This window comes from Bacteroides rodentium JCM 16496 (assembly GCF_000614125.1).
Classification (GTDB): Bacteria; Bacteroidota; Bacteroidia; order Bacteroidales; family Bacteroidaceae; genus Bacteroides; species Bacteroides rodentium.
The window spans coordinates 115343-173013 of record NZ_BAKJ01000003.1; the positions used below are offsets into that span (position 1 = coordinate 115343).

General features: G+C 46.0%; 41 protein-coding genes and 11 pseudogenes (1 of these 52 cut by a window edge). 5 read left to right on the plus strand and 47 right to left on the minus strand.

Translation table 11 applies throughout. The annotated features are described in order from the left end of the window. Positions 1-26 precede the first annotated feature (26 nt). From JCM16496_RS02025 to JCM16496_RS02045, 5 genes and pseudogenes are all read right to left on the minus strand, one after another. Positions 27-524, minus strand: coding sequence for a thioredoxin family protein (locus JCM16496_RS02025; RefSeq protein WP_025831975.1), 498 nt, complete (start codon positions 522-524; stop codon positions 27-29). A gap of 9 nt (positions 525-533) precedes the next feature. Continuing rightward, on the minus strand, positions 534-830 hold the full coding sequence (trxA, locus tag JCM16496_RS02030) for a thioredoxin (protein WP_025831979.1): 297 nt from the start codon (positions 828-830) through the stop codon (positions 534-536). Positions 831-1013: 183 nt separating this feature from the next. Then, a pseudogene (locus JCM16496_RS02035) lies at positions 1014-3172 on the minus strand (S46 family peptidase). A gap of 139 nt (positions 3173-3311) precedes the next feature. Next, positions 3312-5476, minus strand: a pseudogene (locus tag JCM16496_RS02040) (S46 family peptidase). A 204-nt stretch (positions 5477-5680) separates the two neighbouring features. After that, the gene (locus JCM16496_RS02045; protein WP_025831981.1) at positions 5681-6925 is read right to left on the minus strand and encodes an anaerobic sulfatase-maturation protein; all 1245 of its coding nucleotides are present in this window, start codon (positions 6923-6925) and stop codon (positions 5681-5683) included. A 133-nt stretch (positions 6926-7058) separates the two neighbouring features. Here JCM16496_RS02045 and JCM16496_RS02055 point away from each other — a divergent pair, with 133 nt between their 5' ends. Continuing rightward, positions 7059-7790, plus strand: coding sequence for a DUF4369 domain-containing protein (locus JCM16496_RS02055; RefSeq protein ID WP_025831983.1), 732 nt, complete (start codon positions 7059-7061; stop codon positions 7788-7790). On the opposite strand, the pseudogene JCM16496_RS02060 reads toward JCM16496_RS02055, so the two are convergent. The 7 genes and pseudogenes from JCM16496_RS02060 to JCM16496_RS02090 all read right to left on the minus strand — a co-directional run bounded on the left by JCM16496_RS02060 (position 7787) and on the right by JCM16496_RS02090 (position 14090). Next, positions 7787-8541: pseudogene (locus JCM16496_RS02060) on the minus strand (lysophospholipid acyltransferase family protein). The gene JCM16496_RS02055 and the pseudogene JCM16496_RS02060 sit on opposite strands and share 4 nt — an antisense overlap. Before the next feature lie 49 nt (positions 8542-8590). Next, a complete protein-coding gene (locus tag JCM16496_RS02065; protein WP_025831985.1) occupies positions 8591-9766 on the minus strand; it encodes a metallophosphoesterase in 1176 nt (391 codons plus the stop codon). Continuing rightward, positions 9754-10380 (minus strand): hypothetical protein, encoded by a 627-nt coding sequence (locus tag JCM16496_RS02070; RefSeq protein ID WP_025831986.1) that lies wholly within the window; start codon positions 10378-10380, stop codon positions 9754-9756. The genes JCM16496_RS02065 and JCM16496_RS02070 overlap by 13 nt, the downstream gene beginning before the upstream one ends. Before the next feature lie 4 nt (positions 10381-10384). Then, the gene (locus JCM16496_RS02075; protein WP_025831988.1) at positions 10385-10870 is read right to left on the minus strand and encodes an RNA polymerase sigma factor; all 486 of its coding nucleotides are present in this window, start codon (positions 10868-10870) and stop codon (positions 10385-10387) included. Between the two features lie 104 nt (positions 10871-10974). After that, a pseudogene (locus JCM16496_RS02080) lies at positions 10975-11887 on the minus strand (vitamin B12 dependent-methionine synthase activation domain-containing protein). A 54-nt stretch (positions 11888-11941) separates the two neighbouring features. After that, positions 11942-13288 carry a dihydroorotase gene (locus JCM16496_RS02085; RefSeq protein WP_025831990.1) on the minus strand — a complete coding sequence of 449 codons (1347 nt, stop codon included), beginning with the start codon at positions 13286-13288 and terminating at the stop codon, positions 11942-11944. A 55-nt stretch (positions 13289-13343) separates the two neighbouring features. Then, positions 13344-14090 (minus strand): polyprenol monophosphomannose synthase, encoded by a 747-nt coding sequence (locus JCM16496_RS02090; protein WP_025831992.1) that lies wholly within the window; start codon positions 14088-14090, stop codon positions 13344-13346. Positions 14091-14844: 754 nt separating this feature from the next. On the opposite strand from JCM16496_RS02090, the pseudogene mfd reads away from it, so the two are divergent. Both mfd and JCM16496_RS02105 read left to right on the plus strand, forming a co-directional pair. Further along, positions 14845-18233: pseudogene (gene mfd, locus JCM16496_RS02100) on the plus strand (transcription-repair coupling factor). Positions 18234-18339: 106 nt separating this feature from the next. Then, the gene (locus JCM16496_RS02105; protein ID WP_025831994.1) at positions 18340-18714 is read left to right on the plus strand and encodes a hypothetical protein; all 375 of its coding nucleotides are present in this window, start codon (positions 18340-18342) and stop codon (positions 18712-18714) included. A 274-nt stretch (positions 18715-18988) separates the two neighbouring features. On the opposite strand, the pseudogene JCM16496_RS02115 reads toward JCM16496_RS02105, so the two are convergent. From JCM16496_RS02115 to JCM16496_RS02135, 5 genes and pseudogenes are all read right to left on the minus strand, one after another. Next, a pseudogene (locus JCM16496_RS02115) lies at positions 18989-20829 on the minus strand (YgiQ family radical SAM protein). Then, the gene (locus tag JCM16496_RS02120) at positions 20826-21044 is read right to left on the minus strand and encodes a sulfurtransferase TusA family protein (protein WP_025831998.1); all 219 of its coding nucleotides are present in this window, start codon (positions 21042-21044) and stop codon (positions 20826-20828) included. The pseudogene JCM16496_RS02115 and the gene JCM16496_RS02120 overlap by 4 nt, the downstream one beginning before the upstream one ends. Beyond that, entirely contained in the window at positions 21045-21359 is a 315-nt protein-coding gene (locus tag JCM16496_RS02125) for a DUF8442 family protein (protein ID WP_025832000.1), read from the minus strand. A 116-nt stretch (positions 21360-21475) separates the two neighbouring features. Continuing rightward, complete coding sequence (locus JCM16496_RS02130) at positions 21476-24409, minus strand: golvesin C-terminal-like domain-containing protein (RefSeq protein WP_025832002.1); 2934 nt, start codon at positions 24407-24409, stop codon at positions 21476-21478. A gap of 97 nt (positions 24410-24506) precedes the next feature. Beyond that, positions 24507-26497, minus strand: a pseudogene (locus JCM16496_RS02135) (glucosamine-6-phosphate deaminase). Between the two features lie 455 nt (positions 26498-26952). Between JCM16496_RS02135 and JCM16496_RS02140 the strand changes: the two are divergent. Both JCM16496_RS02140 and JCM16496_RS02145 read left to right on the plus strand, forming a co-directional pair. After that, complete coding sequence (locus JCM16496_RS02140) at positions 26953-28176, plus strand: site-specific integrase (RefSeq protein ID WP_025832004.1); 1224 nt, start codon at positions 26953-26955, stop codon at positions 28174-28176. Between the two features lie 21 nt (positions 28177-28197). Then, entirely contained in the window at positions 28198-29499 is a 1302-nt protein-coding gene (locus JCM16496_RS02145) for a site-specific integrase (protein WP_025832006.1), read from the plus strand. Between the two features lie 70 nt (positions 29500-29569). Here the strand turns inward: JCM16496_RS02145 and JCM16496_RS02150 are convergent, their stop codons facing one another. From JCM16496_RS02150 to JCM16496_RS02300, 30 genes and pseudogenes are all read right to left on the minus strand, one after another. Beyond that, a complete protein-coding gene (locus JCM16496_RS02150) occupies positions 29570-29881 on the minus strand; it encodes a helix-turn-helix domain-containing protein (RefSeq protein WP_025832007.1) in 312 nt (103 codons plus the stop codon). Continuing rightward, on the minus strand, positions 29878-30174 hold the full coding sequence (locus JCM16496_RS02155; RefSeq protein WP_025832008.1) for a helix-turn-helix domain-containing protein: 297 nt from the start codon (positions 30172-30174) through the stop codon (positions 29878-29880). The genes JCM16496_RS02150 and JCM16496_RS02155 overlap by 4 nt, the downstream gene beginning before the upstream one ends. 19 nt (positions 30175-30193) lie before the next feature. Then, entirely contained in the window at positions 30194-30511 is a 318-nt protein-coding gene (locus tag JCM16496_RS02160) for a helix-turn-helix domain-containing protein (protein ID WP_025832009.1), read from the minus strand. A 216-nt stretch (positions 30512-30727) separates the two neighbouring features. Then, a complete protein-coding gene (locus JCM16496_RS02165) occupies positions 30728-31144 on the minus strand; it encodes a dihydrofolate reductase family protein (RefSeq protein WP_025832010.1) in 417 nt (138 codons plus the stop codon). Between the two features lie 300 nt (positions 31145-31444). Further along, a complete protein-coding gene (locus JCM16496_RS02170; protein WP_025832012.1) occupies positions 31445-32761 on the minus strand; it encodes a sigma-54-dependent transcriptional regulator in 1317 nt (438 codons plus the stop codon). Continuing rightward, positions 32736-35074, minus strand: a pseudogene (locus JCM16496_RS02175) (ATP-binding response regulator). The gene JCM16496_RS02170 and the pseudogene JCM16496_RS02175 overlap by 26 nt, the downstream one beginning before the upstream one ends. An 850-nt stretch (positions 35075-35924) precedes the next feature. Beyond that, a complete protein-coding gene (locus JCM16496_RS02185; RefSeq protein ID WP_025832014.1) occupies positions 35925-36605 on the minus strand; it encodes a hypothetical protein in 681 nt (226 codons plus the stop codon). A 91-nt stretch (positions 36606-36696) separates the two neighbouring features. Then, positions 36697-37236 (minus strand): hypoxanthine phosphoribosyltransferase, encoded by a 540-nt coding sequence (gene hpt, locus JCM16496_RS02190; protein ID WP_025832016.1) that lies wholly within the window; start codon positions 37234-37236, stop codon positions 36697-36699. Continuing rightward, positions 37233-37946 (minus strand): MDR/zinc-dependent alcohol dehydrogenase-like family protein, encoded by a 714-nt coding sequence (locus JCM16496_RS02195; RefSeq protein ID WP_244440193.1) that lies wholly within the window; start codon positions 37944-37946, stop codon positions 37233-37235. The genes hpt and JCM16496_RS02195 overlap by 4 nt, the downstream gene beginning before the upstream one ends. Positions 37947-37999: 53 nt before the next feature. Then, positions 38000-38248 (minus strand): annotated as a pseudogene (locus JCM16496_RS24830) (alcohol dehydrogenase catalytic domain-containing protein); the annotation flags it as partial. After that, positions 38229-39401, minus strand: coding sequence for a radical SAM/SPASM domain-containing protein (locus tag JCM16496_RS02205; RefSeq protein WP_025832023.1), 1173 nt, complete (start codon positions 39399-39401; stop codon positions 38229-38231). The gene JCM16496_RS02205 and the pseudogene JCM16496_RS24830, both read right to left, overlap by 20 nt. Before the next feature lies 1 nt (position 39402). Next, on the minus strand, positions 39403-40320 hold the full coding sequence (gene cmk, locus JCM16496_RS02210) for a (d)CMP kinase (RefSeq protein ID WP_025832025.1): 918 nt from the start codon (positions 40318-40320) through the stop codon (positions 39403-39405). 3 nt (positions 40321-40323) lie between these two features. Next, complete coding sequence (locus tag JCM16496_RS02215) at positions 40324-41103, minus strand: hypothetical protein (RefSeq protein ID WP_025832027.1); 780 nt, start codon at positions 41101-41103, stop codon at positions 40324-40326. Continuing rightward, positions 41100-42041, minus strand: a complete 942-nt coding sequence (locus JCM16496_RS02220; protein WP_025832029.1) for a PilN family protein — start codon at positions 42039-42041, stop codon at positions 41100-41102. The genes JCM16496_RS02215 and JCM16496_RS02220 overlap by 4 nt, the downstream gene beginning before the upstream one ends. Then, positions 42016-42570 carry an AAA family ATPase gene (locus JCM16496_RS02225; protein ID WP_025832031.1) on the minus strand — a complete coding sequence of 185 codons (555 nt, stop codon included), beginning with the start codon at positions 42568-42570 and terminating at the stop codon, positions 42016-42018. The genes JCM16496_RS02220 and JCM16496_RS02225 overlap by 26 nt, the downstream gene beginning before the upstream one ends. Before the next feature lie 81 nt (positions 42571-42651). Beyond that, positions 42652-43991 (minus strand): annotated as a pseudogene (locus tag JCM16496_RS24835) (sugar phosphate nucleotidyltransferase). A 20-nt stretch (positions 43992-44011) separates the two neighbouring features. Further along, positions 44012-44953 carry a GDP-L-fucose synthase family protein gene (locus JCM16496_RS02235; RefSeq protein ID WP_025832033.1) on the minus strand — a complete coding sequence of 314 codons (942 nt, stop codon included), beginning with the start codon at positions 44951-44953 and terminating at the stop codon, positions 44012-44014. A gap of 12 nt (positions 44954-44965) precedes the next feature. Then, positions 44966-46054, minus strand: a complete 1089-nt coding sequence (gmd, locus tag JCM16496_RS02240) for a GDP-mannose 4,6-dehydratase (protein ID WP_025832035.1) — start codon at positions 46052-46054, stop codon at positions 44966-44968. A 7-nt stretch (positions 46055-46061) separates the two neighbouring features. Continuing rightward, positions 46062-46850, minus strand: coding sequence for a glycosyltransferase family 2 protein (locus JCM16496_RS02245; RefSeq protein ID WP_025832036.1), 789 nt, complete (start codon positions 46848-46850; stop codon positions 46062-46064). Positions 46851-46887: 37 nt separating this feature from the next. Next, positions 46888-47298 carry a glycosyltransferase gene (locus tag JCM16496_RS02250; RefSeq protein WP_025832037.1) on the minus strand — a complete coding sequence of 137 codons (411 nt, stop codon included), beginning with the start codon at positions 47296-47298 and terminating at the stop codon, positions 46888-46890. A gap of 7 nt (positions 47299-47305) precedes the next feature. Beyond that, positions 47306-48208: a glycosyltransferase family 2 protein gene (locus tag JCM16496_RS02255; RefSeq protein ID WP_025832038.1), complete on the minus strand. Its 903-nt coding sequence runs from the start codon at positions 48206-48208 to the stop codon at positions 47306-47308. A gap of 62 nt (positions 48209-48270) precedes the next feature. Beyond that, the gene (locus JCM16496_RS02260; RefSeq protein WP_025832040.1) at positions 48271-48822 is read right to left on the minus strand and encodes an LbetaH domain-containing protein; all 552 of its coding nucleotides are present in this window, start codon (positions 48820-48822) and stop codon (positions 48271-48273) included. A 5-nt stretch (positions 48823-48827) separates the two neighbouring features. Next, positions 48828-49382 carry an LbetaH domain-containing protein gene (locus tag JCM16496_RS02265; protein ID WP_025832042.1) on the minus strand — a complete coding sequence of 185 codons (555 nt, stop codon included), beginning with the start codon at positions 49380-49382 and terminating at the stop codon, positions 48828-48830. Then, complete coding sequence (locus JCM16496_RS02270; protein ID WP_025832043.1) at positions 49375-50508, minus strand: glycosyltransferase; 1134 nt, start codon at positions 50506-50508, stop codon at positions 49375-49377. The genes JCM16496_RS02265 and JCM16496_RS02270 overlap by 8 nt, the downstream gene beginning before the upstream one ends. After that, positions 50505-51854: a phenylacetate--CoA ligase family protein gene (locus tag JCM16496_RS02275; RefSeq protein WP_025832045.1), complete on the minus strand. Its 1350-nt coding sequence runs from the start codon at positions 51852-51854 to the stop codon at positions 50505-50507. Before JCM16496_RS02275 ends, JCM16496_RS02270 begins: the two co-directional genes overlap by 4 nt. Before the next feature lie 127 nt (positions 51855-51981). Then, a complete protein-coding gene (locus tag JCM16496_RS02280) occupies positions 51982-53031 on the minus strand; it encodes a sugar-transfer associated ATP-grasp domain-containing protein (protein WP_025832047.1) in 1050 nt (349 codons plus the stop codon). Then, on the minus strand, positions 53028-54089 hold the full coding sequence (locus JCM16496_RS02285) for a glycosyltransferase family 4 protein (protein ID WP_209441594.1): 1062 nt from the start codon (positions 54087-54089) through the stop codon (positions 53028-53030). The genes JCM16496_RS02280 and JCM16496_RS02285 overlap by 4 nt, the downstream gene beginning before the upstream one ends. Further along, positions 54055-55068: an O-antigen ligase family protein gene (locus tag JCM16496_RS02290; protein WP_159102428.1), complete on the minus strand. Its 1014-nt coding sequence runs from the start codon at positions 55066-55068 to the stop codon at positions 54055-54057. The genes JCM16496_RS02285 and JCM16496_RS02290 overlap by 35 nt, the downstream gene beginning before the upstream one ends. A gap of 174 nt (positions 55069-55242) precedes the next feature. Continuing rightward, the gene (locus JCM16496_RS02295; RefSeq protein ID WP_209441596.1) at positions 55243-56700 is read right to left on the minus strand and encodes an MATE family efflux transporter; all 1458 of its coding nucleotides are present in this window, start codon (positions 56698-56700) and stop codon (positions 55243-55245) included. Between the two features lie 393 nt (positions 56701-57093). Beyond that, a pseudogene (locus JCM16496_RS02300) lies at positions 57094-57671 on the minus strand (nucleotide sugar dehydrogenase) (it continues 678 nt past the right edge of the window).

Sequence of the window (57671 nt, forward strand, 5' to 3'; positions counted from 1 at the left end):
ACCCTCGTTTTTCTTTCTATTATAAACTATTCTGTTTTCAGTAAAAAGTCGTCAATCGCCTTCTTGTAAGTCTCCTTGTCGGCTGCACCGCGGAAGAGCTGAGGCTCTCCATTCATAGGGATGAATACAAAAAGAGGGATGCTTGTGGCATTGAACAGTGCGGCAAGTTCCTTTTCCTTATCCACATTTACTTTGTAGATAACGATTTTGCCCGCATACTCCTTTGCCAGCTCTTTCATGATGGGAGCCACCATGCGGCAAGGCCCGCACCAGTCGGCATACAGGTCAATGATGGCAGGCTTGCTTCCCTTGTATTTCCAGTCCTGGGATTTCTCGTAGTCGAACACATCCTTGATGAACATGGCTTTGTCCATGACGATTACCTCTCCACCGGCTTGGACTTCTGTTGTTTTTGCCCGGGCATCTGCCGCTTCCGCCTGGTCCTGTTGTTTGGCGCTGCTTGTGCAGGCATAGGCCAGCATGCTGGAAAACGCGAGGGCAGCCATTGCTATAATCTTCTTCATTGCTTCTTGTTAAGAGTTTTGTTCTATAACGGCTTTCAAATCCTTACCGCTGATGACACCCGAGTGGCGCCATACGGCTTCACCTTTCTTGAATACGATAAATGTCGGTACTGCTTGTATGCGGTAGCTGGTAGCAAGCTCTTCATGCTGGTCCACATCTATCTTGACGATACGGGCAGCATCGCCTATTTCGTTTTTAAGTTCTTCCAGTACCGGATGCATCGCCTTGCACGGACCACACCAGGTTGCAAAGAAGTCGACTAAAACGGGCTTTTCTGATTGTATCAATTCTTCAAACTTTTCCATAATCTTATTTTTTTGATGTTAATATGTAATGATAACAATGTTAGGAGGAAAAATGTTCATCATTCACCACAGAGGACACAGAGTTTCACAGAGCTTTTTTCTTTCCATTGCAGAATTACGTGGATTACTATCGACATTATCTAAAAAGAACTCTGTGAAACTCTGTGTCCTCTGTGGTGAATTTTATTTAATCGTCATTTCTTCTATCAGATGCTTTGCTCCCGCATACTTGTCGATGATGAACAAGGTGTAGCGGATGTCTACACATGCTGCTCGTTGGGAGGACGGACGGAAGGCGATGTCGCCGGTCAGACCTTCGTAATTGCGGTCGAAGCCGGTGCCTATCAGCTCTCCCTTGGCATTGAACACGGGGCTGCCGGAGTTTCCGCCGGTATTGTCTGTGTTGACAATGAAGCAGACGGGCATCTCACCGTTCGGCATGGCATAACGTCCGAAATCCTTTGCCTGGTACAGCTGTTTTAGTTTGGCGGGGACTACAAACTCCCAATTGTCGGGGTCTTCCTTCTCCATGGCTCCTTTCAGAGTGGTGTAGTAACCATATTCCACACCGTCTGCCGGAGCGTAGGGGAGTATCTTGCCGTAGGTCAGGCGCAGGGTGGAGTTGGCATCCGGATAGATGGGTTGGCCATTGGCACGCTTCATGTCCATCATGCCCTTTACCCATACCTTGTGGGCGGCATTGTAGTTCTTGTTGGCGTCCATCATGGCAATGGAGGTTTGAAGCAGGCCGTCGGTGATGGAATATTTCAGCAAGACCATCCAGTCTGTATTAATCTTGTAGAGGCTGGGCTTGCGGATGAACTTGGCAAAGTTCTCCTTGTTGCCGAAGATGGAATGTTCAAAGCAGGCGTCGATGAAAGCGTCGCTGTTGCCCTTGAAGCGCTTGTCTATGATTTGGAAAATACCGATGCGTTGTTCGGCAGGGATATACTTCATGTAGGTTTTCAGCATTTCCTTGCCTACGATGCGTTCCACTTCGGGGAAGGGGACGGAAGCGAAGTAGCGGTCGGCTGCCTTCTGAAGGCTGTCTTTGGCGGCTTCGATGGCTGCTTTGTCCTTGTTCTTCAAGGCAGACACCAGTCCTGCGGTGCTGGGAATACGCATGAAATCGAGTCCCGTCACCAGCGCTTCCTGAATGGCTTGCTGGTGGTAGAGGGCCGGGCGGCGTTGCTTTACGATGGCACGTATCTGGTCGAATGCCTGCTGATAGCTATTGTCGTTCAGCGAGCGTCCGCGTGCCAGGAGTGCCTCTTGTTGTGCACGTTTGGTGTCCAGTACTTTCAGACGGACGAGGCCTTCGTTCATGCCGATGGCGTTTTTCCAGTAGTTGGCGCTGGAGGCATACTTGCTGGCGTAGTGGATGCGTACGGCATTGTCTTGCAGCATCTGTTTCATCAGGGCTTTCTGACGGACGTCGCGCACGTGGTGGCGCATGAAGTTGGTGGTTTGCATGCGCTCTTCCACCTCGTCGGAAATCATGTAGCGCCAGTTGCGTCCGGGGAATCCCATGATGAAGGTAAAGTCGCCCTCGCGATAGCCGTCAAGGCTGATGGTGAGATGTTTCTTCACTTTTAGGGGAACGTTGTCTTTGCTGTAAGCGGCGGGTTTCCCGTCTTTGTCGGCATAAATGCGGAACATGGAGAAATCTCCCGTGTGGCGGGGCCACATCCAGTTGTCGGTGTCTGCACCGAACTTGCCGATGGAGGAGGGGGGAGCACCTACCATGCGGATGTCGCTATAGACGGTCTTCACGAAGAGGTAGTAGCGGTTTCCGCCGTAGAAGGCTTTCAGTTCCAGTTTGCGACCGGGTGTCATTTCGATGTTTTCGGCCTGGGCGAAGCGGTCGGCTACCTTGCTCAGGTATTTGGGAGACAGGTAATTGGTGCCGTTCGGGTCGTCGTCGGTTTTTAGTTGTTCGTTTACGTAGTCTGTCACGTCCAGTATCCGGTCGATGTAGGTCACGGTGAGTCCCTTGCAGGGAAGCTCCTCTTCGCGGGACATGGCCCAGAAACCGTCGGTCAGGTAGTCATGTTCCACCGAGCTATGTTGCTGTATGGCTCCGTAGCCGCAGTGGTGGTTGGTCAGTACCAGGCTTCGGCAGAGATGACTTCGCCGGTACAGCCGCCGCCGAAATGCACCACGGCATCCTTCAGGGCAATGCCGTCGGGATTGTAGATTTGGTTGGCGGGGATGAGCAGGCCGAGTTCCGTCATGGCTACTTCGTTCTGCTTTTGCAGGTCGGTGAGCATCCACATCCCTTCGTCGGCGTGAACCGTGGCAAAGGCAGATGTAATGAATAATGATAATAGGATTCTTTTCATGTCAATAGCTGTTAGAAGGTGTTCTGAGAGGGGGTACTCTCAGTCGTATACTGAGACTATCTAAGTATACGACTTAGGCTACCTCAGTATACGACTGAGATAACCTAAGTTATATCCTTTGTTTTGAACAAGGTTGCTTTTAGTCTACGATGTTCATTTCGTTTATCAAGTGTCCGCAGTTGCCCAGCTTGTCGAGGATGAAGAGCACGTAGCGTATATCCAGTGCGATGCAACGCTGCAGGTCATTGTTGAAGTTGATGTCACCGCTCAATGACTCCCAGTTACCGTCGAAAGCAGTACCGATGAGCTGTCCTTCGCCATTGATGACGGGGCTGCCGGAGTTACCGCCGGTGATGTCGTTTGTCGTGAGGAAGCAAACCGGCATGGTGCCGTCTGCCATGGCGTAGCGTCCGAAGTCTTTCTTCTGAATCAGTTCTTTCAGCTTGGCGGGTACTACGAATTCACGGTCTTCGGGATTCTCTTTTTCAAGGATACCGTCGGTAGTGGTATAGTAGTCGTAGTGTACGGCATCGCGCGGGCTGTATGATTTTACATTACCATAGGTCAGACGCATGGTGAAGTTGGCATCCGGATAGGAGGGGACGGGCTGTTTCATTTCGCCCAAGCCACGGATATAGGCCTTGTGAAGCAGTTCCATTCCGCTTTCCAGTTCCATGTATTGCTTTCCGAGTTCCTGCAGCTTTTCGTTCTTGGAACGTGAGTAAGCCGTAGCAGGGTCTTTCTCGATGGCTTTCACGGTGGGCTTTGCCAGGAATTTGTCCAGGTTCTTGCGGTTGGAGAGGATGGAGTTGTCGTAAATGTTGTCTACGTATGCGTTGTAGTCGCCCTTGAACTCTCCGTTGATGGTTTGGTAGAAGGAGGGCAGCTCGTCGGCGCTCAATGCCTTGGCAAGGGCGGGCAGAATGGCTTTGGCTACGGCACGGTCCACTTCGTGGTCGTAGTCTTTATTGTGGATACCATCGTATGCATTTTCCAACTGCTTCTTCGAAGCTTGCAGCAATGAGTCGTTCTTCTCTTCGAGCGCTTTCTTTATGTTATCCATAATAAGGTAGGTACTGCCGAATTCGATAGCACCGCGCAATGCTTCGTTGGTATAGTAGAGCTGGCGCAGCGTGGGAGTGCTTTTCTCGATGATGGCATCAATTTTCTCTACCACACCCTCGTATTCGGGTTTTCCTTGGGCAAAGGCGGCATACTTTTTCTCGATTTCGGCTTTGGCGCCCAACACGTCATTGTCGATGATTGCCTTGTTCATACCAATGGAGTTCTTCCAGTAGTTACTGCTTCCGGCAAACTTGCTGGCATACTGGATGCGGGTCTTGTCGCTGGCATCCATATACTTGCGCAGTACTTCGAGGCGTACGCCGCGCATATCAATCATTGCCTGGTTCACGGCGTTCATGCGTTGCTTCACTTCGCTCTGGGTGAGGTAACGTTCTGTGCTGCCGGGGAAGCCCATAATCATAGCGTAGTCACCTTCGTTCAGGCCTTTGATGGAGATGGGCAGGAACTTCGGCGTTTTCAGGGGTACATTGCTTTCACTGTATTCTGCAGGCTCTCCGTTGGCATCGGCATAGATGCGGAACATGGAGAAGTCGCCCGTGTGGCGCGGCCACATCCAGTTGTCGGTTTCACCGCCAAACTTACCTACCGAGGAGGGAGGAGCGGCAACCATACGCACGTCGCTGTATACCTTATAATAGAACATATAGAATTTGTTTCCTGCATAGAAGGGGAGTGCGCGCACTTCAATGCCCGGTTTGCCCTTGAGGTCGCTCTTTTCCAGCTCTGCCTTTGCCAGTTTGCTGAGGAAGGGGTAGGTCAATGCTTCGACTTCCGTCACTTCACCTGCCTTTATCTTAGCGTTGACAAGGTCGGTGATGTCTACAATGCGGTGTACAAAACGGAATTTCAATCCCGGGGTGGGCAGTTCTTCACTGCGGTTCATGGCCCAGAAACCATCTGTCAGATAATCGTGTTCCACGCTGCTGTGCTGCTGTATGGCACCGTATCCGCAATGGTGATTGGTCAGAATCAGTCCTTCCGGAGAGATGATTTCGCCGGTACAGCCGCCGCCAAAGATACCTACGGCATCTTTCAGTGACACACCGTTGGATTATAGAGGTCATCTGCCTCCAACTTCAGTCCTTGCTTCTTCATCATGTCGATGGAGTTCTGCTGCTTCATCAGCTGCAGTAGCCACATCCCTTCGTCTGCACGTGCAGAGCACACTGTCAGTGCGGCAATCGCCACAAGCAAACCTTTCTTTAATGTAATCTTCATTTTATATCCATTTTAATTAAGTAATGTCAAATGATTAACTGATACTATCTCAATTCCCCTCCTCCTGGGAGGAGGGGTGCCCGCAGGGCGGGGTGGTAGAGAGCATAAGGCAATGAAATCAACCTATTTGTGTGACACTACCACCTCCCCCTTCGGTATTCACCCCCTCCACCTCCCCGGAGGAGAAGAATTGAGATACTAAATTTACTCATTCCTCTGTTCTTTCATTGAAACAAGTGGTGAGTTCATCACATTGGCAGGCGGACGCTGGTTCATCAGTTCGTTCTTCATAAAGTCCATATAGGGAGCCACATGCTTGAAGAATTTGCGATAGCCGGCACATAAGTAGTTCAGTCCCGGTTCTCCATTGGCGGTATGCGCAAAGCGGTTCTTGGGGCATTCGCCGTTGCAGGCAAACAGCCATTCACATTCCCGGCATTGGGTGGGGAGCGATTGTTGCTTCATCAGTCCGAAGGCTTGTTGCCGTTCGCCGTACATCATCTCCACCAGTGTATTCTGATGGATGTTACCCAGTTTATATTCGGGGAAGACAAAATGGTCGCAGGTATATACGTCTCCGTTGAACTCCATGACGCCTGCATGGCCGCAAGTCTTTGCCATGGAACATACACCCGGCTGTTCGCCTATCCAGTTGGCAAGGGTGGAGTCGAACAGCTGTATGTAGTAAGTGCCCACGTCCTGCTTCACCCATTCGTCGAACAAGGCGCAGAGGAAGTTTCCCCATTGTTCCGGTGTGACGGAAAAGTCTGCCAGCTGTGTGCTCTTTTCCTTGTCTGCCAGGGAGGCAAGATGGCGTCCGTCTCCATGAGGGGCAATGCGCTCCACGATGGGGGCGAATTGGATGTAGTGGCATCCCAATTCTTTGAAGAAATTATAAAAATCCAGAGGATAATCGGCATTGTAGTCGTTTACCACCGCCATTCCGTTCCATTCCACACCGTGCTTTTTCAGCAGGTTGATGCCCTGCATCACCTTGACAAAAGAGGGCTTGCCCTGCTTGTTCTTCCGGTATTCGTCATGGAACTCTTGCGGTCCGTCAATGGATACGCCTACCAGCCAGTTGTTTTCCTTGAAGAACCGGCACCATTCATCGGTGAGCAACGTGCCGTTGGTCTGTATGCAGTTGTCGATGGTGCGTCCGTTGGCATATTTCCTTTGCAGCTCCATGGCCCGTTTGTAGAAAGAGAGCGGACGCATCAGTGTCTCTCCGCCATGCCAGGTGAACAGAACCTGGGGCATGGTCTGCGAGTTGATGTACTCCTCAATAAACTTTTCCAGAAGTTCTTCGCTCATTACATGCTTGGGGGTATCTCTATATAGTTTGGATTTCTCCAGGTAATAGCAATAATCGCATGCCAGGTTGCATACCGCCCCTACCGGTTTCAGCATTACATAGAGCGGTTTGGCAAAAGGTGCATAGGTTGACATGTATATTTTCTCTATTTTTATAATTTATAATTGTGCAAAAATACGTAAACCGAATGAAAAATCCTTTCTTTCTATCCGGTTTATAAGGAATATTAATACCTTTGCCGGGTGTAATTCAAAAATCGTTTCTTGCATGATTAGAATGAGTGTGAACCGCATTTTGCCTTTTTTACTCTTGCTTGTGCTCTTTACTTCTTGCAACCGCAAGTATAAGATAGAGGGCAGTTCTTCGGTAACCAGCCTTGACGGAAAGATGTTGTTTCTCAAGATGCTTCGGGACGGACAATGGGTGAACGTTGACTCGGCAGAGGTTATCCATGGGCATTTCAATATGAAAGGCCGGGCCGATTCCGTGATGATGGTGACTCTTTATATGGACCAGGAAGGCATTATGCCTTTGGTGCTGGAAGACGGCAAAATCGTGGTTTCCATCTCCAATACCCAGTTGATTGCCAAAGGAACCTCTTTGAATGACAAACTGTACGAGTTTATAGACAAACGCAATTCCCTGGAAGTAAAGATAGAGGAGCTGGAACGGAAAGAGGCGCGTATGGTGTTGGATGGTGCCAATCTGGATGACGTGCATGGGCAGTTGACGAAGGAAGGCGAAGCACTTGTGAAAGAGATGAACGACTACGTCCGGCAGTTCATTGTAGATAACTTTGAGAATGTGCTGGGCCCCAGTGTATTCATGATGATGTGCAGCACACTGCCCTATCCGGTGATGACTCCGCAGATTGAAGACATCATGAGAACTGCCCCCTTGTCTTTTAAAGAGAATACTTTGGTGAAGGATTTCCTTACAAAGGCAAAAGAGAATATGCAGTTGATTGAGGAACAGAAACGTATGGAGCAAAAACGTTAGTCTTGGTCTTCGTTCTTCACCATCCCTTTATACTTTTCCGGCAATGCACTCTCCACTGCCGCATAAGCCTCGGTCATGCTTGCCTTGATGTTTTCTGCCCCTTTTCCTTTGGGAGGAATAGGCTCGTGGATGGTCAGTATCATCCGGTGGCGGTGTATCCACTTCCCGGTGCGTGGAAGAATCTCGAACGGGCCGTCTAGCGTGACGGGCACCACTTCCAGTTGCAGTTCATCCGCCAGCTGGAAGGCTCCTCTCTTAAAGTAGCCCATGTGTCCCGTGAAGGTACGTGCCCCTTCGGGGAAAACTACCAGTGATACGCCGTCTTTCAGGGATGATTCTGCCTGCTGCATGGTGGCAAGCACCTTCTTGGGGCTGGAACGGTCGACGAAGATGTGTCCTGCACTTTCGCATGCCTTGCCGACAAACGGGATTTTGCGCAGGCTCTTCTTCATCATCCATTTGAAGTTCCGTCCCAGGAATCCGTATATCAGGAATATATCGAAGGCGCTTGGTGATTGGGTACAAACACGTAAGAGGTACGTTTGTGTATTTTCTCCCTTCCATGCACCTCGACCGGAATAAGCAGGATATAGCAGATGAGCTGTGACCAGATTTTACCGGGATAGTACCCCCAGATATGCGCTCCTCCTATCAGCGAACCGATGATGGTAACCAATGCTGTAAGGATAGTCAGTACCAATAAGATGGGCAATGCAAAGCAAACCTGATAAATATTGTAAAGTATCTTCATAGGTGTCGGATTTTTTATTGCTACAAAGATATACCTTTTTCTTATTTCGTCACTCTTTCTCTCTTACTAATTTTAGTACTGTAATCTCCGGCCATGCTCCGAATCGGAACGGCAGTCCTACATAACCGATGCCAATATTCACGTACAAAGCCCTCTTGCCTTCGTAGTACATTCCTCTCCATTCCGGATAGATAAGTTCGGCAAGGGAGTGTCCGAACATGATGCCCTGCATGGCATGGGTGTGGCCGGCAAGCATCAGTGGAATATCCGATTGGGGCAGTACTTCGCGTCTCCAATGGGTAGGGTTATGGCTGAGCAATATTTGAAACATTCCCTCCGTGCCCTGCATGGCTTGTGGCAGATTTGCAAATTGGGAGAAAGGAGGCTCACCGTCGTTTTCCACACCGATGAGTGCTATGCTGTCACCTTTATGATGAAGGATGTCATGCTCATTGTTCAACAGTTTCCATCCCATTGCTTTTTGCTGCCGGATTAAATAGTCCAGATTGGCAATTTCTGCTTTCGGGCTTTGCCAGTGATAGTATGAACCATAGTCATGGTTGCCGAGGATGGAGTACACTCCGTCCGGTGCATGCAGTTGGGAGAGTATTTCTTGGAAATCATCCAGTTCGTGACTTTGCTGGTTCACGAGGTCACCGGTAAAGACAATCAGGTCCGGCTTTTGCCCGTTGACCAAATCGACCAGTTGCTTGATGGGAGCCGGATTGCCTTGCCAACTGCCAATGTGTATGTCCGATATCTGTACAATGCGGTAGCCGTCGAAACCTTCCGGAATATCGTCAGAACGATATTCTACTTCTTTTGTATCGAAACGGGTGATACCTGCCAAGGTACCGTAAAGGATATTGAAGAAGCTGACGACAGCCAAAACCAGTCCTATAGCGGTGAACGGGCTGCGGGGACAACGGCGGATGATGAAATGCGCCAGTACTCCCACCAGCGAGCAAAGCATGAATATGGTTTTGGGAAAGACAAACAGCATGATGGTGATGGCCAGCCTGCCTATGGCTTGCGTATGGTTTGACATCGCATTGTCACCCGTAAGAAACATGAAGTAAACATAGCCTGCCGATAATAGCAAGGTGGGAAGCCAATAAAGGCAGTGAAGGACTGCCTTTTTGGTTTTTCTTACTACATAAACCAAGTAAATGTAAAGGTCGGGGATGAGAAGGAAAAGGATGAAAACAAGAGTTACTCGGTGCATATATCTTTCAATTCTTCAATGTTCTTTTTAATATTGTCCAGATGTTTGTAAATCACTTTTTTGTAGAGAATATAGATAATCAACGCATCAAATACTACAAAAAGGGTAATCAGTATGGCTTGCACGTCGACGGACATCAGATGATATTCCATCACCCAATAGTTGAGGATATTGAAAAGGATAATCCAAATGGAGATGCCCATCACCTCATATTTGGTCCATTGGCGGAAGGTGGTCATACGGCGGCTGACTTCGGCAACACTCATTTCTTCAATATGTGTATTTTTGTTCCAACGGTATGTTTTCCAGTCCCACCACATGCCTGCGAGAATGCTGATGGCAATGAATCCTAAAAAGGGAACAATCTTTTCTTGCAGTTGTTCGTTGAAACCGAAGGTGGGCAGTAGCAGCCATATAAGAAGAAGGGTAGCCAGACATATCGTTCCTATTCCGATAGAGAAGCGTTGTATGACTACGAGGCGTCCCAGACTTTTGCGGGTATTGGCCTTGTAGCCGGCAATCAGTTCCGTAATCTGTTTTTCGTCAGCAATCGGTTCTTTCTGCAACTGTTCATTCAGTGCGTTCCATGATTTCTTCAGTTCATCCAGTTCCATATATTTATTCCTCCTTATTCATTTTTTTCAATTTGTCCTTGATGCGGCTGAGTTTGGTGGCAACATTTGTCAAGGTCAGCCCGGTGATTTCGGCAATTTCTTCGTAGCTTTTCTCTTCCAGATAGAGCAGGATGATGGACTTTTCCAATTGTCCCAGCCGGTTTATCATCCGGTAGAGTTGCCGTAGCATGGCTTGTGTCTCGTCGGTTTCTTCAGTCCGGTCGGCCTCTTGGGTGAGGGTGACGATTTCGGGGATGTTTTTTTCTTTGCGGATAAAGCTGATGCACGTGTTCAGTGCGATGCGGTAAATCCATGTGGAAATCTTACACTCCCGCCGGAACCTGGGAAATGCTTTCCATAAGTTGAGCACCACTTCCTGATACAGGTCGTTGAGGGTAGCGTTGGGCGTGGTGTACAGATAGCACACCTTATATATCACGCGCTCATACTCCCGTACCACGGATACAAACTCTTGTTCTGCATTTTCCATCTTTTTAGCTTCTTTCGAATTGCTTTTGCACTGTTAGTCGCATTGTGTAGCGATAAATCACAGTTCAAAAAGGATTATTTTAATGGCACCACAGATGACAACGATCAAGCGTTTCCTGCCAGGAACTTCCGCATATCCCCTATCGGCATTCCCCGGCGGCGGGCGTAGTCTTCCAGCTGGTCTTCTCCAATCTTGCCCACTGCAAAGTATCGGGATGCGGGATGTGCCAGCATCATGCCGCAGACGGAGGAGTGAGGGTGCATGGCTCCATGCTCGGTCAGCGTGATGCCTATCTGCTTCATGCCGAGCAGTTCGTCCAGCAGGAAATTCACAGATTGGTCGGGTAGGGAGGGGTATCCCACAGCGGGGCGGATGCTTGGTACTTCTCGACCAGCAAATCCGGAATGGACAAGGATTCATCGGGGGCATACCCCCAAGCCTCCTTGCGGACATATTCGTGCATCTTTTCTGTGGCGGCTTCGGCAAGGCGGTCGTTCAGAGTCTGTACAAGGAGATGCTTGTAGGGATCGCTCTTATAAGTCTCTTCGGCCTCTTCACTGATGGTGGAGGCGAAAAACCCTACGATGTCGGGCGTGCCCGAAGAGAGGGGACGTACAAAATCGCTCAGGCAGAGGAATGGGCCGCCGTCGGGGTGTGGCGTCTGCTGTCGGAGCAGAGGGAAGGTTGTTCCTTCTATCAAGAGGTTATCTCCGTCTGCATGTGCCTGGCAGAGCCGGAAGATGCAATGCACGTTCATCTTTTCGTCCAACCGGTTCAACATCCGGTTTGCCTCTTTGAACAGTTGCATCGCTTCCGCCGCTTCATACGTTCTTCCTCGGGAAAGGTTGTCAGCCAAAGTGCACGGCAGGAGTCGCAGCCATAGATGTTTGCAATAGCCGCAAAGCGAGGCTGGAAGCCCCAGGCATGGAAGAAATAAATCCAGTTGATGTAAGGGGTTACTTCATGAATCCGATACGAAAGCAATTCATGCCCCGGTGCCAGTATTGTTCTTTTCATCCCATTTAATCCCTAATTCCTAATTCCTAATCCTTAATCCCTAATCCCTAGCCTTCACTCCCCAAATCTCAGTTCCTCGCCCCGATAAGCGTCGTCCACCATGCCGTCGCTATAAACGGGATGTCCGTTGGCAAAAGTCTTTTCCACTTTCCAGTTGAAGGTATGCCCTTCCAATGGACTCCAGCCGCATTTGCTCAAAACTTTGTCGGCTGTCACTTCCCACGGGGTGTCGGGGCGTACCAGCACAAGGTCTGCCCGGTAACCTTCACGGATATAGCCGCGCTTGTTGATGCGGTAGATTTGTGCGGGAGCATGGCACATCTTTTCAACGATGGTCTCGAGTGTGAATATTCCCTCATCTACCAGTTGCAGCATGCTGACAAGCGAAAACTGTATCATCGGCATGCCGGACATGGCCTTCAAGGCACCCCCTTCTTTCTCGGCGAGCAGATGGGGGGCATGGTCGGTGGCTATTACGTCTATCAGGCCGGAGTTGACGGCTGCACGCAGGGCATCGCGGTCGGCTTGCTTCTTAATGGCAGGATTGCACTTGATACGTGCACCCAGCGTGCGATAGTCACTGAGCGTGAAGAGGAGATGGGCAACGCATGCTTCGGCGGTGATATGCTTCTCGGAAAGTGAATAGTCATTGAATAATTGCAGTTCCTTGGCTGTGGACACATGCAGAATGTGTAGCCGTGCACCGGCAATCCTTGCCAGCCGTACTGCCAGCTCAGAAGATGCATAGCATGCTGCCGAGGAGCGGATGTAGGGATGCTTGCCTATGGGAATATCATTCTCTCCGGCAAACATTTCCTTGTATTTGGTGAGATTCTTCTTGATAATTCCCTGGTCTTCGCAATGGGCGGCAATCAGCATGTCTGTACCGTTGAAGATATTCTGCAGGCTGTTCATCTTGTCTACCAGCATGTTTCCGGTACTGGAGCCCATGAATAGCTTGATGCCGCAGACACGGTGCTTGTCCAGCTTGCCGAATTCGCTGTAATTGTCGTTTGTTGCACCGAAGTAGCAGGAATGGTTTACGATACACTTCTCGTTCAGCAGGTCAAGTTTGGCATTGAGGGCATCCAGCGTAGTGGTCACCGGGTTTGTATTGGGCATATCCATGATGGAGGTCACACCACCTGCGGCAGCCGCGCGGCTTTCTGTGAGGATGTCCGCTTTGTGGGTCAGCCCCGGGTCGCGAAAATGTACATGGTCATCGATGATGCCGGGCAGCAGATAGCATCCGGTGGCATCTATGGTCTCGTCACAAGGTGCGGAAAGAGGTTTCCAGTTAGTCAGTACTTCTGCGATGCGTCCGTCTTCTATCACTACGGAGCCTTTCACGGATTGCCCTTCGTTGACAATCGTGGCGTTGTGTATCAATGTTCTTTTCATAACTTATTTATATAAAGGAAGGAGATATGAAAATTCTAAAGAATAATCCCCCCAATCATTCTTGTTCTTTTGTATATTTATGGAACCAGCTGTTCCATTTCAACCGGATTACCCCGAACACGGCCTCACCAAAAATACTGCTGTTCATTTTGGAGGTACCCAGTTCACGGTTGATGAAGATGACGGGTACTTCTTTTACCTTGAAGCCGTATTTGTAGGCAGTGAACTTCATCTCTATCTGAAAGGCGTACCCTTTGAAGCGGATACCGTCCAGATTGATAGTCTCCAATACACGGCGGCGGTAACATACAAATCCGGCGGTAGTGTCATGGATAGGCAGCCCGGTGATGAGGCGTACATATTTGGAGGCAAAATAAGACATCAGTACACGTCCCATAGGCCAGTTCACCACGTTCACACCGCTCACGTAGCGCGACCCTATGGCTACATCGGCACCCTCTTCGGAGCAGGCGTGGTAGAGGCGGGGCAAGTCTTGGGGATTGTGGCTGAAATCGGCATCCATTTCGAATACATATTCGTAGGCCCGTTGCAGTGCCCATTTAAAGCCGGCTATGTAAGCTGTCCCCAGTCCCAGCTTTCCCTTGCGCTCCACCATGAAGAGGCGTTCGGGGAATTCCTGCTGCAAGGTTTTCACAATGGCAGCCGTTCCGTCCGGCGAACCGTCTTCAATGATAAGGATATGGAATCCATGTTCCAGGGCAAAAACGGCACGGATAATGTTCTCTATATTCTCCCGTTCGTTGTAGGTGGGGATGATAACAATGCTGTCTGATGTCTGCATACTTTATAAAAATACACGTGAGGGTTGTAATTGGGAACAAATGTAATACATTTCTTTCTTATCTGGCAGCATTTTCACACAAATCTTGATTTTGCAAAGTTCCGGTGCCGCGGCTCTTCCATTTATGCAGCTCCTTCCAGCTCCTGGCTATGTGGAATGCGGATTGAATGAAAGTGCCGTGTGCCGGACTTTGAACTGTGGCCTCAGTCTTCGGCTGTTCCCGCCTCAATCATTAATAAAAAACATTCAAACTATCAATGAAAAACTTCCGAAGTATAAAGGGTAAAGTTGTCGGATACAGGCAGAAAGAGTGTTTCCAAGCCTTGGTCTGTCTATCCCAAGCCTTGGGATAGACAGACCAAGGCTTGGGGTACATGTCCGCAGGCTGGGGATAAACTTTGTGTAGCATGGCTCCTGAACAGGGATTGTACAGGCTGTGTTGTTCATAATCGGAGGGAAAGAAGTTTCACCGCCTTCCCCGATAAATAGGACGATACCGGAAAAAGGTGAAGGATGTGCAGGCCGGAAGCGGGAAGATTATTTCAGAGAACATGGTTGCCGATAGGTCAAAGCTAAAGATTATTTGCGTATTTTTGCACCGGATTTATTCCGACTATGTATCAAAATACGAATTGATAGTAGAACAGAAATGATTTGCGAAAAGAAAAGCGGATAGAGCGGGTATTCTGTTCGACTATAAAAGAAAACGATAAGTTTGTTTTGATACCTTTTCGGGGAAAAAAGCAAAGACTCAATGAATATAACCGAACTGCAACAATCATACGCCTCCCATCCCAATGTAGAGGGGATGCGCAGGCTTCTGGAAGATAACTCTGTCCGTCATTTGTATTGCGGAGGACTATGCGCCTCTGCCGCCTCCTTGTTTTCGTCCGTATTGGTGGAGCGGACGGACGTTCCGTTTGTCTTCATTCTGGGCGACCTGGAAGAAGCGGGCTATTTCTATCACGACTTGACGCAGATTCTCGGGACGGAGCGCGTGCTGTTCTTTCCTTCCTCCTTCCGCCGTGCCATCAAGTACGGACAAAAGGATGCGGCAAACGAAATTCTCCGTACCGAAGTGCTGAGCCGCCTGCAGAAAGGAGAAGAAGGGCTTTGCGTGGTGACCTATCCGGATGCGCTTGCCGAAAAGGTTGTCTCCCGCAAGGAACTGGGGGATAATACACTGAAACTGCATGCTGGTGAAAAGGTGGACATGGACTTCGTGATGGACGTGCTTCGTAGTTATGGCTTCGAGTATGTGGATTATGTCTACGAGCCGGGGCAGTATGCCGTCCGTGGCAGTATCATCGATGTCTTTTCTTTTTCCTCCGAATATCCTTTCCGTATAGACTTCTTCGGGGATGAGGTGGAGAGTGTCCGCACTTTCGAGGTGGAAACGCAGCTTTCAAAGGAGAGGAAAGAGGGCATCGTGATAGTTCCCGATTTGAGCCGTGGGCTGGAGAAAGGGGGAAGCGGCGGCATGGTGTCGTTCCTCGACTTTCTTCCGGCGGGCAGCTTGCTTGCCATGCGCGATTTCCTCTGGTTGCGCGAGCGCATACAGGCGGTACACGACGAAGCGCTCACCCCGCAGGCAATCGCCGCCCGCGAGGCGGAAGAGAACGGTGCCATCACGCTGGAAGGCAAACTGATTGACGGTGGCGAGTTTACCGTGCGTGCCCTCGACTTCCGACGGATGGAGTTCGGCAACAAGCCTACCGGAACACCGGATGCCACCGTCACGTTCCACACTTCGTCACAGCCCATCTTCCATAAAAACTTCGATATGGTGGCAGAGAGTTTCCGCGAATATCTTTCACGCGGTTATACCATCTATATATGCAGCGACAGCCTGAAGCAGACCGACCGTATCCGCGCCATCTTTGAGGACCGTGGGGACAACATCGCCTTCACCGCCGTGGAACGGACACTGCACGAGGCTTTGCCGACGACGACCTGCGTATCTGTGTCTTTACCGACCACCAGCTGTTCGACCGCTTCCACAAGTATAACCTGAAAAGCGACAAAGCGCGCAGCGGAAAGGTTGCCCTGAGCCTGAAGGAGTTGAATCAGTTCACCCCCGGTGATTATGTGGTGCATACCGACCACGGTGTGGGACGTTTTGCCGGACTGGTGCGCATCCCCAACGGCGACACCACACAAGAGGTGATGAAGCTGGTCTATCAGAACGAAGATGTGGTGTTCGTCTCCATCCACTCCTTGCACAAGGTTTCCAAGTACAAGGGCAAGGAGGGCGAAGCGCCCCGCCTCAACAAGCTGGGCACCGGAGCTTGGGAGAAGCTGAAAGACCGCACCAAAACGAAAATAAAGGATATCGCCCGCGACCTGATAAAGCTCTACTCGCAACGCCGCGAGGAGAAGGGATTCCAATATAGTCCCGACAGTTTCCTGCAACGGGAGTTGGAAGCTTCTTTCATCTACGAAGATACCCCCGACCAAAGCAAGGCTACTGCCGACGTGAAAGCTGATATGGAGAGTACCCGTCCGATGGACCGCCTGGTGTGCGGTGATGTGGGATTTGGTAAGACGGAGGTTGCCGTGCGTGCCGCCTTCAAGGCGGTGACGGACAACAAGCAGGTTGCCGTGCTGGTTCCCACTACCGTGCTTGCCTACCAGCATTTCCAGACTTTCAAGGAACGTTTGAAAGGCTTGCCTTGCCGGGTGGAGTATTTGAGCCGTGCCCGTACTGCCGCCCAGACTAAGGCGGTGGTGAAAGGACTTGCTGCCGGAGAGGTGAACATCCTTATCGGTACCCATCGCATATTGGGGAAGGATGTGAAGTTCAAAGACCTTGGCTTGCTGATAATCGACGAGGAACAGAAGTTTGGCGTTTCCGTCAAGGAGAAGCTCCGCCAACTGAAGGTGAATGTCGATACGCTGACCATGACCGCCACGCCCATTCCCCGTACCTTGCAGTTCTCGCTGATGGGTGCCCGCGACTTGAGTGTCATCCAGACACCGCCGCCCAACCGCTATCCCGTGCAGACGGAGGTACACACCTTCAACGAGGAAATCATTGCCGATGCCGTCAATTTCGAGATGAGCCGCAACGGGCAGGTGTTCTTCGTGAACAACCGCATTTCCAATCTGGCAGAACTGAAAGCCATGATTGAACGCCACATACCCGACTGCCGTGTCTGCATCGGGCACGGGCAGATGGAGCCTGCCGAATTGGAGAAGATTATCTTTGATTTTGTGAACTACGATTATGATGTGTTGCTTGCCACTACCATCATCGAGAGCGGTATCGACATCCCCAATACCAATACTATCATCATCAACCAGGCACAGAATTTCGGATTGAGTGACTTGCATCAGATGCGTGGCCGTGTGGGACGGAGCAACAAGAAGGCGTTCTGTTACCTGCTGGCACCTCCCTTGTCTTCGCTTACCCCCGAAGCGAAACGCCGCCTGCAAGCCATCGAAAATTTCTCCGACCTGGGCAGCGGCATCCACATTGCCATGCAGGACCTTGACATCCGCGGTGCGGGCAATATGCTGGGTGCCGAACAGAGCGGCTTCATTGCCGATTTGGGCTACGAGACGTATCAGAAGATTCTTTCCGAAGCCGTGCATGAACTGAAGACCGACGAGTTTGCCGACCTTTATGCCGAAGAACTGAAAGCAGACGGAGGCGTCATCAGCGGCGAGCAGTTTGTAGACGAATGCCAGGTGGAGAGCGACCTTGAACTCTTGCTGCCTGCCGACTATGTGACGGGTAGCAGCGAGCGCATGCTGCTCTATCGCGAACTGGATGGTTTGACGCTCGACAAGGATGTGGCTGCTTTCCGTTCCCGTCTCGAAGACCGCTTCGGTCCGGTACCTCCAGAAACGGAAGAGTTGCTGCGCATTGTTCCCTTGCGCCGCCTTGCCGCCCGCCTCGGTGTGGAGAAGGTCTTCCTGAAAGGGGGACGCATGTCTCTGTTCTTCGTTTCCAATCCGGATAGTCCGTACTATCAGAGCCAGGCTTTCGGCAAGGTCATTGCCTACATGATGAAGTACACCCGCCGTTGCGACCTGCGCGAGCAGAACAACAAGCGGAGTATGCTGGTGAAGGAGGTGAGGACGGTGGAAGAGGCGGTCTGTGCGTTGCAGGAGGTGGTGGCGATGCAGGTAGAGGAGTGAATGCTGCCTGATGAATTTTTAAATCTTTATATGCAGACAGTATGATACTTTTGAGTAAAACGTTTATCTTTGTGTAACAGTATTCCCCTAAAAAAACAAGAAGAATATGGATGCAAAAGAACCGATGCAGGTGTACTACAATCAACCGCTAATGAATGCTATGCGGCGCAATATCCGTACGCGGATAGAAGAAGAATCGGACCCGGAGGTGCTTTCGAAGGTGTGTGCGTTGCTTGACAAGAAGCCGCAGGGAGCTTCATTTGAGGAGCGGTTTGAGCAGGCAAAAGCTTTTGCGTATGCACACTTTGATGAGGCTTTGGCTCGTGATATGGAAAAACATAATTTCTATATAGGAGAAGCATTTCCGGCAGAACGCTATGACTCGGAAGAAGAGTTTGACCGGATGATTCGTGAGGCGGAAGAAAGTGGTGTATGTACCGATGAGGAAGTAACAGATATGTTTTCTGTATGGAAACTTTAACTGTAGTGTGGCATAAAAAGGCAAGAGCCGCACTGCATAAACAAGCTATGTGGTATTTGTTTAATTGTAGTCAATCGTATGTAGATACGTTTATTACTAATGTGGAAAATGCAGTATCGGCAGCTTCCAGAACGCCTACGATAGGTCGTTACAAGAAAATTAGTAGCAACAAGACATATCGTGAATTATTGACACATCCTAAAAGTAAGATTGTTTATTGGTACGATTATAAAGAAATACATATTCTGAATATAGTCTTTTCCGACACCAACTATTAACCCCTCTTCCCATACAGCTTGTCTATCAAATCCTGCCTTCCTATCCGCCGCAATTCATTCACAATATTCCTGCGTTCCTCGGGTTTGTACCAGAAGAAGAATTGACGTTGTGCCAGTTTCTCGCGCTGCGTCTTGGCACTGAATACCGGTTCCTGCGTATAAGGATGGAAGCCCGTGTACCATGCTTCGGTGGCAACGGTCATGGGAGTAGGGGTGAAGTCCTGTACTTGTTCCAGATGGAAGTCCAGTCGCTTGGTGATGACGGCAAGTTCCGCCATATCCTCTTCCTTGCATCCGGGATGACTGCTGATGAAGTAAGGGATGAGTTGTTGGCGCAGTCCTTCTTCACGGTTAATCCTGTCGAATATCTTCTTGAACTCACCGAACTGGCTGAACGGAGGCTTGCGCATGATGTTTAGCACGCGGTCTGATGTATGCTCCGGAGCCACCTTCAGACGACCGCTGACATGACGGGCAATGAGCTCGCGGGTATATTCCTGCGTACTTTTGTTAGTGTTCGGGTCCTTGCTCTGGTGCAGCAACAGGTCATAGCGTACACCGCTGCCGATGAACGACTTCTTGATGCCGGGCAGGGCATCTACGGCATGATAGATGTCGAGCAGCGGACGGTGGTCCGTATTCAGGTTGGGGCATACCTTGGGGTAGATGCACGACGGGCGTTTGCATTTCCTGCAGACGGCCTCATCCCGTCCCTTCATACGGTACATATTGGCCGACGGACCTCCCAAATCACTCAAATAACCCTTGAAGTCGGGTAGTTCCGTGATGGCTTTCACCTCTTTCAGAATGCTCTCCTTGCTGCGGCTTACGATGAATTTGCCTTGGTGTGCGGAGATGGTGCAGAAGGCACATCCTCCGAAACATCCGCGATGCAGGTTGACGGAGAACTTTATCATGTCATATGCCGGAATACGTTTCCCTTTATACTTGGGATGAGGCAAGCGCGTATATGGCAAGTCGAAAGAACGGTCGAGCTCAGCCTCCGTCAAGGGGGGTAGGGAGGGTTGACCACTACCGTCTGCTTGCCGCTCTTTTGCAGAATGCGGGATGCTGTATATTTGTTGCTTTCCTCCTCGATATGACGGAAGTTGGCAGCTTCTTTCTTTTTATCTTTCAGACATTCTTCATGGGAAAAGAGGATGATATCCCCTTCTTGTTCCACTACCTCCTTGTCAAGATAAACCATTTGGGGAATATCGGCGATGAGCTTTTTGAAGCTTGGGGCGTCTATCTGTGTCTGTTGGCGTTTCAGCCTTCCGGCAAGTTCCACCACCGGTTTCTCTCCCATACCGTAGATGAGTGAGTCGGCTCCGCTGTCGAGGAGGATGCTGGGGCGTACACGGTCTTGCCAATAGTCGTAGTGCGTCAGGCGGCGCATGCTTGCCTCGATGCCGCCCAGTACGACGGGGACATCGGGGAATAGCTTCTTTAATATCTGGGTATATACAATGGAAGGGTACTCCGGACGCATATCCGGACGTGCATCCGGGGTATAGGCGTCATCACTGCGCAAGCGTTTGTTGGCAGTATATTTGTTGACCATCGAATCCATACAGCCGGGACTGATGCCGAAGAACAGACGGGGACGTCCCAGTTTCTTGAAGTCGCGCCAGTCGTCGCGCCAGTTGGGTTGGGGGATGATGGCTACGCGCAATCCTTCTGCTTCGAGGATGCGGCCTATGACGGCGGCTCCAAAAGAAGGGTGGTCCACGTAGGCGTCACCGCTGAAAAGTATTACATCCAATTCGTCCCAACCACGCAGTTCCACTTCTTTCTTGGTAGTAGGAAGCCAGTCTGTAAGGCGATATTCTTTCATTTGCACATTAAAAACTGTAATGTCATCCGTTCTCCGTCGTAAATCTCACGGAAGCCTATCTGCTGCTCGGAAAGATACTCTTTCATGTCATTGAAGGCTGCAGCGTCATCCATGATGATTTCCAGCTTCTCGCCTTTCCCGGCCTCGCACATGGCTTTGACGGCAGGGATTAAAGGGCTGTAATGCTGTTGTCCGCAGGTGTCGATGGTTTTCATTTATTCTTCTTCTATGGTTTCTTGTTGGGAGAGCCATTGCAGATAGAGCTTGATGAGTTGCTGCAGTCCGAAGGCCTTCATGTTGTTGTGATAGATAACGTCGATGCAGAGGTCGAGCAGGTCTTTGCTGTCCTCCTCTTGTGCGGCGATGAGGGAGCGGATGTTCAGTTTCAACTTGTCGAGCACGGTTTCGTCCACAATACCGTTGCTGTCGATGAGATGGCGGAAGAGGCCGTATTTCTCGATGGTGGCAAGGTTCTCTTCTGAAACTTCCAGACTGCGGGTTCCGCTGGGGTTGGCTTGTATAGTGTACATGATGTTTAATGTTTAGTGGTTAATGTTTAATGATTAATGGAAGCAAAGATAGTTTTTTCACCACAGATTACACAGATTTCCACAGATTATTTATAGGGATTGCTATTTTGTCTGTGTTAATCTGTGTAATCTGTGGTGAGAAAGCGGAGTATGGATGCCATAATTGCATTTCTGGATGTTTCTTCCCGGATGCTTTCAAAAGGGAATCCCATGACAAAAGTGCGATAATCGTTGCCTTGATAGGCCACGGCGGCGGGGGTGTTGCCGATGGCATAGGTCATGACTGGAAAAGCGGGAGACATGGGCAGGATGCAATCGGGGGAAGTGACCGGATAGCTTTGCTCATTCGGCAGGCGGGGAAGGGTGAAGGTATGCCCCAGTCCCCGGACAGCGATTTTGTCCCCGTCTGTTTTCAGAGAGTTGCCATACCGGTACTTCAAGATATTCTGAATAAATTCTTTATTGCCCTGCGAACTGTCCATATCGCTGCCTACGTAGGCACCGCTGACCAGGAGATGACCTCCCGACTGGCAATAGGAAGTCAGTATGCGCTGCATGGGCGAGGAGAATGTTTTGTAGTAGGTATTGCGTGCCGGATTGCTGGAATTGTCTTCTTTCTCAAGTCCGAGGATATAGTCCACTATCGGATAATCCTCCAATGAGAGGATGCCCTTTTCCACAGCCTCGTCGCTGCATGAGACGAAGCTGTAATTTCCGGCTGCCTGGATGGCTTTGCCATGTACGAAGGGGTAATCGAAAGTGTTTCCGATGATTTTCATGCCTTCGTATTCGTCATTGCTCTCTCCCAGACGTCGTCCTGCTTCCTTTCGGCTGAAATTCTGCTGGGCGCCGCAGAGGGAGATGTCATAGAGATAGGGTACGCCGGGCTCTTGCGACAAGTCGAAGCCTGCCGCATCGGGGGTGTCTATAACGGCAGGCCCGCTGATGCGGTCGAATCCGTTGACGATAAGTATCTGTCCTTTTTCACGCTTTGCCTTGTAGGCGGCAAGAATTTCCGAAGGGAAGCTTTCGCCACCCCGGTTTACGGCGGTTACTTTGAAGGAATAGACGATGCCCGGTTCTATTTTTACGGTATGGGACGGGGAGCTGACACATACGCCATTGTCAAATCCTCCACGACCGATACGTGTATATACAATGTATTCGCGTGGTTTGGCAGTCGGCTCCAACGGGTCTTCCTCTCCTTGCCAGGAGAGCTCTAAAGTATTCTTCTTTTGACCGAAGCGGATGGCAAAGTGGCTGACGGGAAGCGGTTGGACCACGTACTCTTTGCCGTGCTGGCTGCATATGTATTGCAGAATGGCTTTATAGAGCGCACGCCCGACGGTGAACTTGAAGTTAGGGTCATGTCCCAAGCGCATATCTGCGAAGTTCTGGTGCGACAACAGTTCTACGATGGTGGAAGGGACGGCGGGCAGGCGTGTTTCACTGTAATTGCGGTTCCATAGGCTGCGGCGTGTCCAGTCAACGTTGAAGGTGGAGCGGATGTCACGCTGCAACTGCGTCAGCAGAATGTCCGAAAGGTCACGGGAGGCATGGCGGTCTGTACCGGCATGCAACTTGCCGTTGTTGAAGTTGGTGGTATAAATGCCGAGAGTGCCTACAATCTCATCTTCCTTACTGAAACCGGCATCGCTATGCAGGGCCATACTCATTTCAAAGGGGATGCCCAAACCTTCTTCCACCGGGTTGAATACTGATTTCCCGGCAAGATAATTCACTGTACGTGAACGTACGTTGATGTCGTCGTTCATATCATTCTTTCCCTCGTAGCCTCCATAGACGGGATAGGGCATGCCTGCCCATTGGGCGGAGTAGCGTGCGCCTTCCAGGTATCTGGGCAAGCCGCTGGTTTGTCCGCCGCGGGCAATGTTGCCCATGCCTCCTCCAAAGCGGACGGCATCGGCACAGACCACGCCTTTCTCTTTGCTCTCGTTGCTCAATACCACCATGCCGTAGTCGTTCCGGCCTTTGTCAAAAGTGAATGTGCCGAGGTACACCCATGTGCCGCCTCCTATTTGCTGGTTTACCTTGAATTCCGTGACGCCTCCGTTGTGAAATACAAGATATTTGGCATCGCTTACGCTGCCCGGCAGTGTCTGATAAGATACGTATACGGCATATTCTCCCGTTTCCGGAATATCGGGGACCCATTCGGCAAAAGCCTTGTCTTTCTTCTTTTCAGTTTTGGCGAAGCGTGCCGTGCCGGTGAGGAAAGGGTTTTCATTGTCCTGATAGGTTCGTTTCCGTTGGGCAAATCCGGGTCGGGAGGTCTGTTCCCAACGTGCTTTCCGGCTTTTCACGTCCAGATAAAGGGAACCTTGTCCTCCATGTCCGCTCAGGCTACCGTCATTGTCTACGATGACTTCTTGCTTCTGCGTGTCCCGTTCGCGGGGGGTGAATACATTGGCTCCTGCATTCTCCAGCATGGGCAGGAGGTAGGGCAGGATGAAGGATTGGGTGAACTGGTCTTCCGTGGTGCAGAACAGCCTCGGGCGTTGCCATCCCCATTTGTCCTTGTCATTGATGTAATATTTCCCGTGGCTTTGCCAAAGGGCGATGTGGCGTCCTTCCAGTCCGCGGGTGATGTCGTAGGGGCGCGAGGTACGGGTTACCCAGGGTGTACCTTTGTATTCCAGGTGGCCGAACAGACGTGCCTTGTCTTTCTTCCCTTTCCGGTAGAGGTTGGGGATAAGTTCCTCGATGCTTTTCCCGTCAGCAAAGACGGTGAGGTCGAAATAGTTCACCGGTCCCGGCAGGATTTGTCCCAGATGGCGGTAAATGGCATCGACGGTTTCAGGCCGTAGAGGCTGGTAGGCAAAGCGCTCGTTTGCATAGACAAGCAATTTCTTCTTCCGGAAGTCAATGCGGAAACTATCCAGCTTGCAGGTACCGATGTTGGCCGTATGGGTGGTGTATTCCCTGAAGAATCTCTGGAGGCGTTCTTCCACATTCTGTTCCACTTCTTGTGCCGATAGTCCGGACAAGGTGATGAATAGTGCTATAATGGATAGGTATAGTTTTTGCATGATGGTCTGTTATTAGAAAAAAAAGGATTGCAAATGTATACAAAAAAGAGTGGAAAGCCGTCAGCCTTCCACTCTTCTTTCTTTTATTTAGCAAATCTTATAGCGGAATGTATTCCACAAAAGCCTCCATCGCCTCATAGGAAGCAAGTCCGAGGCTGTCATACAAGGCAGCTGTCCCGCGGTTACGGTCTTCGCTACGTTGCCAGAACAGACGTTCGTCATTGCCCAGGAACGGTGCGCTTTCCATCTGCGATTGATGTTTCAAGATAGAGTTACGCTTGGCACGCAGTTCTTCCGGCTGATGGGCACAGCCATCTCGATGTTTTCGATTTCCCATTCGGCCCATGCACCGCGGTACATCCAGATGCGGCATTCCTTCAACCATTTGGCACCTTCTTCTTTTTCCAGGTCGATGGCGGCAAATACGGCGTCCGTACAAACACGGTGTGTGCCGTGCGGGTCTGCCAGGTCACCGGCAACGAAAATCTGATGGGGTTTCACTTCACGCAATAGGTTGCGTACGATTTCCACGTCTGCTTCGCTGATAGGATTCTTCTGTATCTTGCCCGTTTCGTAGAATGGCAGGTCGAGGAAGTGACAGTGATCCAGAGGGATATTATTGTATGTACATGCAGTGCGTGCCTCGCCGCGGCGAATCAGTCCCTTGATGGTCAGGATGTCGCGCGTATCCATGTCGCCGTCTTTCTTCTCCTTCAGGTATTTGCGGATTTCAGCATATTTGTCGTTAATGACCTGGTCTTCGCTGTTGTTGAAGATTTGGTTGAATCCGTTGATGAAGTGCAGGAAGCGGATAACTTCTTCATCGCCTACGGCAATGTTACCGGAAGTTTCGTAAGCCACATGCACGTCATGTTTCTGCTCTACCAGACGACGGATGGTGCCTCCCATGGAGATAACGTCATCATCGGGATGCGGAGAGAATACGACCACACGTTTCGGATAGGGTTTGGCACGCTCAGGACGATAGGTGTCGTCAGCATTCGGTTTACCGCCCGGCCATCCGGTGATGGTATGTTGCAGGTCATTGAATATCTTGATGTTCACGTTATAGGCTGAGCCGAACAATGCCAGCAGTTCGCTCAGTCCGTTCTCGTTGTAGTCCTTGTTGGTCAGTTTCAGAATGGGTTTTCCGGTGAGTTGGCACAACCAGACGATGGCGCTGCGGATGAGCTTGTCGTTCCATTCGCAGGATGTTACCAGCCAGGGGCGTTGGATGCGTGTCAAGTTGGCGGCGGCAGACAAGTCGATAGCTACATGTGCATTGTTGTGAGTCTGCAGATAAGATGCAGGGATAGTATCTGTTACCGGACCTTCAACGCATTCTTTCACCTTTTGCGCTTTCTCCTCACCCCATGCCAGCAGATATATTTTCTTTGCCGAGAGGATGGTGGCTACTCCCATGGTGATGGAGCTGATGGGGGTATTTTCAATGCTGCCGAACATCTTGGAAGCTTCATTGCGGGAGTCGTTGTCCAGTAATATCAGACGAGTGGTAGAGTTCAGGCGTGAACCCGGTTCATTGAAACCGATATTACCTACACGGCCAATGCCCAGCAAGGCGATGTCCAAGCCGCCGAAACTTTCAATGCGCTGCTCGTAAAGACGGCAATATTCAAAGATGGTGTCTTTGGCGATAGTGCTGTCGGGGGTGAAAACATTTTGTTTGTCAATATCCACATGGTCTATCAGCATTTCCTTCAATGCGTTGAAGTTACTGTTGATGGCATTGGGAGCTAATGGATAATATTCGTAGAGATTGAATATGACTACGTTGCGGAAACTTAATCCCTCTTCTTGGTGCATACGTACCAAGTCTGCATATACGTTGCGCGGAGAGTTGCCGCCTGCCAGTGCCAAGACACAGAAACGTCCCGCCTTTTGCTTGTCACGGATTAACTGTGCAATGTCAAGGGCAATCTGGTTGGCACCTTCTTCGGCAGACTCATAGATGTCTGTCGGGATTTTTTCCAGTCGGGTCAATACCGACCGTTCAAATGCATTCTCAGGTCTGTAGTACCTGGGGGAGACTCTGTTGAGAGTGATTTGAGAGCTTAGATTGGTTTTCATAAAATTTATTATTAATAAATGATTAAGTATTGCGCTGTTCTTTCAATCAACAAATATATATAAACTCGCTCACATACAGATGGCTTTGGAGAAAATAATGCAAAGTGTTTGAGACCGAAAGGGATATGTGGTTTTGTACCAGATTCTTCCATTTATGGCTTTTGACCGTTTTTGGGGGAGTTAGGATAACGAATCGCTACCTATCCGTTGCCTTTTTCAGGATTGAAAAAGAGGTTTGGAAATTGCTCCCGCATCTCGTTCTATATCCTGTTTACCATAGTAAAGAACGCAGTTTTTGCTATGTCTGTTAATGCAAACTTAGTCATATTTTTCCGTATTAGAAAAAAATATAGACTCTGTTTACAAGCCAAGGGATCTTATTCTTCGTTCCGCTATATTTTTCATGCCGTTCATTTGCTCTGCATATAATAATTTTGCAAACAAAGGAATTAGTTATGAATCAGGCAAATGTAAAGGTATCGTTCTACCTGAAAAAGAGCGAGGCGGATGCTGACGGCAACTGTCCTGTAATGGCAAAGTTGAATGTCGGAAAGTATTCCGAGGCGGCTTTCAGCGTGAAGATGAAAGTGCCACAGTCACGCTGGACCTCCGGACGTGCAACCGGCAAGAGCGTGGCAGCAAAGGAAATCAACAACCGTCTGGATGAGATTCGTGCGATGGCATTGAATATCTACACGGAGCAGTCGGCTGTTCGTGACGGTGTGACAGCCGATGAAGTGAAAGGTGTACTGCTTGGAATGGCCAGCGGGCAAGAAACGCTTTTGGGGTATTTCAAACGATTCATCAGCAATTTTGAAAAGCGTGTGGGAGTAAACCGCACAATAGGAAGCCTGCGGGCCTATCGCAATGCCTACAACCATATCGAAAGATTCTTGCAGGTGCAATACAAACTGTCGGATATTCCGTTTTCCGCGTTGGACCGCTCTTTCATCGACAAGTATGATTTGTATCTTCGGACTGAACGTAATCTCGCTCCCGGAACGATTATCAATCTGACCGTACAGCTGAAAACGATTATCGGTGAGGCCATCGCTGACGGCATCATTACCGCCAGCCCGTTTTTGGGATATGAGCCGGTGCGTCCCAAAGCCGTACAGAAATATCTCACGGCAGAAGAGTTACACAGGATTATGACCACTCCGCTTCACAGGCAGACCCTCTATCATGTCCGTGATTTGTTTCTGTTTTCCTGCTTCACCGGCATTTCATACGGAGATATGCGCCTGTTGACCAGGGATAACCTGTGCCTTGCGGAGGATGGGACATGGTGGATTAAAAGTGCCAGACAGAAGACCAAGATAGAATTTGAGATTCCGCTGCTGGACTTGCCGTTGCAGATTCTGAAGAAGTATGGCGACACAGCTCCCGGTGACAAGTTACTGCCGGTGTATTGCAATTCCATGCTGAACCTTTACTTGAAAGAGATTGCCCGGATCTGCCATATAGACCGTCCGCTGGTCTTCCACCAGGCCCGGCATACATACGCAACGGAAATCACGCTCTCCCACGGAGTTCCTCTTGAAACGGTCAGCAAGATGCTCGGACATAGCCAGATAGAAACGACACAGATTTACGCGAAAGTGACCGACGACAAGATAGATGCCGATACAAAGGCCTTGAACCGGAAAATTTCGGAGCGTTTCTCCGTCATCATTTAATAACCACTTGAAAACAATTATATGGAAAAGAATATTGAAAAACAGAACACTAAACGGCGCAGCACTTTTGCCGTGCTGTTTTATATCAACCGTACGAAAGTGCGCAAGGACGGGATGTGCCAGCTATTGTGCAAGGTGAGCATTGATGCAGAATGGGCACAGATAGGAACCAAGGTTTCGGTCAATCCTGCCATCTGGAATCCGGAGAAAGGGCGTGCTGACGGAAGAAGCGAGAATGCCGTTACAGTAAACCGCGCCATAAATGACCTGACAAGCGAGATTGCCGGACATTATGAGCGGATAAAAAACAGCCTGGGTTTCATCACGGCGGAACTGGTCAAGAATGCAGTCAAGGGTATCGGACAGAAACCGCTTACCCTGCTGGCTCTCTTCAGGGAGCATAATGAGGAATTCAAGAAACGTGTCGGGATAGACCGCATACAGGAGACATACGACTCCTATCTGCGTTCCTACAAGCATCTTTCCGCTTTCGTCCGGGAAAAGAGAGGTGTGGAGGATGTAACGTTACGAAGCCTTGACCGGGTGTTTTATGACGATTTCGAGGTATTCCTGCGTACAGTCCGCAACCTGAAGCCCAAAAGCGTGCATGAGCACCTGTACCGCTTGAAGAAACTCACGATGCGTGCGGTCAGCCAAGGAACATTGCGCCGCGATCCATATTGCCGCCTGCATCCCGAACTGCCCAAAAGGAAGAGCCGCCACATGAAACTGGAGGATCTCAAGACATTGATGACTACGCCGGTGAAAAAGCCGCAACTGCAATTCGTACGGGATATGTTCATCTTTTCGACGTTCACCGGACTGGCATATGCGGATTTGAAGAAGCTGTCAGTAAATGATATTACGCAGGCGAAGGATGGCATATGGTGGATTCATATCCACCGGCAAAAGACCGACACGCTTTCCTCTGTCCGCCTGTTGGATATTCCACTCCAAATCATAGAGAAATACCGCAACCTAAGAACCGGGGACAGAGTTTTCAATATTTATACCCGCAGATATTTTATCCAGCTGACGAGAGAATTAGGCCGGGTATATGGATTTGATTTGACCTTCCACCAGGCCCGGCATAATTACGGAACCCACATCACTCTTTCGCTCGGTGTTCCGATAGAGACGGTAAGCCGCATGATGGGACATACCTCCATTTCCACCACGCAGATTTACGCGCAGGTCACGGACACGAAAGTGGATGAGGACATGAAACGGCTGAGAGCCACTGGTTTCGAAAACAGGATTGCTTTGTGTGAAGAGGATTTCCCTACAAAGAAAAAACGAAACAAGAAAGCGCAAACCGTATGAAACAAGAAAGCGGAGAAACGACCTGCCCGAGCCGCAGGCTGTTTCTCCGCACTTGATTAATGAGGAAGGGCTATACCCAGCGTTGTTCCTCCCGGCATCTCTTGTAGGCATCGTCCAGAATCTTCATGATATCGGACTCTTTGTAAAGAGCCTTCCCCTGAACCATGTAGTAAGGGATCACACCGAATGCACGGTATTCCTGCAATGTGCGCCTGCTTACCCGCAGGACTTTGGAAAGTTCCTCGTCCGTAAGGAAACGTTCACCATTGAAAAGGGATCTCGGCATATCCTCCATCGCTGAGAGCATCTTCTCCATTTTCTCCAACCCATGGAACATAACGTCTATGCGCGGGTCTTTCTTGTCTATAAAATGATAGCTCATAATTTGCTCTTTATTAAAGGGTGATAACTCAATTCCAACAATCTCTGTATATCTTCCGGCTTGTAGAAGAGTTTGTTCTTGATACGGCTGAAAGGCAGTAAGCCTTTGGCCCGGTACGCCTGAAGGGTCTTTTTGTTGATGCGAAGCACATCGCACACCTCCTGGTTGTCCAGCCAGTTTTTCAGGCCGAGGTCTTTAACCGGACGGCATATCCGTGTCACCCGTTCCTCGAACTCGCAAAAGCGGACACGCAGTTCTTCAAAAGTCTGTTTGTCAATACATATAAGTTCCATAATTCTTGTTCCGTTTAATTTAAACATTTGTCTGGTGTCTGAATCTCGTCGGCAATGACTTGCCCTTCTGATTGAGGAAAGCCTCCACTTCGGATGCCTTGTAGTAGGTTCTCCCGTCAATCATGTAATAGGTCACGAGTTTCTTTTGCCGGTAACGCGCCAGCGTGCGCTTGGTGATGCCGAGCAGCTGGCACAGGTCATAGTTGTCCAAGAGCGTGTCGCCGTCCAAACAATCCTTCAGCTTGTTCATACGTTCCAATGTCTGCTCTATCTTGTCGAACCGTTCCATGATTTGGGTGAACATCCCATGGGCGGTCTCACTGTTTATCTGTAACATGACTAATCTGTTTTAGTGTAAATAATCGTTTGCTTACACCTTGTTGCGCAACAGGTTATATCATATTATAAGACCAACGGCGTGCCAATGGCACCGATAGACACCAAAAAACACCGATATAGCATTGTATATCAATGGAATAAAATTTCAATGATGTGAAAATGTCGATTCCAAGAATCTTGCAAAATGCGAGATTCCTTTGCAGGATGCAATGGACTATCGCGAGGATTTGCGGTAAATGATACGGGTAATCCCGTTTTTAAAAGTTTTAGACCGATAGAGTTCCCAGCGGTTGGCAGGGAGCTGTTGCAGGCAGGCGATGCCTTTCCCATATGTCAGGGGAAGGATATAAATCACAATTTCGTCGATAAGGTGGTAGATGGTCAGCCCATGCAGCAAACCGAGGCTTTCCTTGCCGTATATCTCTGCCGTGTAGATGAACGAGGCATTTTTTTCGCCCTTCTCACAAATCAAATCCAGCATGGGATAGCCAGGGAATAGCGTGAAGGTGCTCCTCTCGTGCCAGAATGGGAAACCTTGCCGTTCCGTCCTGATCCATTGCAACAGTTCCTCATCCTTGTCAGGAAGATAACCGTCCAATGTCACCGCGGTTATGATTTGTATTGTTGCCATACCTCTATCTGTATACCAAAATTAAAAGCGTGAAACTCACGCACTATCAGGTAGAGGCTCTGGTAAGCCCATTGTAGAATCATGCATGAGCTCACGCTATAAGGCATAGCACAAGCTACACGCAATAATCTCTACAATTTGAAATTTACCAGATTTCTACCTGAGATCTCTTGCGACTTGTATGTATATAATCAGCGGAAGTTTTACGCCCCCGCCGTTATCTTCTATGTTTAAACCGGACACGGTTCTATGAACCCTCCAATCTTTTGCAAATGTACGAATTATCGTTCATATTGAAAATTATTTTATTCCGTATTTCTTCATCTTGCGGTACAAGGTCGCCGGATTTATTCCCAGTAGCCGTGCCGACTGTTCACGGTGTCCGTTACACGCTTGTAGGGCGTTAATGATGGATTCTTTCTCTGCGTTCTCATCTTTCAATGGTAATACAACAGGAGCAATTCCCTCATTCGTATGCTCTGTCTGACCGCCTATATTCAAATCCGATAATTCCAGTAACGGGATTTCTGCAAGCAGCACGGCTCTCTTTACCATGTTCTGCAACTCCCTGACATTGCCCGGCCAGGAATAGGAGCGCAGGCGGTATATGGCATCGTCGGAAAAACCACGTGTGTCCCGTTTGAGTTCTTTCGAGAAGCGTTTACGGAAAAATTCGGCTAAAGGCAGGATGTCGCCCGGACATTCTGCCAGAGAGGGTTGCCGTATCTCGAACTCGCAAAGGCGGTGGTAGAGGTCTTCCCGAAATCTCCCTTCATTAATCGCCCGTTCCATGTTTTCATTCGTGGCGGCTACTATTCTTACGTCCGCAATCTTTTCTTTTTGACCGCCTATAGGCATATAGATGTTCTCCTGCAATACCCGTAGCAGCATGGACTGTATCTCGAACGACATCGTTCCGATTTCGTCCAGAAACAACGTACCGCCTTTTGCCATGTCGAAGAAACCGGGCTTGCCCGTGTCCGCACCCGTGAAAGCCCCTTTCTCGTGCCCGAACAGCATGGAGGGGGCAAGATCACGTGGCAGGATGCTACAGTTGACCGCCACGAACGGCATTCCCACACGCCCGCTGTTCTCGTGGATGCTTTGGGCCACGGACTCCTTGCCCGTCCCGTTGGCACCGAGTATAAGCACAGACATGTCCGAGGGGGCGACCAGCCTCGCGTACCTTTCCACCTCAAGTATTTTGGGGCAGGTACGCTTGAACAGGTCTTTCGGTTTCGTGCGGACAGTCGCGAGCGGACGGAATATCTCTTCTGCCAGTTCAAGCAGGTGTTCCCGGTGTACCGGCTTGGGCAGGTAGTCCTTCGCTCCCAATTTGATGGTGCGTACCACGTCCGGTACCGACACGTATTCCGTGGTTATGATGAAAGGTATGTCCCTTTTCTCCTTTTTAAGCCATTCCAGCAGGGAGATGCCGTTGCCTTCCGGCAGCCGGACATCAGACAGGATCAGATCGAATTGGTGCTTGCGTATCAACGCACGGGCTGCCGGTTCGTTCATGGCCGTCATCGCATCGTACCCGGCCTGCTCGAACCAGTCCTTCTGTCGCTGCGAAAGACTTACATTGTCTTCAACTATCAGTATTTTCCGTTTCATGGGCTATTTTGTTTATGGTGTTCTCCGCTTCCGTTACCAGCATGGAGATATGTTTTATAATCCGTCTCGTGTATTCTTCAATGACATCCTTACCGGCTGTCTCGTCTTTCAGCACTTCCCGGAAATCGTAAAACGGACCGTAGGACTGCAACAGTTCCAATGAGGGCTGTATTTTGTGGGCGATTTCCCGTAATCCGGCTCTGTCTCCGGCTCCCATGGCAGACCGGAGATCCTTTATATCCCGGTTGGATTGAGAAATGAACGTCCGGAGCAGTTTCCGCTTGTCCCGGACATCCGCCGTGAATGTGTCGAAATCGGGAACGCAGGGTTCTTCCGGTTCTGTATGGGATATAACAGCGGATATGGTATTCAGCAGTTCGTTCATCGAAAAAGGCTTGTAAACGCAGTCGGCAAAGCCGCTGCCGGTGAACGCCTCCTTTTCCCGGTCGCCTCTTGCCGTCATGGCTATGACAGGAATCGTGCGTGAATTGCCGATATTGGAATTACGCAGCAAAGCCAATATCTCGAAGCCGTTGGTTCCCGGCATCTGTATGTCTGACAGTAGCAGGTCGTAATCCTGCTTGCGCATCTCCTTCACGAGTTCCTTGGCGTTGGAACAGGCGGTACAGGACACACCGTTACGCTCCAGCATCTCCTTGACGATTTCCAGTTGCAGACGGTCGTTGTCGATGACAAGGACGCTTTGGGGCAACGGGAATGTTGTCCGCAATGCCGATGCCTCGTGTTCTATCCTTTCATCGGAAACCGGCAATGGCAACAATACCCGGAAAGTGCTTCCATGCCCGGGTTCGCTTTCGACATCTATTTTTCCACCTAAAAGATTGACCAACCTTGCGTGATAGGGAGTCCAAGCCCGAAGCCGTCGGCGTTCATTTCCGAGACCAGACGTTCGAACGGGCGGAATATGCGTGAAAGGGTATCTTCGTCCATACCTATGCCTGTGTCCTTTATCTCCAAAGAGAGATTTCCGTCTTTGTAGGCGGCATTGAAACGTATCGTTCCGCTATCCGTGAACTTGACTGCATTCGCCAGCAGGTTGTCTATGATTTGTGCGATACGGTCTATGTCACCGTGAAGCACGACATCCGTATCCTTGAAATCGCAAAGAAAAAGGATGCCTTTATTGTTCACCACATTGGAAAAGCCGGTGGCTATACGCTCCAACCAATCGTTCAGGCTGAATGGTACGTTGTTGCATGTCTCCTTGGACTCGTTAAGACGGTACACGTCCAGCAGATTGTTCAAAAGGTGCAGGATATGCCTGCAAACGATTCTGATATTGGTCAGGTGATGGTTTCGCCTTTTCCTATCACGGATATCCGCCGCCAGTTCCGCGCTGCCGTTGATGATATTCAGCGGGGCGCGTATATCGTGCGAGATGGTAAGGATGATATTCTTGCGTGTTTCCAGCAGTTCATTGTTCTTGTCTATGATACCTTTCATCTTGTCCCTGAGCCTTACATCCCATTTCAGATGCTTGTGGATAATCAGGTACGAGAATACCAGCAGGACGATTGCCGCGACTATCAGCCCCGTGATGATGGAGGTGGAGTAATTGTGCGCTTGCGCAATATATCGTTCTCTGTCTTGGAAGGCGGCTTGTGCGTGATTGTTGATGCTTCCGAGCAAGGCGAAGAGTTTCCGGTTCAAATCCTTGTTACGGACACGCAGGCTGTCGGTGTAGCCCTCCATATTGCGTATTCTCTCCGTTTGCAAGGCGATAAGCTGTTCGTTCAGAGAGCGGAGCCTGTTGGGAGACGCGGGCACTTCCACAGTTTCCTTGCCGCCAAACAGTCCTGCGATGCCTTTCTTCTTTCGCATGACGGTACGTGGTTGTATCGCTTGCCGGGCAGCTTCGGACAGATGATTGACAAGCAAGCTGTCGGCTTTGTCTTGCCGATGGAACACCTGCATGATTTGGTACAGGTGCCCCTCCTTGCTTGACAGCAATCCCCGAAGCGTGTCTATCTGAGTGGTATCTACCATGTTGTCGCTGCCTATTTTCAAGACTTGTAGCAGGGAATCCACTCTCAACCGCCTCGTTTGGTAGGCACGGTAGTCCTCCTCCTCCCAAGCGATAACACTCTCGCCTAATGAGGCCAGAACTGTTATATTGCGGTGTATCTCGGATAGCTCACCCCGCACCTGGCGGATTTCTACGATGTCGGCCTCCAGTTCCCGGAGCCTCGCGCGTTCATGGAAAAGAATGGCGGCCATGCTGATGATAACAGCCATTAAAACCAGATATCCGAAAAGGATTTTCGCTTGTAGGGACACACTTTTTGTTATCATTAATATCAACTATTTATCCAGATTCAGTGTTTCCGAAATAATGTTTTAGTCACTCTCGTCCGAGTTCCCGGTTTAGCGAGTGGAGGGTATCCGTATCGGGCGGCAAATGTACGGCTTCCTTTGCCCAGAGCCACCCGGGAAGGCCTTTTTTCTTACGGGGTGACTGTACGGAGACGGGTTGCCTGTTGCACGGAGATGGGCAGGCGTTTCAGCAAAAGATCATCGGTACTATCCTGTTGCTGAGACAACCGCATGCTCTGGTATAGGTGGCCTCCTTGCTTGCCTGCAGGCCTCGGAGCATATCGATATGCCCTTTACGGACAAATTCCGTACCATGCATCGTCCACAACAGGGAGTCTGTACGCAGGCAGAGTTCCCTGTATTCGACCAGATACTCTTCCGTCCAGAAGATGGCTGTCCACCGTGAAAGGCGAGAACGGAAATCAGGTGGAGGATAGTATTTCCATCACGCTGTATCTGACGAATAGTTACGGCTTCAGTCTTGATAGCTTCTACCCGGTTACGCTCATGAAACAAAACGGCGACCATACTTGTTATGATCGCCATCAAGATGATGTATCCGAAAAAGATTTTATGTTGCAAAGGTATTTGCCTACTATGTTATCATATATTCTGCATCTATAAACATGGAAAACCATGCCCCCGACCAATGAAATTCTCCCTATAGGTGAAAATCACATATACGAATCGTTTGTAACGACATTGTCTATAAAATTCCTCGCAATATCCGTTTCCATGTTCTCTATCATGCCGTTATACTCGCCATTGATTATATTCCACCTCTTTTTTACCACTTTGCCCAATCCTTAACCGTCATGCATATTGTCGATTATCCACTCATGTTTTCATCCTCATATATCCTTATTTTTTTAAGTTCTTGCGACAATTGGACATACAACACCATGGCTTTTATCAGGTCCAGACTCTCCTTGCAGAACCATGGAAAATCGATACATCTGAAATCAATATGGCTCTCTTCCAGTAGATTGAGAAAACGGGTGTCGTCTATCATCCCTTTTAAGGAAACGAACAGGAGAGGTATCCTTTTTCTTCGACAAAAGAATAATGCCTTCTGCAGTTCCGCATATGCGATGGCTCGTTCATCCTTGGAGGTGGAATCATTTCTCTTGTCAAAAAAAGACAACTGGACTTTTAATGAATCATGCCGTTGGAGGTATTCTGTCAACAGTTTCTGTGCTTCAGGAGAGGTATCATCTCCATACAGTATTATATCACTGTATTGTTTCATATCGGGTATTTGTTCCGGCTGTACACTCCTTTTTTCCAAAGGCAGCCTTTCATATTCTTTCAATAAATATTGTTTCGTAACTTTCCGAGGATTCTCAACGGAGTAGAATGCATATCTGAATACAAACAGAATCCCTTTCTTCTGTACAGATTCTTGTTCCAAGAAAAAAGAGTTCAGACGTATCTTGTTTTCTTGAAGGATATGTTTGGGAATATCTTCCTGATAGGTATCGGTCGTGTATTCAAGGACGGTCTTTTTCATTTAGATTACACATGTTTATTTCTAACCAACCTTAATAGTAATGTTATCTATTATTGATATTTTGTAATGAGAGGATTTTTTCATTTATTGATTACTTGACTAATTGATATACTGAACTTAAATTCCGGTAATATCCATCTAAATCTAAACCATAGCCTACTACAAATTCATCTCCAATCGAAAAGCAAATATATTTGAGTGGGTGATTTTTTTCTTTTAGTTTCTGGGGCTTATACAAAAAAGTAGCTATTTGTATTGATGTCGGATGATATTTGGACAATTTATTTATAAGAAATCGGGTGGTCAGACCTGATTCGACAATATCTTCCACGATAATGACATGACGATTCGTGATATTGACGTCAAGCCCTGATATTTCATCGATATATCCTTTGGATTCCATACCTTGGTACGATTTCAATTTTACAAAAGATATCTCCAACGGAATATCGATTTGTTGAATCAAATTCGATGCAAACATAAAACTACCGTTTAAGACAGGAATAAAAATCGGCTTCTTTCCCTGATATTCGGAATTTATCTGTCGGGCAACCTCTGAAACCCGTTCCTTTATTTGTTTTGAAGAAATAATTTCCTCAAATATAAAACTGTTAATTTGAATTCTTTTCATCCGAATGATATGGCAACTCTGTTAAATTTATGGGTTATTGACTCTTGAAATGCAGCTAAGTGTTCTTTCTTTGAATAAATCTTCAACGATAATATCTTGTAAAGATCATTGTGTCTCGAAACAAAAGAAACGGCATCCTGAAAATTTCGTTTCGTATGGGCAATACTTCCATGAATCTTGATTTCTTTGTAATGCACTTTATTGTAATCAATGCTAACAACCGACTCATTCGCTATAGACTGGAATAAAACAATCGTTCCACCCCGTTCTATCATATTTAAAGCATATACCAGACCTTTTTCTCCATACTGAGTACAAAAAAACGCATCGATCTGTGGTCTCATAGAGCCTTCTGCATAATCATCAATATTTATGTATGCATCAATCATGCGACATATAGGTTGATTATAAATCCGTTCTAATCCGAATAAGATTACATTATATCCCAATTGTTTTAACACAATAGAATGAAGTATTCCGAATGTCCCTGTACCGATAATCCCGACATTTCGACCGATAGATCCAGCCACCTCTATGCTTCTTAATACACAAGCTGTCGGCTCTACAAATATGTAAGTTTCATCTGGAATATCAGGTAGCAAAAATGCACGCTCATCAGGAACCGTAATATAATTGCAGAAACCTCTGGTACCAGTCGGTCCCTGAGAAAATTCATTTGGACGTGATACGTAGGCGCAATGATTGTCCAAACCTGCCAGGCAATAGCGACATATCCCACATCTCGCATTAAAGACAATGCCACATAATCCCCAGGGTTAAATTTTGATTTGGAGATAATCTTTTCAACACATCCGAATAATTCGTGACCTCCCCAATATGGATATGGCTTATTGGCCGTTCCTTTAAAAACACGTTGTTCCGAGGTACATATTCCACACATATTCACTTTTACCAAAATAGAGTGAGTCGGTGGTACTTCTATGTTCTGAGTTTCAAGCAGCGAACTAAAGGGAGCGTCGATTATAACTCGTTCAATCGGAATCATTGTCATGAATTAAACGATTAACATTACCAGATGATTTGTATTCCACTTTTGTATGTGGATTCTTTATCGCATACGACGGAAATATGCCGGAATCATAAGCTCTTTGACAAAACGGATATGGAGCGTTAAGGTTTTTATAGTGCGTATAACTACTTAGTTTACACATCCCCTGACACAAAGAATAAAAGATACAATTTCCACAAATCCCTTGTGGTTGATCTCTTATCACATTGAGGTGTTTAAAATACGGCTGATGCTTTATTTCGTTAGCGGTGACATCATGTATATTTCCTCCGGCAGGAATATCTTTCGTATAATTTCCATAACACATTGTTAAATCTCCATTTGGCAATATTCCGAGTACATTACGCCCCCAACCGCAAGCCTTAAAATTCAGCATTTTTTCATAAGGTAGGAAAGCTGGCGGTAAAGAAAGGATTAAATGGTCCGAATAAAAGAATGGAGATTGTGTTACCATGTCCAATGTTTCCATACATTCTTCCAAGGACAATTCAATTCCTTTGTGCATCTCCGCATTTCCTGACGGGTGGATATTGAAAATAATTCGATGTTCATTGGCACCCATCTCGTGAATGTGAGTGATAATTTGATTTATTACTTTATAATTCCCTCGATACAAGACTGTGGTTACTCTCGTCTTAATTCCACGTTTTAGTACATATTCGATAAACCGAACAGATTTTTCGAATGCTCCCGTACCATGTCGGAATTGATTGTGTGCTTCAGGAATATAGTGATCAAGACTGATACTTAATCTTACATTGGGATGGGTTAAATATGTATTAATGATTTCTTCGTTTAAGATAGTCCCGTTTGTTTCAATTTGAACTTCCTCAAATGGATATTCGAAGATACATCCCAACAAATCTCTAAGTTCCGTATATAGGAATGGTTCTCCTCCTGTTATTTTGATACGATTATACCCCTCATCAACCAACTGCGATATATAGTTTTTTATCGTTGGTACATCCCAATTTTCTGTTTCGATGTTTTTTCCTAAGTAACAATGGTGACAGGACAGATTGCATTTGTTACTTACATACAAATATATCTGTTTTGAGACATCTTCCTGTATACAAGAAAGAAGCGTATTCGTTTTTTCTGAATTAAAGCTTCGCTCCAAAAAGTCTATATACATTTTATTCGGTTACTTTCGGGTAAGATAAATATTGAAAATTATGTGCATCCTCCCAGTCATAATATTTTCTCATATCAATATTTCCAGCCACAAATTTTACTGCACTATGTCCCGGGTGGATTTCTTGGTTATCTATCGCTATTACTTGGACAGGTACATAAGCGATTGCATTCTCGATGGCAGCACTACATCTTTTATGTCCATCCCAAATAAAATAATAGCCATTAACTTTGATACATGTTATAGGGTATTTTTTATCATACTCGTTTTGCCTGATATCAATTTTGAGCATTTTAGTCTCTTCTCTGGCTAAAACTCGGATGTTCTCGGTGGGATACAATATTCGAGGATCAAGCCAATATTTTGCGACCGGTGTACCGGGATAATTTGCAATTATTTTAGCAAGCAGATCACATATGGATGGGACATCGGATAACGAAGTATTGACGACTAGATCATAGTTGCCAATGTGATCACAATCGATTCCATACCGATCCAAATAGCGTTGATTTTCTGTTCTTTTTCGGTCCTGAAGAGCATGGTAAGCTAAGTTAATGTCTGGGTATTTCTGCTCATTATTTCGGCTATTATCACCAAATACCCGTTGAGCAGCGACCAATGGATCTACTTCAAAATAAATTTTTATGGACTCATTAATGAAATGCCATGCTAATCTGGAATCGATGATTAAACCTGTAGGGTGTTGATTATATTCTTTTAATTTTCCATCAACACGATCATCAATAGACGTATCCGTCAAGGCTAATTTGTTTAATTTGAGTACGTCAATTCCATACTCCTTGGCAATTTCTCTGAATATGGTTCCTGTTGAAATGTAGTCGAAGCCTAAATCTTTAGCTAATTGTTTGGCAACAGTGCTTTTACCACTGCCCAAATCTCCAGTTATTGATATTTTCATACTTTATGGTATTAATGCGTGTTCTAATAATATGATGATTTCTTTTTCTTTAATTATATGATATATAGAATCATAGAATCTTTTCTTTTTAGCTTGATCCCTATAATCAAAATCACAATCTTTAGGAATGCCTATTCCAATTAATGCAATACAGTGATTGTGAAATGAAGTATATTTATCATGCTTTAAGGCTATAATAAAATGTGAAGCAGATGGTTCACTTGTCTCTTCCCGACGCATATCATTAACAGCATCTTTAGGTTTCATATCATATTCTTTCTTTTCTCTTAGAGCTGTTGTAAACATAAAATTACTATTTGGATCATTCCAATGATACTCTTTTTCTATGTCTACTTTTTGCATACTATAAATACCTCTGCTTGCCAGTAGCCTATATCTACCCCCTTCTACTGGTTGCACAATGGTTATTTTGTACTTCTTATGTTCACCAAGTTCCTCATATATCGCAGTTATAAAAGGTTCCAATAATTCTGATATTGGTCTTTCGGGATGTATAACCATGCATTGGACAGCATCTAGCATCCTTTTGGCTTTCTTATTCAAGGCTGATTGCAATCGTTTCTTTAATCTGATAATCCAATATAGTTCAATATATATGATGAGTATAAGAATCAGTATTATATAGAAAGAATAAGAATGTAAATAATCATCAAGACTTTTATCATCAAACTTAAGACCAATATAAGTGACAAGTAATAACAACAATCCATAAACGATGTTGCTGGCTACTCCCGTAAAAATATTTTCTATTCTCTTTTTCATGGCATATCAGTCAATCCACGACACAATATATCTATCTTATTTTTGAAAAGAATATACGTTTGAATGAATAATTCTATATTAGCAACATACGGATACATCTTTTCGTAAAATGAATAATATTCTTGTTCAGAGAAATCATATTCTTTAGGGATTCCAATGGAGATTAATCCGATACACTTCTGAGGAAATTGAGATGTACGATATTTTGTATCTTTTAATGGGATCATAAAATGATATTCAGACGTTGATTTGTGTTTTCTTGGCATACTGCTATATGAGGTATCATTTTTACGATAGACTTTATATGGTACATCGACACTGATTTCCCGTAATCCTTTTGAGAAAAATCCTTCGTTTTCTTCTTCTTCTTTTTTCCATGTTAAAAGATTGGAATTATATATGTCATCTTTCCCCAAATACCACAACAATTCGAATCTTTCATCACATAAGGGACGAACAATCGTAATCCGATATTTACTTCTATCGGCAGGTAATATATCTTTTATCTTTTCGACACATAAAGCCAATGCATTAAAAATTGAAAAACGATTTTCGATAATGACATAACGAGTCTCGTTTGTCAATGATTCCCAATGCGTTGTTCTCATTCCTATAATTTTCTTATATTCTTGTTGTAATGTAGAATGTTCATTTTTTAATTCATTGCATTCTGATTGCAAGCTTGATTTTTCATTTTGTAGCTGTTTAATTTGATTGGAAAGGTCGGTATTTCTACTCTCTTTTTCCGTAATTATTTGATTTAATTTTTTTCTTTTTGAAGTTTGAATAAAAACTGTAATTCCCAATACTGCGATTAGAATGATCGATAGAATAGGAGACCAGTGAAGGATGAAAAAATCAATAGCTTCAAGTAGGAAAGAGGCAACTGTAATACCATTGGAAATTTTAGGATTATCTAAAGACTCCATTAGTTTCATATTTTATGATATGATCTATAACATTTGCAAGTCGGCTTTCTCTCGTACCAACAATGTATTGATAATTGATTTTACAAAATTGTAATACCTCTATTATTTTTTCGTTAATATAATTCCGTAAATCTGTTTCTGTATATCGTTGACCATCATCATCAATGTCAACCTCGTTGTGATCGCAAACAAAAACCAAGTCATAGGGGTTATGATGAAAATATGCCAATACATCCTGACGATGATTATCACCGGGTAGTAAAACCCTATCATGTGCTAAAAAACTCACTATCCCGGAGTCTACAATTATATATTTTGCATTTGATTTCATCGCTTTCTCTTCTTCAATCAGTTGTTTAATCAATATATAATCCCGTAATTCCGGGAGACTCCAATCAACTTTGCCGTAAAGGGCAAGAACTTCACGTGTTACTTCAGGTATTACATATACATTTTCTAAATGTGATGCTAATGCATTCACTAAGGTACTTTTCCCGGAACAAAAGCTTCCCGTAATCAAAATTTTATGAGGTTTCATTTTCTATTGATTAGTTATTTAATCTTTACTGTTTTTAGATCGTTGGTTATTATTAATGCAAACAAACTATAAACCATATAGTTACCAATTATAGTCGAACCGCTCGACATCATCTTCGACGAGCTGATCACCGGACTGCACCTCAATGAAGGTCAAATCGGAGATAGCCTTGACCGCATGTCTGACACCTTTCCTGATCGTAACCGTATCGCCTCGGCCGACAACCGACCGGACACCGTCGAGTACCAATTCCCCCTCACCGTCGATGAACGTCCATACTTCATCACGATGGCGGTGTGCCTGATAGCTGATACACTTACCGGATTTGATTTTCAGTTGCTTGGTAAAAGATTTATAACCGTCGGGAAACTCTGCTGTATCGATCACTTTATATTCGCCCCAGCGACGCTCCTCGAACATAGGCCGATGTTGCAGACGGTCGGCGTAGGTCTTGATGTTTTCGCTCTTACTCTTGTCCGAGATCAGGATTCCGTCGTTCGATGCCGCGATAACCAGATTCCGTGTACCGATGCACATGACTGGCAGTTCAAGCTCATTGATGACGTGTGTATTCTCGGAGTCGTCATCCATGACAACATTTCCCGTGGCATGTTCCGATAGTTCATCTGTCAGCGTGTTCCATGTACCAAGGTCTTTCCACTCTCCGGCAAAAGGAATAACGGCTACGGATTGGACTTTCTCGGCAACTTCATAGTCAAAACTGATTTTCGGAAATTCTCCATAGCGTGAACGAATTTCTGCGAAATTATCGGTTTTGATGTATCGGGCTGCAATTTCTGTCATATATCCCAGCCGGAAAGCGAACACTCCCCCATTCCAAAAAGCACCCTCCGAAATAAATTTCTCAGCAGTCGACACATCCGGTTTTTCCGTAAAACGGGATACTTTATAAATTTCCGTATTCGTATCGTCTGCCACGGGCACTATATAACCGTATTTTGCCGATGAGTATGTAGCTTGATTCCCATCAATACCAGCTCTGCCATATCGTTTGCTACGGCATCCACCATCTTGCGAATTGTTTCGAAATAGCCGGCTTCCGTATAAGGGTCGCAAGGCATAACTACTACGATTTCATCGGTGGGGCACTTACGTTCGTATGCTAAATACGAGCTTGCGAGAGCGATAGCCGGGAATGTATTGCGGCGTTCCGGTTCCGTAACTACAGGAATCTCGTCTCCAAGCTGGTTGATGATGACATCCCACTGCGACTGGCTTGTTGCCACGGTAATAGAATCGCAGATACCGGCTTCCCGTAATTGCCGCACCACACGCTGCACCATCGACTCTTTCGAGCCGTCGGGCGCAGTCAGCAGCTTGATGAACTGTTTGGACCGCGTATTATTGGAAAGCGGCCACAGACGTTTGCCCGAGCCGCCAGATAATAGTATGATTTGCATATAAATCTTTTTTAATCGTGTTATCGCTCCGCCCTCATCGGATTGTTCAGGAAATCCTCATAAGAGAGGCGTATGCCCTCCTCCAAATTAGTCTTATAGGTCCAACCGAGCGAAGCGGCTTTCGACACGTCGAGCAGTTTGCGGGGAGTGCCATTGGGTTTTGCGGTATCCCACTTGATTTCGCCCTCATAGCCGATAACTTTCGCCACAAGTTCAGTAAGAGCCTTTATGGTCAGTTCCTTTCCTGTTCCGGCATTCACCGTCTCGTTACCGCTGTAATTGTTCATCAGAAACACGCACAGGTTCGCCAGGTCGTCCACGTAGAGAAACTCACGCAAAGGGCTGCCGTCGCCCCAGCAGGTAACCTCTTTCAGTCCGGCCTCTTTCGCCTCGTGAAAACGGCGGATAAGTGCCGGTAATACGTGGCTGTGTTCGGGGTGGTAGTTGTCATTCAGTCCATAGAGATTGGTAGGCATCACGCTGATGTAGTCCGTGCCGTACTGCCGGTTCAGGTATTCGCAGTATTTCAGTCCGGAAATCTTCGCCAGAGCATACGCCTCGTTGGTCTTCTCCAATTCCGAGGTCAGCAGGCAATTCTCTTTCATCGGCTGCGGGGCCATGCGCGGATAGATACACGACGAACCGAGGAATTCCAGTTTCTTGCAGCCGTTTTTCCAAGCCGCATGAATCACGTTCATCTCCAGTATCATGTTCTCGTACATGAAGTCGGCCAATGCGGACTGGTTCGCCACGATGCCGCCCACTTTGGCAGCTGCCAGAAAAACATATTCCGGTTTTTTCTCGGCGAAGAACCGTTCTACGGCATCCTGACGGGTCAGATCCAGTTCTTTATGGGTACGGGTGATAATGTTCTCATATCCCTGCCGCTTCAGTTCGCGGACAATGGCCGACCCTACCATTCCCCGGTGTCCGGCCACATATATCTTTGCGTTCTTTTCCATTGTCATTGTCGATTATTTTACGATTCCTTTTTCAAGATATTCGGCAAGATTGGTTCTCATCACACTGGCCACATGCTCAGCAGCTACTTTCTGCATATCATGCGTCACCATAATTTTCACCAAATCTTCAAAAGAGGTGGTCTGAGGATTCCAGCCCAGTTCATTCTTTGCCTTGGTCGGGTCACCCAAAAGGTTGACCACGTCCGTAGGACGATAGAAGTCTTCACTTACGGCCACCACTACTTTCCCTGTCTTCATGTCAATACCTTTTTCATGGACACCTTCACCTTCCCAATGAAGTTCGATACCTGCATAGTGGAATGCCAGCGTGGCAAACTCACGCACCGTGTGCTGTACACCGGTGGCTATCACAAAGTCTTCCGGCTTGTCGTTCTGAAGAATCAGCCACATGCACTCCACGTAGTCTTTGGCATAGCCCCAGTCTCGCAACGAATCCAGATTGCCCAAATAAAGGCAATCCTGCTTGCCTTGTGCAATACGGGCAGCGGCAAGGGTAATCTTGCGAGTGACGAATGTCTCGCCTCTGCGTTCTGATTCATGGTTGAACAGGATACCCGAACAGCAGAACATATTGTACGCCTCGCGGTATTCCCTTGTAATCCAAAATCCATATTGTTTCGCCACGGCGTATGGAGAGTAGGGATGAAAAGGAGTGTTCTCGTTCTGCGGAACTTCCTCCACCTTGCCGTAAAGTTCCGAAGTGGAAGCCTGATAAATACGGCACGTTTCAGTCAAATCGCACTGTCGTACTGCTTCCAAGATACGCAATACGCCGGTCGCATCGACATCTGCGGTGAATTCAGGGGAATCGAACGATACCTGTACATGGCTTTGTGCGGCAAGGTTGTATATTTCGTTAGGCTTTACCTTTTTCACCACTTGCAGGATACTCATCGAGTCGCCGAGATCGGCATAGTGGAGGTGGAAATTAGGATGCCCCTCCAGGTGGGCGATACGCTCACGGTAGTCCACCGACGAGCGGCGTATGGTGCCGTGTACGTCATAACCTTTCTCCAACAGGAACTCGGCAAGAAACGAGCCGTCCTGCCCGGTAACGCCAGTGATTAATGCTGTCTTCATATAAATTTCAAATTTGTGATGTATATTTTCGAGAGACTTTAGTTGCTATAATTTCATATACTTTGTAGATGTATCTCAACGATTCAAGCGGGACATTACTGTAAACTCCATTCTCCTTGAATGCCCGTTGGTGATCCCGTAAAATTTGTTTATGGCTAGACAATCCGCTGGTCGATGCACCTCCTGTACGCATTGTTACAAAATCCATCGGGATGTATCGAAGCCGTATCTTATGGACGAATATTAATCGCAGCAGACATTCAAAATCGGCAGCAATTTTGTACGACAAATTGAAACCGCCGTATTTCTCATATATTTCTTTGCGGCAATAAAAACTGGGATGGGCCGGCATAAAGCCGAGACGCATCCAACGGCGATGAAAAAGTTTCGAAGAGTAATAACGGGTACACTTTTGTAAATCATTGTCTTGTACATAATGTATATCGCCGTAAACAGCATCTATGTTACCATCTTCAAATGCGGATACCACTGTAGAAAGTACACTATCGCTGGTATAGAAATCATCACTGTTAAGTATTCCTACGATATTGCCTGTAGACATTGCGATACCCTTGTTCATGGCATCGTATATCCCTTTGTCTTTCTCGCTGATATAGCGCAAGCAACCTTGATACTCAGGTTCCAATTCATGCACGATTTCCATTGTGTTATCAGTTGAACCGCCATCCACGATGATATGCTCTATATTTGGATAGGATTGTGACAACACACTCCGCATTGTGTGACGCAAAGTCGCACCGCTATTCCATGTAGCGGTGACAATTGTTATTTTCATCAGATTAAATTGAATTGATTTCGGGCGAAGAGTTTGACTATGATTCGGACATTACCCGTTCTGCGACTTTAACAGCTGGATTTCCTCGATATATCGAATATGGCATTAAATCTTTAGAGGCTATGGAACCGACAGAAAGAACACTATGCGAATGCATCGTTACTCCGGGACAAACAGTGGATTGAGCGCCAACCCATGCACCATCTTTAATAACAATAGGCTTTACGATAAGGTCAAAAGTTTGTCTTTTGTAATTGTGATTACCGTACAGCATCCTGCCATTATGCCGAGACTCGTATTCCCTGATCAATGACATTGTATTGTCTGTGCTTCCCCCATCCACAATGATATGTTCTATATTGGGATAGGTCTGACTGAGCACGCTTTCCAAAGTGTCACGAATAGTCACACCAGCATTCCACATTGCATTGACTACTGATACTTTCACTCGATATTTATAATGTGATATTGTATTTGTCTTTCAGGAAGCGCTTGATTTCTTCTTTATCGTTACCACAAGCTTTCTTGATTTCATATACCTTGGCATCTACCAGCGTGCGATACCACCAGCCTTGCAGGAAAGTCCAGATGAAACCAACCTTACCGTCCAAACAAGCCCCTTTCAGAAAATAGCGGTAACAGAAATAGGCAAAGGAACGCCAAAACAGAGGTTGACGGACGTATTTATGCTTCTTCATTCGCTTGCTCTGTGCCTGTCGGCTTATGTTCTTGTTCTCATCCGTCTCGGCCGCACCGGTCAAGTCCAGTTCAATGTCCAGCAAGTCCACAGCCTCACGTATGGCATAGTTCACATGTTTGTGGCAGAACCAAGACAAGTCATTCAGATTATGATCGCAGAAATCATGTTCAAACTCCACGGCACGGCCTTCGGCCAATTGGATATGCTCATCCATCAATCGCTGTTCACACATCCCTTTGCCATATCGGAATACCCGCAACAGTTTCACCGGATATATGCCCCGCTTCATCCATTTCTCCATAAAGATATGGCGACGGTTAAAGATGATGCCGGTTACATCTTTCGGTAATGTCGATAATTTAGATTGCAATTCTTCCACTAATTCAGGTAGCAGATATTCATCTGCGTCCAAGCGCAACACCCATTTGGTGGAAATCGAAAGATTCTCTAAAGCCCAGTTGAACTGTTCGGCCTGGTTGCCGGGCCATTCGTGTTCCACAATCTCTGCACCTATTTTTTTAGCTATTTCAACGGTTTTGTCCGTAGAGAAGCAATCCACTACATATACTTTCGAGGCAAATTGCCTCACGTTCTTCAAACACCTGCGGATATGTATTTCCTCGTTGTAAGTGAGGATGATAACAGTAATATCTAACATAAATTCACGATGAATTGTGCCACATCAGATGCAATGTGGCATAGAGATATTGAAAAGAAGGATTATTCCTTGATAATTCGTTTCTTGATAAACTTTGCGGGATTGCCACCCACGACACAGTAACTGTCTACATTTTTGCATACAACAGAATTAGCACCTATTACGCTATAATCACCGATTGTCACGTTTGGCAACACGGTAGAAGCAGTCGCAATCCAGCAACCATCACCTATAACAATCGGTTTAGTCACCAAATCAAAAGTGTTTTTTTCAATATCATGGCTACCCGTCAATAGATAAACATCTTTCCCGATGCAACTCAATTTGCCTATAGAAATGGATGCCATCGCATAAGCCCAACAATGTTCTCCTAATGAGGATCTGTCTTTCATTTCTAAGTTCCAAGGATAATCTATCGTCACTGTAGGATGTAAGGAAACATTCCAGTCTATTTTTGCACCAAACAATCTTACCAAAAGCACCCTGTATTTCCTAAATATTGTTAAATAGGGGGGGGTAAAACGGAAGATTGTCTTATTAATCACTTTCCACGCTATATTTTTAAGTTTGCACTTAAAGGGCATAGAATTAGTTTGTACCGGATTATATACCATAGTTGTTATTTTAAAATTCTCTTCTTTATCTCTTTAGCCGGATTTCCGCCTACGACAGTCCAAGCCTCTACATCCTTGAATACTGCTGCCCGTGCCCCTACAACCGCACCTTGTCCGACCTTAACTCCCATACCAACAAAAGCGCCGGCAGCTACCCATGCCTGATCTTCTATCACGATGGGAGCGGTAATCAGCGGATTCAGCGGATTGGTTATGTCATGGCTCGCCGTACACAGGTAAGCTCCTTGCGACACGGTCGTATTCGCTCCGATTCGTATCGGAGCCACATTGTAACAGTCCACCTCCGAGGCTAAACAGCTATATGCATCCATCTCCAAGTTGGCAGGGTAATACACTTTGGCCGAGGAATACACCACGGCAGTAGAATGGACTTTTGCCCCAAACAACCGCAACAGAAAACGCTTCCATCCACTCCCCATGCTTCGTGGCAATGGACGGGCGAGCAATCCCCACACCATATTCCACAGCAACCGCACCAACTGGTGGCGCCAGTTCAGGGCGTTGTGATATTTAGATAGATCAATCTTCGTTTCACTCATACACAAATTCCGGTTTGTAACCTCCATTTAATATCCATTCATAAAGCCGCTTCATCTTCTCGCCAAGTACCTCTACGGAGTAGTTCTCGCGCATCAGCCGCTTACCGTTCATACCCATACGCAGTCTCTCTTCATTCGGAATGGTAACGGCCTCCAACAATGTTTGGTTAATACTATTTTGGTCGTTATCTATCCACCATCCGCAATGACACTCCTCCAGTTCCTGCCACGGCATTCCTTTCGAGGCTATGACTGGCACACCTCTTACCAATGCTTCCGTCACGATGTTCCCGAAATTCTCAAAGTCACTGGGTACGACAAGAAGTGACAGCCCCGTTATCGCATCATCTTTCTCTTTTCCTGTCAGAAACCCGGTAAACTCCACATTTTTCACGTCCAATCGCTTCACTTCTGCCTCCAAGAAAGCCCGATATATTTCATCACCGCCGCCGATTATCATCAAATGGCAGTCTTTCAGTTCTTCCCTAAGTTCGCTAAACGCATAAATTAACCGCTCCACCCGCTTACGTGGATGCAGCCGTCCGAGATAACCTACTTTATATATCGGTTTGTTCGGAATCTCTCGGTCTATGATTTCGTTGATGTCTATCGGATTGGGTAGCACCGCCACCGGATTCTTGAAACCCAACGCACGATAATGCTCCATTTCTTCCTTGCAGGTAGCCTGAATACATGCTGCCTCAGAAAAAACATCCTTTTGGTAAAACTCCATCATTACCTTTTTCAGTAAAGCATGATGTGCCAACGCCTGCGGATAAAGCATTCCACGAGGCGAAACTACGTATGTTCTTCCTGTTTTATGAGCATATCGGGAAACTGCAAGTCCGTGATACATCCATGTGCCGTGGATATGGTAAATGTCCACATCCGCCTCTTTTTTCAAACATTCATAAATGTTATCCACATATGCAAATGTTCCATACTTGCCTCTGTGTGTGAACCGGATATTTAGGTCGGGAGCGATCAGTTTGCCGTCCGAAGCTATCTCTTCGCACAAGCCTACAGTCTTTACACCTGCCTTTTCAAGCCCCTTTAATGTCAGACTCATACTCATCGCAGGCCCCCCCGCATTCACGTTGAGTGAGCCGGAATGAAGTGTTTTCATTTTTGTAATTTTGATAATGCTATGTCGCTGATGATGAACTTCCGCTTTCCGGCAAAATCCTCTATCGAATCGGTGATAATGACCTTTATGTCAATCACATTTTTTACGAGAGAGCGGAAATCATTGGTAATTTTGTTTATTATAATCAGATGGGATTGGTCGGAACTTTTAGGGACGACCCTAAAAGTCACGTTATAATCAGCAGACTGGTATATCTGATAACAGGATATGTGAGTTGAATAGTTGTCGCAGATAGTAGTTAGGAAAGAACCATCCAATACATCCCCGCCGGGCAGATAAAGCATGTCGCTTGTGCGTCCTTGCACAAATGCAATCTTTTGAAAACCGTCTGCCGACTCCTTGCAACTCTCCAACAATCGACTTCTGTCTCCAAGACGATACTTTATCAAAGGAAATTCAAGCGTATTAAGGTCTGTAATACATACATCGCCCAAATCGCCTTTCCTAACGTTTGCCCCCTCGGTATTTACTATATCCACCCAAACATAATCATTGTTGACTGTCAAGCAATCCTCCATCGGCTTTTGTACGGCGATATTTCCCATTTCACAACATCCATACTGATCCATCACCGGGCAATTAAATGCATTCTCTAACTTTTCTCTTACGATTTTGGTTAGAGGGGAACTGGTAGACCAAACCAACTTCACACACGAAATGCCTATATTGTTTTTTAGGATATAATCTGCCACGTATTCTAAAGAGCCACAATAGCCTACTATCCATTTGATTTTTTTCAGCCTTATCTCATCAACAAATCGTGCAAGCTTCTTGTCTGATATTCTGGTAGCACTCAAGTATACCCTCTGGGTAGGCCACCACATCGCTCTGTTGATAAGTTTCTCTTTGAATGTCACAGGAACACGGCGATGTACGATAGCTTCATTCATCCAAGGTGCCACACCGTACCAACTTAATGCCCTCCATGCCAAGACCTCAAAATGCACGTCTTTCGATTTATAAACCACCAAGGGCTTTCCTGTCGAGCCTCCTGTCTTTGAAGGAGAAAGCCTACTTCTGTTTGCGATGTCGGAAAACATTCTTTCCCCATGCCCCCTTATCATCTGTTTCTCCAATACAGGCACCTTCTCCCAATCGGCTTCCGTTTTCAACATTGAGGGATGAAAACCTTTACTATCGTAGTATTCCTTATAAAAAGGACAATGATTGTAGGCATACCCAACCAAAGCTTTGCGCTTTCCAAATGAAATATTTAGTTTCTCGTTACCATGAAATATCTCATAACTGAGGCATTCTCGCAAGGCTTTATGCGAATGTTGACGCAAAAAGCCATTCTTACAATTAAAAATAATCTTTTTCATCATTAATTATTGCCTCCAAGGAACTTGTGGCTTATCTCTATTATCTCCGAAATAGTAGTTGATGATTTTAATAAGATAATTTGCTACCGTGATCGGTTCAATCTTCTTGCTGTATCTCTTTATCTTCCTCTTATTTTACTTTATTAAGTATCTTCTCTGTGTATTTACCCAAAAGTGCCCCATTGGGAATTTGAATGATATTAACGCCAAATCCGTTGACATTCAGTTCGACAAGTAGAGGATTTCCATTTTCGCCAATGGCCATGTCCCATCCCACTATCCTGTGATATGGCAAAAGTAAAGAGAGTTCACATACGGTCTCTTTGAGTTTATGGAATGACGGAACGGGTAATCCATCCACTTTGATTTCTGATTCTGTCATTTCTTTTTTAGAAAAAGGATTGAGAGAATATACCCACTTTTTTAATGTACCATCCTCGTTTGTCCCGACAAAATATCCACCCGCATGTCCATTGTCTACGACTTCTCCTTTGTGTCCAATTTTGAGTGTTACGTTAAGGATATAAACATTGTCTCTTTCTCTGTATGTAACTATCCTAAATGTATTTAATGACGAAGGATTTAATTTTGCAATCTCAGCATGTTGTTTAACCCGTTCCTGGATGATAAAGTTATCGCCTAACGAGCGCAAGTACTGTTCGGGAGAGACAATGAGATTTTTTTGATGAAAACAAAAAACACCATGTCCTTGCCCTGTCTCCAGTGCAGGCTTAATTATAACGTTATCCAATGTTCCAAATAGTCTAATCGCCTCTTTTTCAGAAACGATTTTATTGTCAATGTAAAAATCCCCCCCCCATTTTTTTAGAATAGTCATGGGTTGGTTGAATTCTTTGAACCGAATATCATAAGTGTTCTTGTCCGCATAGGCACGCATCGTGGTTTCATCATTGAGTCTTGATATAACACGTTGGAATACCTTGTTTATTGGAATATAGCGAACATCAAAGTCGTTATTGATGGAGTAATACATTTCATGCCATAATGTATCATGTGTCGTTATCCCTATGTTTGTTTTGAAATATTGGGAAATAAGTTTCTTTTGGGATTGTGATAACCTTCGGACTGGTATTCCGGACATTATCGTACGTACTTCTTTTTTCTGTGAAAGAGTACGGTAATAGTCTCTTGCCTGAATTATGATGTTATGAAATTTCATTTCTCTAAAGATATTGTCTTGTTAATAGATTCTATAATTGTGTTTTCGTTGTAATATTTGTAAATTTCTTCTTTGGCTTTCGTTCCAATTTGTTCAAGTTCATTTCTATGCTGTAAGATTGAACACAAGTTTTTGTATAGCTTATCGTCATCTTTCGGATTGAAGTCATACCCGTTAGATCCATCCTCAATGATTCCTTCTACCGATTTGATTCCTTTCGAGCAAACAAGAACTTTCCCGCATTTCATCGCATCAATAGGAGGAATTCCAAATGGTTCAAATATAGACGCATGGATAAAGACATCCGTATTCAACATGGTTCGGGTATATTCCTCATCTTCTATCCAATCTAAAAAAATGATTTCAGAATCCAATTGATGGAATACTTCTTTATATTTTTCAAGATCTTCTCCTACACCTGCGATTTTTATGGAAAATCGAGATAAAAGATTTTCATTCTTTAGCTTTCTGAATGCCTTAAAAATAGTTTCATAACCCTTCCTCTCATAGAAATTATTTGCAATAAAAATCCGTATCCTATCTCCGTCTGAAATTTGTTTCATACGTTTTGTCCAATACATTGCAATTGCGTCCTGTTCAATAACGTCCATTGACATATAGGGAAAAACGAATAGTTTGCTTTTATCAATCCCATAGATGGATGCGTAAAATTGGCAAGAACTTTGGGTTGCGCATAAAATGGCACTGAAACAATTCTTGAAGACTATCCTTTTTATAAAGTATTTGAGGTTCTTTTTTTGCGGTTTGGGATAGTCGCTGAATAATGCAATCTTACGTTTAGTAAACAATCCGTACACCAGAATTGCAAAATAATACAAATTGTTCCATCCTCCCAGTATCACCAAATCTGCATGTGAAACGTAATTGGTCAATTTCACGAAACCCATTTTTGAAATAATCTCTCCTTGATACGGAGAAAATCTTTTCCATGCCTTGACTTTGGCTTTCTCCGCATAATAAAGGACATCCGTATCGTAATAGAGATTCATTTTCTCTATCCATCTATTTATATAAGGTGCCGGATGGTTTGTTGTCAATAAAACTTTTGTCATAGATAGATCTGAAATTCATGTATAAAGTCAACCAAAAGAATACAAATAGTATCCCACCCGAATGGAGAACATATCCTTCAATGAAAAAATGGACAAAGAAGAAGAACAAGATGGCTGTATGCCATATATCGGGCGTATATTCTTTAGCCATGACAAATTCATGGCAAGCTTTTATCAGCATGGCTATAAACAGCCCAAACCCCATAATCCCTAATGATGAGAGAATGAACAACCAGCTGCTACCAGGCTCCAAACTTCGGGTAACAATCGAAAAGGGTGTCCGGGTTGCCACCATGCGGTTTATTGACGCAAATCCCTGCCCTATTATAGGACTGTCTTCAAACTCCTTGATTCTGTCATTCCACAGCGCATCACGTGATGAGTGACCAACTTCGGACGCATACTCTATTTTCTTTTGCATTGTTTCCGTATAAGGAAGCCAAACCGGTACCGTAAAAATACCAATGATGATGGTTGCGGCAAGGATAGCCGTACATATTCTTAGGCTATACTGTTTGAATATAAGAAATGCGGCGCTAAAAAGCCCTGCGGCTAACGCTCCTCTGGAACCGGCTAAAAAGCATGTGAGCAATGCTATCACAATGCCCATTCCATACATTACTTTGATTTTATTCTCTTTAGCGATGAATAGTTGATGTATTAAATTCAGCATGGTTATCCCCGATATAGGTCCTAATATCATCGCATGGATTGACACTCCTACAAACATGCTCCTCTTATATACGAACCCCATTCCAAGTATGTAAAAAAGGAAAGACAGCAATGTTATGATGGTAAAAGACCAAGACAATAGAGTATAAAGCAGTTGTTGCGGCTCTTTATTGGCATATATGAACAATGGTCCTATTGCTATCATCATCATGACAAATCCAGCTATTCTATCTAAAGGCTTGAAAAAGGCAATGTCCGGATTGACGATGCTGTTGAATGCGGTAGAGAGCAATGCGGTTAAAACGAACAACAATATAAAAGTGCTAATCTTGCAATTGCGTCCCTCATATATCAACAAAAGAAGTGCTACCAAGCAAAACTACCATAGTAAACAGCATTAGGAATGGGTATTGGAATCGCTGTTACCTTGATTATGTTGATAGCCCATAGGATTATAATGGCAGTTCTAAGCATTTCGTCTGAATATACGGTTCAACTTTACGAGATTATATACGGAAGCTCTTTCATTTTTTGTGAAACCAAATAATACTATCAATATTCCCATAGCAATGATTTCTAAAACGATATTAGCATATTGATATGTAAAAGATATTTGCGAAATCGAGTAGCAAACGATGATTCCCAATAAAGAGACCCAAACCGTAGGAAAAATGACGTTCCTCATATATTGGGTTTTGGATATAAAAAGATACTTGTTGAGATACAAAAATCTGAATACGCAAATGATCATCTGATTAAATGTCTGGAAAGCAAAGACCCATGCCGGATGCAATCCAAGATGCAACATCAGGTAAGCAATCGGTACATTTGTCAAAGTTATGATACTTAATATAATACTATAATATTTTATTTTCCCTACAGCATGTATGACAATCGTCAATGGGGTAGATATGGCTGCAACAATAGATTCCATGATGGACAATAAACTGAATACAACCAAATAAGTCGGTATTTGTTTCAACCATACATGGATTACATAATTCAGGTTTAGCAATATGGGTATTGAAAAAAGGAGTAATAAAAGGACAGAGAGTTTCGTTGTCCATTGCAGCATTTTTTTTAGCTCCTCAAATTGGCGAGAAGCATAAAGTTTCATCAGCCGCGGATTGAATGCCAATTGGAAATTAGACACAAAGGTTGAGACTCCTGCGCTTAACTGGGTTGCCAATCCTACTGCCGCATTGGCAATAACGCCACAATAAGCATTGATTGCTATATTTATAATCTGTTTTTGAATTGTGATGGAAGTAGAGGAGAGCATATTCCAACTTATAAAGCCTAAAATCTCCTTGAAACTGGAAGAGTTTCTGACAAACTCATATTTTTGAATCAATTTACAATGAAGACAATAAAAGCGATAAGCCAGATAATTGAAAAAAGAGACTAAGAACATAAGGAATGCATACAATTCCAGTTTGCTAAAAGGCAAGAACATCAGCAAAAAAACCATACCTAATTTCAGAAAGACCTCCCAAAGACTGTTATAGGCATAAAAAGCCATTCTTTCATGAGCGACGACACAACAATTATAAGGTACTCTGATTATTTGTACGGCAAATGTCAGAATAGAAAATTGGAAAGTTATATTAGCTGCTGTAAGTCTGTCTTCGGGTATATTCAAATAACTGTTAATAAGGAATGAACCTATTATTTCTGAAAGCATTAAGACTAAAACAGCAATATAAATATGAATAGTCAAACTTATGTTGAATGTCTGTTGAAAGACTTCCACATTCTTTTTTCCTAATGCGACATTAAAGAAACGTTGTGTTGCGCTGGAAATCGCATTATTTAGAAAAGAGAATAAAACTACTACACCGCCAACCAAATTATATATGCCATAATCAGCTACGCCTAAAACGTCTAACACAACTCTTGATGTGTAAAGATTTACCAATAACATCAGTAACATCCTTATATATAACAAGAGTGTATTTTTGACAATTCGTTTATTGTCCGTCATAGGTTGTCCCATCTTACAAATAGAATTTCATTTGTTTCTAGAAAACAGGCACATTGCACTATTGATAATCAATAGAAACATAGTTGACTTAATGTTTCATAATGTTTTATTGGGTGTGTCATAGTCAACATATGAAAGGCGTAGTCGCAGAAACATTCACGAATATCATCGAAAGCAAGTTTGTTATCTTACATATATTGTAAGAATTTCTGTCTTCGGTTAAATTAGGTAAAATCAATTTGTTTATCCGCAATTTTAGTTACCGCAATACTGATTAACGGATTTGCAGTCTCGTTGATAAGAGATTCTTTTATATCCTTATGAAATAAAGATTCAATCTCTCCTGAAAATATCTCTTGTATAGACCTTATTCTCCACATCATCAAGGCAAGCATCATAGCGGTTGGCGATAATGGCTTGGCTTTGTGCCTTGAATGCGACAAGATTATTCACCACCTTGCTTCCGAAAAATGTACTGCCGTTTTCCAATGTCGGCTCATAGATGATGACTTCCGCACCTTTCGCCTTGATTCGCTTCATCACCCCTTGGATGGAGGACTGACGGAAATTGTCGCTGTTCGACTTCATGGTCAGGCGATAGACACCTACAACACACTTATTTTCCTTGTTGGGATTGAAATCGCCACGATTGTAATAGTCATAATAACCCGCCTTGTTCAATACCCTGTCTGCAATGAAATCCTTGCGGGTACGGTTACTCTCTACAATGGCCTGTATCAGATTTTCCGGCACATCGGCATAGTTGGCAAGCAATTGCTTCGTGTCTTTGGGCAGGCAATAGCTCCATAGCCAAACGATGGGTTATTGTAATGCGTACCGATACGGGGGTCAAGGCTTACACCGTTGATGATGGCTTGGGTGTCCAATCCTTTCATTTCGGCGTAGGTGTC

Coding starts and splice junctions, on each gene's coding strand:
- JCM16496_RS02270 (WP_025832043.1), bottom strand. CDS start 50,508: ATGAAAACACTTCATTCCGGCTCACTCAACGTGAATGCGGGGGGGCCT.
- JCM16496_RS02085 (WP_025831990.1), bottom strand. CDS start 13,288: ATGAAAAGAACATTGATACACAACGCCACGATTGTCAACGAAGGGCAA.
- JCM16496_RS02145 (WP_025832006.1), top strand. CDS start 28,198: ATGGAAAAGAATATTGAAAAACAGAACACTAAACGGCGCAGCACTTTT.
- JCM16496_RS02055 (WP_025831983.1), top strand. CDS start 7,059: ATGATTAGAATGAGTGTGAACCGCATTTTGCCTTTTTTACTCTTGCTT.
- hpt (WP_025832016.1), bottom strand. CDS start 37,236: ATGAAAAGAATTCAAATTAACAGTTTTATATTTGAGGAAATTATTTCT.
- JCM16496_RS02165 (WP_025832010.1), bottom strand. CDS start 31,144: ATGGCAACAATACAAATCATAACCGCGGTGACATTGGACGGTTATCTT.
- JCM16496_RS02155 (WP_025832008.1), bottom strand. CDS start 30,174: ATGGAACTTATATGTATTGACAAACAGACTTTTGAAGAACTGCGTGTC.
- JCM16496_RS02280 (WP_025832047.1), bottom strand. CDS start 53,031: ATGAAATTTCATAACATCATAATTCAGGCAAGAGACTATTACCGTACT.
- JCM16496_RS02225 (WP_025832031.1), bottom strand. CDS start 42,570: ATGAAACCTCATAAAATTTTGATTACGGGAAGCTTTTGTTCCGGGAAA.
- JCM16496_RS02150 (WP_025832007.1), bottom strand. CDS start 29,881: ATGAGCTATCATTTTATAGACAAGAAAGACCCGCGCATAGACGTTATG.
- JCM16496_RS02245 (WP_025832036.1), bottom strand. CDS start 46,850: ATGAAAATAACAATTGTCACCGCTACATGGAATAGCGGTGCGACTTTG.
- JCM16496_RS02065 (WP_025831985.1), bottom strand. CDS start 9,766: ATGCACCGAGTAACTCTTGTTTTCATCCTTTTCCTTCTCATCCCCGAC.
- JCM16496_RS02105 (WP_025831994.1), top strand. CDS start 18,340: ATGGATGCAAAAGAACCGATGCAGGTGTACTACAATCAACCGCTAATG.
- JCM16496_RS02130 (WP_025832002.1), bottom strand. CDS start 24,409: ATGCAAAAACTATACCTATCCATTATAGCACTATTCATCACCTTGTCC.
- JCM16496_RS02215 (WP_025832027.1), bottom strand. CDS start 41,103: ATGAAAAAGAGAATAGAAAATATTTTTACGGGAGTAGCCAGCAACATC.
- JCM16496_RS02275 (WP_025832045.1), bottom strand. CDS start 51,854: ATGATGAAAAAGATTATTTTTAATTGTAAGAATGGCTTTTTGCGTCAA.
- JCM16496_RS02090 (WP_025831992.1), bottom strand. CDS start 14,090: ATGCAGACATCAGACAGCATTGTTATCATCCCCACCTACAACGAACGG.
- JCM16496_RS02185 (WP_025832014.1), bottom strand. CDS start 36,605: ATGAAAAAGACCGTCCTTGAATACACGACCGATACCTATCAGGAAGAT.
- JCM16496_RS02120 (WP_025831998.1), bottom strand. CDS start 21,044: ATGAAAACCATCGACACCTGCGGACAACAGCATTACAGCCCTTTAATC.
- JCM16496_RS02220 (WP_025832029.1), bottom strand. CDS start 42,041: ATGAAACTAATGGAGTCTTTAGATAATCCTAAAATTTCCAATGGTATT.
- JCM16496_RS02140 (WP_025832004.1), top strand. CDS start 26,953: ATGAATCAGGCAAATGTAAAGGTATCGTTCTACCTGAAAAAGAGCGAG.
- JCM16496_RS02025 (WP_025831975.1), bottom strand. CDS start 524: ATGAAGAAGATTATAGCAATGGCTGCCCTCGCGTTTTCCAGCATGCTG.
- JCM16496_RS02160 (WP_025832009.1), bottom strand. CDS start 30,511: ATGTTACAGATAAACAGTGAGACCGCCCATGGGATGTTCACCCAAATC.
- cmk (WP_025832025.1), bottom strand. CDS start 40,320: ATGAAAATATCAATAACTGGAGATTTGGGCAGTGGTAAAAGCACTGTT.
- JCM16496_RS02295 (WP_209441596.1), bottom strand. CDS start 56,700: ATGTTATTGGTAAATCTTTACACATCAAGAGTTGTGTTAGACGTTTTA.
- JCM16496_RS02265 (WP_025832042.1), bottom strand. CDS start 49,382: ATGAGTGAAACGAAGATTGATCTATCTAAATATCACAACGCCCTGAAC.
- trxA (WP_025831979.1), bottom strand. CDS start 830: ATGGAAAAGTTTGAAGAATTGATACAATCAGAAAAGCCCGTTTTAGTC.
- JCM16496_RS02255 (WP_025832038.1), bottom strand. CDS start 48,208: ATGTTAGATATTACTGTTATCATCCTCACTTACAACGAGGAAATACAT.
- JCM16496_RS02170 (WP_025832012.1), bottom strand. CDS start 32,761: ATGAAACGGAAAATACTGATAGTTGAAGACAATGTAAGTCTTTCGCAG.
- JCM16496_RS02205 (WP_025832023.1), bottom strand. CDS start 39,401: ATGTATATAGACTTTTTGGAGCGAAGCTTTAATTCAGAAAAAACGAAT.
- JCM16496_RS02045 (WP_025831981.1), bottom strand. CDS start 6,925: ATGTCAACCTATGCACCTTTTGCCAAACCGCTCTATGTAATGCTGAAA.
- JCM16496_RS02235 (WP_025832033.1), bottom strand. CDS start 44,953: ATGGAAAAGAACGCAAAGATATATGTGGCCGGACACCGGGGAATGGTA.
- JCM16496_RS02260 (WP_025832040.1), bottom strand. CDS start 48,822: ATGGTATATAATCCGGTACAAACTAATTCTATGCCCTTTAAGTGCAAA.
- gmd (WP_025832035.1), bottom strand. CDS start 46,054: ATGAAGACAGCATTAATCACTGGCGTTACCGGGCAGGACGGCTCGTTT.
- JCM16496_RS02070 (WP_025831986.1), bottom strand. CDS start 10,380: ATGGAACTGGATGAACTGAAGAAATCATGGAACGCACTGAATGAACAG.
- JCM16496_RS02125 (WP_025832000.1), bottom strand. CDS start 21,359: ATGTACACTATACAAGCCAACCCCAGCGGAACCCGCAGTCTGGAAGTT.
- JCM16496_RS02075 (WP_025831988.1), bottom strand. CDS start 10,870: ATGGAAAATGCAGAACAAGAGTTTGTATCCGTGGTACGGGAGTATGAG.